At 66.4% G+C, this 43142-nt stretch carries 38 protein-coding genes and 1 pseudogene; 29 read left to right on the plus strand and 10 right to left on the minus strand.

From position 1 onward, the window contains the following. A pseudogene (locus PO883_RS28565) lies at positions 1-239 on the plus strand (MATE family efflux transporter); the annotation flags it as partial. 128 nt (positions 240-367) lie between these two features. Here the strand turns inward: PO883_RS28565 and PO883_RS28570 are convergent. Beyond that, on the minus strand, positions 368-3469 hold the full coding sequence (locus PO883_RS28570) for an efflux RND transporter permease subunit (protein ID WP_289312778.1): 3102 nt from the start codon (positions 3467-3469) through the stop codon (positions 368-370). Further along, a complete protein-coding gene (locus PO883_RS28575) occupies positions 3466-4584 on the minus strand; it encodes an efflux RND transporter periplasmic adaptor subunit (RefSeq protein WP_289312779.1) in 1119 nt (372 codons plus the stop codon). The genes PO883_RS28570 and PO883_RS28575 overlap by 4 nt, the downstream gene beginning before the upstream one ends. Positions 4585-4786: 202 nt before the next feature. On the opposite strand from PO883_RS28575, the gene hpnC reads away from it, so the two are divergent. The 6 genes from hpnC to PO883_RS28605 all read left to right on the plus strand — a co-directional run bounded on the left by hpnC (position 4787) and on the right by PO883_RS28605 (position 9929). Further along, the gene (gene hpnC, locus PO883_RS28580) at positions 4787-5596 is read left to right on the plus strand and encodes a squalene synthase HpnC (RefSeq protein ID WP_289312780.1); all 810 of its coding nucleotides are present in this window, start codon (positions 4787-4789) and stop codon (positions 5594-5596) included. A gap of 121 nt (positions 5597-5717) precedes the next feature. Then, positions 5718-6551, plus strand: coding sequence for a presqualene diphosphate synthase HpnD (gene hpnD / locus PO883_RS28585; RefSeq protein ID WP_289312781.1), 834 nt, complete (start codon positions 5718-5720; stop codon positions 6549-6551). Beyond that, positions 6544-7884: a hydroxysqualene dehydroxylase HpnE gene (gene hpnE / locus PO883_RS28590; protein ID WP_289312782.1), complete on the plus strand. Its 1341-nt coding sequence runs from the start codon at positions 6544-6546 to the stop codon at positions 7882-7884. Before hpnD ends, hpnE begins: the two co-directional genes overlap by 8 nt. Before the next feature lie 124 nt (positions 7885-8008). Beyond that, positions 8009-8146, plus strand: a complete 138-nt coding sequence (locus PO883_RS28595) for a hypothetical protein (protein WP_289312783.1) — start codon at positions 8009-8011, stop codon at positions 8144-8146. 17 nt (positions 8147-8163) lie between these two features. Beyond that, the gene (locus PO883_RS28600; protein WP_289312784.1) at positions 8164-9102 is read left to right on the plus strand and encodes a DUF1700 domain-containing protein; all 939 of its coding nucleotides are present in this window, start codon (positions 8164-8166) and stop codon (positions 9100-9102) included. A gap of 20 nt (positions 9103-9122) precedes the next feature. Further along, on the plus strand, positions 9123-9929 hold the full coding sequence (locus PO883_RS28605) for a head GIN domain-containing protein (protein ID WP_289312785.1): 807 nt from the start codon (positions 9123-9125) through the stop codon (positions 9927-9929). Here PO883_RS28605 and PO883_RS28610 read toward each other — a convergent pair. Beyond that, on the minus strand, positions 9926-11173 hold the full coding sequence (locus tag PO883_RS28610; protein WP_289312786.1) for a TIGR03862 family flavoprotein: 1248 nt from the start codon (positions 11171-11173) through the stop codon (positions 9926-9928). The two genes, PO883_RS28605 and PO883_RS28610, sit on opposite strands and share 4 nt — an antisense overlap. A gap of 137 nt (positions 11174-11310) precedes the next feature. Here PO883_RS28610 and PO883_RS28615 point away from each other — a divergent pair, with 137 nt between their 5' ends. The 6 genes from PO883_RS28615 to PO883_RS28640 all read left to right on the plus strand — a co-directional run bounded on the left by PO883_RS28615 (position 11311) and on the right by PO883_RS28640 (position 22172). Next, complete coding sequence (locus PO883_RS28615; RefSeq protein ID WP_289312787.1) at positions 11311-11697, plus strand: hypothetical protein; 387 nt, start codon at positions 11311-11313, stop codon at positions 11695-11697. Beyond that, a complete protein-coding gene (locus tag PO883_RS28620) occupies positions 11694-11897 on the plus strand; it encodes a helix-turn-helix transcriptional regulator (protein WP_167087178.1) in 204 nt (67 codons plus the stop codon). Before PO883_RS28615 ends, PO883_RS28620 begins: the two co-directional genes overlap by 4 nt. Continuing rightward, positions 11894-12823, plus strand: a complete 930-nt coding sequence (locus tag PO883_RS28625; RefSeq protein ID WP_289312788.1) for an alpha/beta fold hydrolase — start codon at positions 11894-11896, stop codon at positions 12821-12823. The genes PO883_RS28620 and PO883_RS28625 overlap by 4 nt, the downstream gene beginning before the upstream one ends. Positions 12824-13086: 263 nt before the next feature. Beyond that, entirely contained in the window at positions 13087-17658 is a 4572-nt protein-coding gene (locus tag PO883_RS28630; protein WP_289312789.1) for a hypothetical protein, read from the plus strand. A 15-nt stretch (positions 17659-17673) separates the two neighbouring features. After that, positions 17674-21126, plus strand: a complete 3453-nt coding sequence (locus tag PO883_RS28635) for a hypothetical protein (RefSeq protein WP_289312790.1) — start codon at positions 17674-17676, stop codon at positions 21124-21126. Between the two features lie 119 nt (positions 21127-21245). Next, a complete protein-coding gene (locus PO883_RS28640) occupies positions 21246-22172 on the plus strand; it encodes a hypothetical protein (RefSeq protein WP_289312791.1) in 927 nt (308 codons plus the stop codon). A 12-nt stretch (positions 22173-22184) separates the two neighbouring features. Here the strand turns inward: PO883_RS28640 and PO883_RS28645 are convergent, their stop codons facing one another. Continuing rightward, entirely contained in the window at positions 22185-22853 is a 669-nt protein-coding gene (locus PO883_RS28645) for a GntR family transcriptional regulator (RefSeq protein ID WP_289312792.1), read from the minus strand. Between the two features lie 166 nt (positions 22854-23019). Here PO883_RS28645 and dctP point away from each other — a divergent pair, with 166 nt between their 5' ends. The 10 genes from dctP to PO883_RS28695 are packed head-to-tail and all read left to right on the plus strand — an operon-like array spanning position 23020 to position 31936. Continuing rightward, entirely contained in the window at positions 23020-24036 is a 1017-nt protein-coding gene (gene dctP, locus PO883_RS28650; RefSeq protein WP_289312793.1) for a TRAP transporter substrate-binding protein DctP, read from the plus strand. Beyond that, positions 24033-24599 carry a TRAP transporter small permease gene (locus PO883_RS28655; protein ID WP_289312794.1) on the plus strand — a complete coding sequence of 189 codons (567 nt, stop codon included), beginning with the start codon at positions 24033-24035 and terminating at the stop codon, positions 24597-24599. The genes dctP and PO883_RS28655 overlap by 4 nt, the downstream gene beginning before the upstream one ends. Beyond that, positions 24596-25945 carry a TRAP transporter large permease gene (locus PO883_RS28660; RefSeq protein WP_289312795.1) on the plus strand — a complete coding sequence of 450 codons (1350 nt, stop codon included), beginning with the start codon at positions 24596-24598 and terminating at the stop codon, positions 25943-25945. Before PO883_RS28655 ends, PO883_RS28660 begins: the two co-directional genes overlap by 4 nt. Beyond that, entirely contained in the window at positions 25946-27604 is a 1659-nt protein-coding gene (gene mdcA / locus PO883_RS28665) for a malonate decarboxylase subunit alpha (RefSeq protein WP_289312796.1), read from the plus strand. 15 nt (positions 27605-27619) lie between these two features. Then, entirely contained in the window at positions 27620-27934 is a 315-nt protein-coding gene (mdcC, locus tag PO883_RS28670; protein WP_289312797.1) for a malonate decarboxylase acyl carrier protein, read from the plus strand. Then, entirely contained in the window at positions 27931-28830 is a 900-nt protein-coding gene (locus PO883_RS28675; protein WP_289312798.1) for a biotin-independent malonate decarboxylase subunit beta, read from the plus strand. The genes mdcC and PO883_RS28675 overlap by 4 nt, the downstream gene beginning before the upstream one ends. Next, complete coding sequence (gene mdcE, locus PO883_RS28680; protein ID WP_289312799.1) at positions 28827-29543, plus strand: biotin-independent malonate decarboxylase subunit gamma; 717 nt, start codon at positions 28827-28829, stop codon at positions 29541-29543. Before PO883_RS28675 ends, mdcE begins: the two co-directional genes overlap by 4 nt. Beyond that, positions 29527-30171, plus strand: a complete 645-nt coding sequence (mdcG, locus tag PO883_RS28685) for a malonate decarboxylase holo-[acyl-carrier-protein] synthase (protein ID WP_289312800.1) — start codon at positions 29527-29529, stop codon at positions 30169-30171. Before mdcE ends, mdcG begins: the two co-directional genes overlap by 17 nt. Next, positions 30168-31043, plus strand: coding sequence for a triphosphoribosyl-dephospho-CoA synthase MdcB (mdcB, locus tag PO883_RS28690; RefSeq protein WP_373890112.1), 876 nt, complete (start codon positions 30168-30170; stop codon positions 31041-31043). Before mdcG ends, mdcB begins: the two co-directional genes overlap by 4 nt. Continuing rightward, complete coding sequence (locus tag PO883_RS28695) at positions 31040-31936, plus strand: acyltransferase domain-containing protein (protein WP_289312801.1); 897 nt, start codon at positions 31040-31042, stop codon at positions 31934-31936. Before mdcB ends, PO883_RS28695 begins: the two co-directional genes overlap by 4 nt. Before the next feature lie 7 nt (positions 31937-31943). On the opposite strand, the gene moaD is transcribed toward PO883_RS28695, so the two are convergent. From moaD to thrC, 3 genes are read right to left on the minus strand one after another with little or no spacing between them, the layout of a single operon-like run. Beyond that, a complete protein-coding gene (gene moaD, locus PO883_RS28700) occupies positions 31944-32201 on the minus strand; it encodes a molybdopterin converting factor subunit 1 (RefSeq protein ID WP_289312802.1) in 258 nt (85 codons plus the stop codon). Between the two features lie 6 nt (positions 32202-32207). Next, complete coding sequence (gene glp / locus PO883_RS28705) at positions 32208-33464, minus strand: gephyrin-like molybdotransferase Glp (protein ID WP_289312803.1); 1257 nt, start codon at positions 33462-33464, stop codon at positions 32208-32210. A gap of 4 nt (positions 33465-33468) precedes the next feature. Continuing rightward, positions 33469-34944, minus strand: a complete 1476-nt coding sequence (gene thrC / locus PO883_RS28710; RefSeq protein ID WP_289312804.1) for a threonine synthase — start codon at positions 34942-34944, stop codon at positions 33469-33471. 817 nt (positions 34945-35761) lie between these two features. Here thrC and PO883_RS28715 point away from each other — a divergent pair. The 3 genes from PO883_RS28715 to PO883_RS28725 all read left to right on the plus strand — a co-directional run bounded on the left by PO883_RS28715 (position 35762) and on the right by PO883_RS28725 (position 37866). After that, positions 35762-36280, plus strand: a complete 519-nt coding sequence (locus tag PO883_RS28715; protein WP_289312805.1) for a hypothetical protein — start codon at positions 35762-35764, stop codon at positions 36278-36280. Beyond that, entirely contained in the window at positions 36274-36681 is a 408-nt protein-coding gene (locus PO883_RS28720) for a hypothetical protein (protein WP_289312806.1), read from the plus strand. The genes PO883_RS28715 and PO883_RS28720 overlap by 7 nt, the downstream gene beginning before the upstream one ends. A 66-nt stretch (positions 36682-36747) precedes the next feature. Next, positions 36748-37866, plus strand: coding sequence for a hypothetical protein (locus tag PO883_RS28725; RefSeq protein WP_289312807.1), 1119 nt, complete (start codon positions 36748-36750; stop codon positions 37864-37866). Positions 37867-37923: 57 nt separating this feature from the next. Here PO883_RS28725 and PO883_RS28730 read toward each other — a convergent pair whose 3' ends face one another. Next, on the minus strand, positions 37924-38541 hold the full coding sequence (locus PO883_RS28730; protein ID WP_289312808.1) for an NAD(P)-dependent oxidoreductase: 618 nt from the start codon (positions 38539-38541) through the stop codon (positions 37924-37926). Continuing rightward, positions 38538-39377 carry an inositol monophosphatase family protein gene (locus PO883_RS28735; RefSeq protein ID WP_289312809.1) on the minus strand — a complete coding sequence of 280 codons (840 nt, stop codon included), beginning with the start codon at positions 39375-39377 and terminating at the stop codon, positions 38538-38540. Before PO883_RS28735 ends, PO883_RS28730 begins: the two co-directional genes overlap by 4 nt. Before the next feature lie 62 nt (positions 39378-39439). On the opposite strand from PO883_RS28735, the gene PO883_RS28740 reads away from it, so the two are divergent. The 3 genes from PO883_RS28740 to PO883_RS28750 all read left to right on the plus strand — a co-directional run bounded on the left by PO883_RS28740 (position 39440) and on the right by PO883_RS28750 (position 42382). Continuing rightward, a complete protein-coding gene (locus PO883_RS28740) occupies positions 39440-40192 on the plus strand; it encodes a TetR/AcrR family transcriptional regulator (protein WP_289312810.1) in 753 nt (250 codons plus the stop codon). Between the two features lie 33 nt (positions 40193-40225). Next, on the plus strand, positions 40226-41962 hold the full coding sequence (locus PO883_RS28745; RefSeq protein ID WP_289312811.1) for a hypothetical protein: 1737 nt from the start codon (positions 40226-40228) through the stop codon (positions 41960-41962). Between the two features lie 174 nt (positions 41963-42136). Continuing rightward, on the plus strand, positions 42137-42382 hold the full coding sequence (locus tag PO883_RS28750; RefSeq protein ID WP_289312812.1) for a type II toxin-antitoxin system Phd/YefM family antitoxin: 246 nt from the start codon (positions 42137-42139) through the stop codon (positions 42380-42382). A gap of 100 nt (positions 42383-42482) precedes the next feature. On the opposite strand, the gene PO883_RS28755 is transcribed toward PO883_RS28750, so the two are convergent. Next, positions 42483-43142 (minus strand): SMI1/KNR4 family protein (locus PO883_RS28755; RefSeq protein WP_289312813.1); only part of this gene is annotated, 660 nt, incomplete at its 5' end.

The following is a 43142-nucleotide window of genomic DNA, read 5'->3' on the forward strand; positions in this document are numbered from 1 at the left end:
GTTCATTGCGGGCGACGGGCGATGCGCGTTTTCCGGTGCTGATGGGCGCGTGCTCGATGTGGGGCGTGGCGGTCCCGCTGGCATGGCTGCTGGGCCTGCATCTGGGCTGGGGATTGATTGGGGTGTGGATCGCGTTCACCTGCGACGAATGGGTGCGCGGGTTGGCGATGTATGCGAGGTGGAAGAGCCGGGTGTGGGAAAAACATGCGCACGCGGTGCGGGCGCACGTGGCGGCTTGAAGATCGGAAATGAATGAAGCACCCCTACCCTCCGTTCCGTCGTTCCCGCGCCAAGGCGGCACTCGGCGGGGAGTCGTTTCTGCCAATGGCAGAAACGACGGTTTACAGGGTCGCGAATTAACGGCTCGTTACGTGCGCAGCGCTACCGCTTCTACGGGCTTCTTAACCCGGAAACAGGTCGCATACAAGGCCGGCAAGAACAGCAAGGTCAACGCCGTCGCCACCACCAAACCACCCATGATGGCAACCGCCATCGGCCCCCAGAACACCGAACGCGACAGCGGTATCATCGCCAGCGCAGCCGCCGCGGCCGTCAGGATGATCGGCCGGCAGCGCCGTACCGCAGCCTCGATCACCGCATTCCACGGCTCCGCGCCAGCAGCAATATCCTGCTCGATCTGATCCACCAGAATCACCGAATTACGGATGATCATGCCGAACAGCGCAATCACGCCCAGATTCGCCACGAACCCGAACGGCCGGTTAAAAATCAACAGCGCCATCGCCGCGCCAGCCACGCCCAGCGGACCGGTCAGGAACACCAGCAGCGAACGCGAGAAGCTGTGCAATTGCAGCATCAGCAAGGTGAACACGATGAACAGCACCAGCGGCACGTTCGCGGCAATCGACGCTTCCGCGGCCGCGCTGTCGGCGGCAGCGCCGGCCAGCGAGATCGTATAGCCCGGCGGCAGCGCCGCGCGCAAATCAGCCAGCTTCAGGCCAATCTGGTCCGACACCGTCGGCCCCTGGATGCCATCGACCACATCGGATTGCGCCGTGATCGCCCATTCGCGTCCTTCACGCCACACCACGCCCGGTTCCCACACAAAATGCGCACGCGCAATCTGCGAGATCGTCACCGATTTTCCCGAGGCGGTCGGAATATTGGTGTCGTTGAGCACCGAAATCGTGGCCCGCTCTTCCACCGGCTGGCGTACCACGATGTCGATCAGCTTGTTGTCCTCGCGGAACTGGCCGATGGTCGTACCCGACAGAATGGTATTGGCGGCACGCATCACCGTTTGCGAGGTCACGCCCAGCGCGCGCAGTTTTTCCTGGTCCAGGTCGAGACGCAGCACCTTGATCGATTCGTTCCAGTTGTCATTAACGCCGATCGCATTCGGATTGGCGCGCATGATATCCTTGACCTTGTCGGCAAAATCACGCACGACAGCGATCTCGGGACCGGCCACGCGGAACTGCACCGGATACGGCACCGGCGGCCCGTTCGGCAGCAGCTTGACCCTGCCGCGCACTTCCGGGAAATCTTTCTTGAAGATATCGACAATCTTCAGGCGCATCGCCTCGCGCTTTTCCAGGCTGCGCGCCAGCACCACGATCTGCGACACGTTCGATTGCGGGAAGATCTGGTCCAGCGGCAGATAGAAGCGCGGGCTGCCGTTGCCGACGTAACTGGTCACGCTCTCGACATCGGCTTCCTTGGCCATCAGCTTCTCGAATTTCTTCACCAGCGCTTCATTGGCGCGGAACGCGGTGCCTTCCGGCGTCCACATCTCGACCATCAGCTCGGGACGGCTGGAATCCGGGAAGAATTGCTTCTCGATAAACTTGAAGCCGAACACGCCGAGCGCGAACACGCCCAGGCTCAGCGCGATGGTGGTTTTGCGCCATGTCACGCACCAGGTCACGACGCGGCGGAAACGCTGGAAGCCGGGCGTGTTGAACAGGTCGTGCTCGCCCTCGCCGCCCGTATGCGGCTTGACCTTGAGGATCATGTAGCCGATGTAGGGCGTAAAGATCACCGCCACCAGCCACGAAATCAAGAGCGCCAGCGCGTTGACCGAGAACATCGAAAAGGTGTACTCGCCGGCCGCCGACTTGGCCAGGCCGATCGGCAAGAAGCCGGCGGCCGTGATCAGGGTGCCGGTCAGCATCGGCATCGCGGTCGAGGTGTAGGCGAAGGTGGCCGCTTCAAAGCGCGACATGCCCTCCTCCATCTTGCGCACCATCATTTCGACGGCAATGATGGCGTCATCCACCAGCAAGCCGAGCGCAATGATCAGGGCGCCGAGCGAAATCTTGTGCAGGTCGATGTCGAAAAAGCGCATGAACAGGAAGGTAATGGCCAGCACCAGCGGAATCGTCAGCGCCACCACCAGGCCGGGCCGCGCATCGATGCGCAGCGGCTTGGTGTGCAGGCCAAGTGCCAGGAAACTGACCGCCAGCACGATCACCACCGCTTCGATCAGCACCTTGATGAATTCGCTTACCGAAGCCGTCACCGCGCGCGGCTGGTCCGATACCCGCTCCAGTTCAATGCCGACCGGCAGCTTGGCCTTGATGCGGGCCACGGTTTCATCCAGGCCTTTGCCCATCTGAATGATGTTGCCGCCCTTTTCCATCGATACGCCCAGGCCGATGACTTCCTTGCCGTTAAAACGCATCTTTTCCAGCGGCGGATCTTCGTATTCGCGCTTGATGGTGGCAAAATCGCCCAAGCGGAAGGTAGTGCCGTTGGCGCGCAGTTCCAGGTTTTCCAGGTCCTTGGCGGAGCGCAAGGCGCCGGTCACCCGCACTTGCAGGTTATCGGTCGAAGTGACCAGCACGCCGGTCGATTCGACCGAGTTTTGCGTGGCGATCTGGTTGGCGATGACCTCGAACGGCACGCCGAGCTGGGCAAATTTCTTGTGCGAGAACTCGATATTGAGTTTTTCAGCCTGGACGCCGAACTGTTCCACTTTCGATACCAGCGGCACGTGCAGCAATTGCTGGCGCACGAAGTCGGCATACTCCTTGACCTCGGCGTAATTGAAACCGTCGGCCGACAGCGCGAAGATGGAACCGTAGGTGTCGCCGAATTCATCGTTGAAGAAGGGCCCGATCACGCCCGACGGCAAGGTGCCACGCATGTCGCCGATCTTCTTGCGCACCTGGTACCAGGCATTGGCGGTCTCGCGCGGGGGCGTCGATTCGCGCAACTGCAGGATGATGATGGTCTCGCCCGGCTTGGAATAACTCTTGATCTTGTCGATGTAGGGCGTTTCCTGCAACTTCTTTTCGAGCTTGTCGGTCACCTGCTCGGCCATCTGCACCGCGGTCGAACCCGGCCAAATGGCGCGCACCACCATCACGCGGAAGGTAAACGGCGGATCTTCATCCTGCCCCAGGCTGGTGTAGCTGATCACTCCGCCCAGCAGCAGCGCGAAAATCAGGTAGCGCGTCAGCGGAATATGCTCTAGCGCCCAGCGAGAAAGATTGAAGCCCTTCATTTGGCGACCTCGACCTTTGGTGCGGCTTTGGCGGCCGGCGCCGGATCGCTAGCCGAGGTATCCGGCGGCAGGATCGTCACTTTCTGGCCCGGCTTGAGCAGGTTCACGCCGGCCGTCACCACGGTCTGGCCGGCCGTCACGCCACCGGCCAGCACCACCTCATTGCCGGCGGTGCCGGCAATGGTCACCGGCACCATGCGCGCCAGGCCCTTGTCGACCACCCACACGGACGTCGTGTTCTTTTCGTGGAACAGCGCCGTCAGCGGCACCTTGATCTGCGGCGTGGCCATGGTACTGGCGAACTGCACCATGGCAGTCATGCCCAGCTTGACGTCGGCGGCGCTGTCGGGAATCGATACCTTGACCGCGTAGGTGCGGGTGGCGGCGTCGGCCACCGGCGACACTTCGCGCACCTTGCCGGGAATGACCACATCCTTGTTGGCCCACAGGCGCACGGTCACGTCGGTCAGCTTGCGTAATTCCTCAACTTTATCCTCCGGCAAGCCGATGACGATTTCCTTCTCGCCCATCTTGGCCACGCGCACCACCGGCGTGCCGGGCGAGACCACCTGCCCCACTTCCGCGTCCACGGCCGTGACCACGCCATCGACATCCGACACCAGCGTGGCGTAGCCCGCCTGGTTGGACTGCCCGAAATAGGCCGCCTGGGCCGCATCGACGCTCGATTGCGCCGCGCTGAACGCCGACACCTTGGCGTCGAGCACAGCCTGGCTGACGAAATTCTTCACGCGCAATTCCTGATAGCGCTTCAATTCCGCCTTGGCCAGGTCGCGCCCGGTTTCGGCCGCGCGCAGATTGGCCTTGGCCTGGGCCTGCGACAACTGCAAGTCTTGCGGATCGAGCTGCATCAGCACCTGGCCCTTCTTGACCACCGTGCCCGGATCGACTTTGCGCCCGGTAATCTTGCCGCCAACCCGGAACCCGAGGCGCGATTCGACCCGCGCCCGCACCTCGCCGGCGAATTCGGCGTTCACGCCCACGCTGCTCGAGGTCAGCACGAGGGCGCGTACGGGACGGATGTCCTCGGTCTTTTCGACAGGCTTCGAGCAGGCGGCCAGCAGCGCGGCCATCACGGCGGCACTGAGAACGGTCATCGGAGCCAAAGGTCTTTGGCGCAGGTTTTTCACGGGGAACACGGTGTTTTCCTTTACTATGCGGTGGTCGCCAACGGAGTGCTTGGCGATGATGTCGAGATGCTACTACTCGTTCGACCCTGAGAGCTAACTGACTTTCTGGTTAGTAATTATAATCCTGCAAGTTTTATTTGCAAATGACTTTAGCGTCATTAATACTTTCATGCCTGTCGATCATTACGAGAACTTCCCTGTCGCCTCTGTCTTGCTGCCCCGGCGGCTGGTGCCGGCCGTGGAAGCGATTTACGCTTTCGCCCGCACGGCGGACGATATCGCCGACGAGGGCGACGCCAGCGGCCCCGAACGGCTGGCCGCCCTGACCGCCTACGAAGCCGCGTTGGACGCCATCGGCCGTGGTGAGGTTCAACCCGACCCGCTGTTTCAGCGCCTGGCTGGCGTGATCGCCCAATACAAGTTACCGCTGCAACCGTTCCGCGACTTGCTGTCGGCCTTCAAGCAGGATGTGGGCACCACGCGCTACCCCAGCTTCGCGCTGCTGCTCGACTATTGCCGCCGCTCGGCCAATCCGGTGGGTTTCCTGATGCTGTCGCTGTACGGCGCCGTGGACGAGGCCAACGTGCGCGATTCGGACGCCATCTGCTCCGCGCTGCAACTGATCAACTTCATGCAAGATGTCGGCATCGACCGCCAAAAAGACCGTATTTACCTGCCCCTGGACGATTTGCAGCGCTTCGGCGTGGCCCCGGCCCAGCTCGACCAGTCGACCACCGACGGCAACTGGCGCGCCCTGATGGCGTTCGAGGTGGCGCGCGCGCGCGCCCTGATGCTGAGCGGCGCCCCGCTGGCGTTGCGTTTGCCGGGCCGCATCGGCTGGGAATTGCGGCTGGTGATCCAGGGCGGCTTGCGCATCCTGGAAGAGATCGAAAAGGTCGGCTACGACGTCTTCGGCCAGCGCCCGCAGCTCAAAACGCGCGATTGGCTGGCGATTCTGTGGCGCGCAATACGCATGTAGGCCGGCTTCCGACCCGCTGTGGCGGCACCGGACGACGAAAAAACCCGCGTCGCCCGCCGCCAGGTGCACCCATCGGCTATAGAATAGCGGCTTCGCTTCGCGCACCCTTGCATTTTTGACCATGTCCCCTGACGAATACTGCCAACAAAAGACCGTCCAGAGCGGCTCCAGCTTTTACTACAGCTTCCTGTTCCTGCCCCCGGAGCGGCGCCGCGCGATCACCGCGCTGTACGCCTTTTGCCGCGAGGTGGACGACACGGTCGACGAATGCACCGACCAGTCGATCGCGCGCATCAAACTGGCCTGGTGGCGCACCGAGCTCGCCAATATGTACGCCGGCGCGCCCACGCACCCGGTGACGCAAGCCTTGCAGCCGCACCTGGCGGTCTACAACTTGCAGGAACAACACATGCAAGCCATCGTCGACGGCATGGAAATGGACCTCGACCAGACCCGCTACCTCGATTTCCCGGCCATGAAGCGCTATTGCTGGCACGTGGCCAGCGTGGTCGGCATTCTGTCGGCCAGCATTTTCGGCGTGACCAATCCCAGGACGCTCGAGTATGCCGAGCAGCTGGGCCTGGCGTTCCAGCTCACCAATATCATCCGCGACGTGGGCGAAGATGCGCGCAAGGGCCGGATTTACCTGCCCGTCAACGAATTGCAGCAATTCGGCGTCACTGCGGCCGACCTGCTCAATGCGCGCCACAGCGACAAGTTCGAGAACCTGATGCGCTTCCAGACCGAACGCGCGCAAAAGGTGTACGACGAAGCCTTCGCCCTGCTGCCCAAGGAAGACCGGCGCGCCCAGCGTCCCGGCCTGATGATGGCGGCCATCTACCGCACCGTGCTCGACGAAATCGAGCGCGACAATTTCCACGTCCTGACCCAGCGCATCTCGCTCACGCCGCTGCGCAAACTGTGGCTGGCGTGGAAGACCTACATCCGTGGCTAAAATACAGCAAAGCGCCGCCGTCATCGGTGGCGGCTGGGCCGGCTGCAGCGCGGCGGTCGAACTGGCCCGCGCCGGCTGCAAGGTCACCCTGTTCGAGGCCGCGCGCACGCTCGGCGGACGGGCGCGCGCGGTCGATGTGCAGGGCCGCCAGCTCGACAACGGCCAGCACATCCTGCTCGGCGCCTACAAGGAATCGCTGCGCCTGATGCGCGCGGTCGGCATCGACCTGCGCGCCGCCGTGCTGACGCTGCCGCTGCAAATGCGCTATCCCAAGGATAGCGGCGGCATGGACTTTGTCGCTCCGCGCCTGCCGGCGCCGCTGCACCTGGCGCTGGCCCTGCTGCGCGCCGATGGCCTGGCCTTTGCCGACAAGATGGCCTTGGCGCGCTTTTCCTCGACCGCGCGCTGGATGGACTGGCGCCTGCACAACGATTGCAGCGTCAGCGAATTGCTGGAGCGCTACGACCAGACCGAGCGCCTCATCGAGCTGATGTGGCGTCCGCTGTGCCTGGCCGCGCTCAATACGGCGCCCGAACGTGCCTCGGCCCAGGTATTTCTGGCCGTACTGCGCGACAGCCTGGGCGCGAGCCGCGCCAGTTCCGACATGCTGCTGCCGCGCGTCGACCTGAGCGCGCTGTTTCCGGCGGCGGCGGCGGCCTTCGTCGAACGCGCCGGCGGCGCCGTGCGCCTCGGCGCCAAGGTCGGCACACTGGCGCCGGACAACGGCGGCTGGCTGCTGGGCGAAGGCGAGCGCGAGCGCTTTGACGCCGTCGTCATCGCCACCGCCCCGCCGGCGGCCGCCACCCTGCTCGAACAGGCCGGCGCGGCCACACTGGCGGCCACCCTGCAGCATTTCGAGTACGAAGCGATCACCACCTGCTACCTGCAATACCCGGCCGCGACCCGGCTCGCGCTGCCCTTCTACGCCCTGCGCGACAACGCCGCCAGCGGCCACTGGGGGCAGTTCGTGTTCGACCGCGGCCAGCTCGACGCCGCCCAGGCCGGCCTGTTTTCGGTGGTCATCAGCGCCTCGGGCGCGGCCTCGGAACTGGGACGCGAGGCGCTGGCCCAGGCCGTTGCCGCCCAAGTGGCCGCCGTACTGGGGCGCCCGGAACTTGCCCAACCCGAATGGGTTCAGGTCATCAGCGAAAAACGCGCCACCTTTGCCTGTACCCCGGGCCTGGCGCGTCCCGCCAACGCGACCGGACTGGCGCGCCTGGCGCTGGCCGGCGACTACACCGCCAGTGACTATCCGGCAACAATCGAGTCCGCCGTGCGCAGCGGCGTGGCGGCGGCCCGCCTGGTGCTGGCGGCCAAGACATCGCGAGCATGAACGACTGTCCCGCGATTTGGTCGTTGACGGCGCTGAAAGTGCAGCCTGTCGCATTCCGCTGGAGCTGAACTGTCCGTTTTCGTACAGTAGCACCATCGAAACAGGTTTTTTACACGGACAGCACATGAACATCGCCCTCGGCCTTCGCGCACTCGCACTCCTGCTTTTTGTTGCCGCGAGTACCGCCGTCATCGTCATGCCGCACCTGCTCGGCGGCGACTTGCAGATTCTCCATTCGGGCGTGGCGCTGAGCCACTCCTGATCCAAAAGGCGACCATCATGGGCAAACTCGAATACCTCGACGCGCTGCGGCGCGCGATGGCGGGCATTTCCGCCGACATCCAGGCCTCCACGCTGGCATATTACGAACAGCGCTTCATCGACGGCGTGGCGGCCGGCCGCACCGAGGCCGACATCGCCGCCGAACTCGACCCGCCGGCCACGATCGCCATGAAGCTGCGCACCACCGCGCATATGCATTCTTTCGAGCAAAAGAAAAATCCCGCCAACCTGATGCGTTTGCTGGTCTCGCTGGCCGGCCTGGCCATCTTCAACCTGTTCATGGTGGTGCCGGCGCTGGTCTACGCGGCCTTCCTGGCCCTGCTGTACGCGGCCGGGCTGGCCTTTTACGTGGCCGGCATCGCCATTACCGCCAGCGGCCTGTCGGGCGCCAACGAACTGGTCCTCGACGGCCCGTTCCGCGAACTGATACTCGACAACGCTTCCGGCGACGAGCCGCAGACGATGGAAGCGAAAGTGTCGATCGGCCAGGACGGCGTGCGCTTCTTCCGCGAACATATTTCCGGCGACGCCCCCCGGCGAGCGCTAGCCGAAGCGCGCGAAGCCGCCGCCGGTGCAGCCGCGCACGCGGCCGGGGAAGCCGCACGCGCTGCTGGAGAAGCCGCACGCGCCGCTGGAGAAGCCGAGCGCGCCGCCGGCGAGGTGGCCGAGGCTGTGCGCGAAGCCAGCGAGGAAGCTGCGTCCGCCCACCCGAAAAAACGCGGCATGGTGCGCCGCGCCGAAGAAGCGGCCAGCGCCGGCCTGCGCATCACCACCAACCTCGAACCCGGTTCGCGCGCCACCCAGACCGTGTTCGGGCTCGGCATCGTACTGGCCGGAATCGTGATCTTCCTGGTGTGCCTGGTAATCACGAAATACACGCTGACCGGCATCCGCCGCTACGCCGAAATGAATGTTTCCCTGCTCAAGGGCAACTAAACGCGGAACCGGAGAATTTCATGCGCTCACTTCTTAAAGTCGGCTTCGGCCTGCTGCTCCTGGCCTTCGTCCTGATCGCCCTGTTCTACAGCATGCTGCGGGCCCAGGGCACCACCCGGCCGGCCAATCCGGAAGGACGGGTGGTCGCCAGCGAGGCGCGCCATGTGGGCAACGATGTCACATCGGTCGAGCTCGGCGGTCCGATCGACATGACCCTGCGCCAGGGCGCGGTGTCGTCGCTGACCGTGCGCGGCGAACAGCGCTTGCTGGGCAATATCGAAACGATCAGCGAAGGCGGCACCCTGCACATCGAAACCAAGGGCATGCTGCTGCACCATAAACAGCCGCTGCAAGTGGTGCTGGTACTGCCCGCCATCGACAACGTGCGCATCCAGGGCAGCGGCGACAGCACCATCAATGGCTTCAGCGGCGACAAGATCGACCTGCAACTGCACGGTTCCGGCAACGTCAAGTTCAATGGCCGCTTCCGCGAGGTCGAGGCCGGCCTGCAGGGCAGCGGCGACATTGAGCTCAACGGCGGCAACTGTGACCAGGTCGACGTCAACGTGGCAGGATCGGGCAGCATGACGGTGGTGGGCGCGGCGAAACGCTTCAAGACGGTGCAGACCGGCTCGGGCGACCTCGACGCCGAGCACCTGAGCGCCGATACCGTTACCGTCGAGCTGACGGGTTCGGGCAGCGCCATCGTTCAAGCCCGCAAAAGCGCCTCCGTCAACCTGCGCGGCAGCGGCGACGTGAGCGTGCACGGCAATCCGGACCAGCGTGCCGTCACCCGCAACGGCTCGGGCGACGTCACGTTCGACTAGGACGGCCGCCGCGCCAGCCAGGCCAGCGCACCATGGCCGGCGGCGCGGCCGCTGGCGAAGCAGGCCGTGAGCAGGTAGCCACCGGTCGGCGCTTCCCAGTCGACCATTTCGCCGGCGGCAAACACGCCCGGCACTGCGCGCAGCATGGCGTGCCCGTCGAGCGCATCGAAACGGATGCCGCCGGCGCTGCTGATCGCCTCGTCGATCGGGCGCGCGCGTTGCAAGGTCAGCGGCAGCATCTTTAACGCCGCCGCCAGGCGCGCCGGGTCGGCAAATTCTTCCGCCGACAGGCATTCGCGCAGCAATCCCGATTTCACGCCCTTGATGCCCAGCCGGCTTTGCAGATGGCTGGACATCGAACGCGATCCGCGCGGGCGCGTCACGTCTTCCAGCACCCGTTCGGCGCTGAAATCGGGCACCAGGTCGAGCCAGATGGTGGCGCTGCCACTGGCGGCAATCTGCTCGCGCAGGTCGGCCGACAGGGCGTAAATCAGGCTGCCTTCGACGCCGCTGGCGGTGATCACGAACTGTCCCTGGCGTTTGTGCAGGCGGCCGTTGGCGTCGGTGGCGGTAATGGCCACGGTAGTCAAGGGCGCGCCCGCGTGGCGGCTGCTGAAATGATCGCTCCAGCCGGTGTCGAAGCCGCAGTTCGACGGCGCCAAAGGCGCCACCGCCACCGCGCGTTCCCGCAACAGCGGCACCCAGGCGCCATCCGACCCCAGGCGCGCCCAGCTGCCGCCACCGAGCGCCAGGATGACGGCATCGGCCAGGGTCTCGCGTTCGCCGTCGGGCGTGGCAAAGCGCAGCGCGGCGCCATTCCAGCCCAGCCAGCGATGGCGCATGTGCAGTTGCACGCCCGCTTCGCGCAGGCGGTGCAGCCAGGCGCGCAGCAAGGGCGCGGCCTTCATATCGGTGGGGAAAACGCGTCCGGACGTGCCCACGAAGGTGTCCACGCCGAGGCCATGAATCCAGTCGCGCACCGCCTGCGCATCGAAGCGTTCCAGCCAGGGCGCCACCTGCGCGGCGCGCGCGCCGTAGCGCTGGAGAAAATCGGCGGACGGCTCCGAATGCGTGATATTCATGCCGCCCTTGCCCGCTAACAGGAATTTGCGTCCCACCGAGGGCATCGCATCGTACAGATCGACCGCCACCCCGCCCTGGCTCAGGACTTCGGCGGCCATCAGGCCGGCCGGACCGCCGCCGATGACGGCGACGCGGGCTTGGGGAGGGTTTTCAGCAGGCATGACAGACTCGGTGCGGCGGTTGGACGACCCGCATTGTAGTCGACTTCGGCAGGCGAAAAATAGATGTAAAGCTTGCTTGACATGCCTATTATTCATCCCTACTATGTAAAGCATACTTTACTAACGAGGAGACTGACATGCATGAAAAGATCATCGGCCGGCGCTACCTGCGCGAACTGTTCGGCGCCATCGGCATCTATGCGCTGATCCTGACCGCAGCCATCGTGTTCGGGCGCACGCTCGCCGCAGGCCCGGCGCGCACGCTGGTGCTGGTCAGTCCGGTGATCGGCATCGCCCTGGCCGCCTGGGCCATCGTGCGCCACATGCGCCGGGTGGACGAATTCATCCGCCAAAGCACGCTGGAAAACCTGGGCATCGCCGCCGCGCTCACGGCCGGCCTGACCCTGACCTACGGCTTTCTGGAAACAGCCGGCTTTCCGCGCCTGTCGATGTTCACCGTCTGGCCGCTGATGGGCGCCAGCTGGCTGATGACGGGCCTGGTGCGCGGGTGCTTGTTTAAATGAACAACACCATCCGCGCCCTGCGTGCGCAGCATGGCTGGAGCCAGGCGCACCTGGCCGACCTGTTGAAAGTGTCACGCCAAACCATCAACGCCATCGAAACCGGACGCTACGACCCGAGCCTGCCGCTGGCGTTTGCCATTGCCCGGCTGTTCGCCCAGCCGCTTGAAACCATTTTCCATCCCGACCAGGAGACTGCATGATTGCCCGCATTGTTGTAGCACTGATGATGGCGGCCGCCGCGCCCGCCTTTGCCGCCGACACGGCCCCGCCGCCGGCCAACCGTTTCGCCGCCACCCTCGTTCCCGCCGAACGCTTCGAGGCCGGCGCCATGCTGGTCGAACGGCACGGCCAGCGCGGCCGTCCGCTGATCCTCATTCCCGGCCTGGCCAGCGGGTCCTGGGTGTGGCAAAGTACCGCGCGCCAGTTCATGGGCGACTACACGGTGTACATCGTCACCCTGCCCGGTTTCGACGGCCGCGCGCCGGTGCCGGGCAAGCAGATGGAAGCGGCCCAGCGCGCGCTGACCCAGCTGATCGAGACGCGCAAGCTGGTCAAGCCGGTGCTGGTCGGACACAGCCTGGGCGGGGTACTGGCGCTGTCGCTGGCGGCGCAGTTGCCCGAGCGCATAGGTGGCGTGGTCAGTATCGATGGCTTGCCGGTGTTTCCGGGGGCCGAAGACCTGACGCCGCGCCAGCGCGACCAGATGGCGCAGTCACTGGCGCGGCGCATGGCGCCGGCCGACCAGCGCGCCTTCGCGGCCCAGCAGCAGGATTACATGCGCGGCACCGGCGTGCTGGACATGGCGCGCGCCGACGAACTGGCCAAGCTCAGCGCACGCAGCGATCCGGGCGCGATGCTGCGCTACATGGCCGAAACGTTCTCGCTGGACTTGCGCCCGCAGTTACCCAGGATCAGCGCGCCGGTGTTGCTGATCGCCCCGTATTTCGAGCCCGACGCCATCCAGCACGAGCTGACCGAGGACACCAAGAAGAGCTACTACGCCTCGCTGATCGAAGCCGCACCCACGGCGCGGGTGGTGACGGTGGCCCCGGCGCGGCACTTCGCCATGTTCGACCAGCCGGAACGGGTGAACGATGCCATCCGCACCTTCCTGAAAGCGCTGTAAGCGAGCAAGGGTTGCAGCACCGCCACACGCCACAGCCCTCCGCTCTGCTAGCTTGACATCCCCGAACGCGCGCCCGCTCTGGGTTCATGCCGATGCCCGCCCGCTGCGACCGGCGGCGCCATCAATGGCGCTTGCCCGGGGGGATCGCGAATGCTAACGTGGCTTGGACCGGCCCCTCAAACACAGGCCCGGCCACGTCAACCGGGTTCCGTCGCCGACTTGCGGCGGAGCATGCCCGGATCGCCTTCGGAGGAGCATCAGCCATGCCATCCAGGATTGCGCCCACACCACTTCCTTTCGGCCTGAGCGAGCCCGGCTCGCCGGCTCCCGGCAGCGCACCGTTCACACCGGGCACCGGCAACGCGTCGGCCGAGCTGCTGCTCCAGCTCGCTTCCGGCGAATGGCTCGGCGACGCCGCCATGGCGCCCGAGGAAAACCGCGCCACGCTGCGCGCGCTGGCCGCCGCGCTGCGCAATGGCGGCCCCGGGGAAGGCGCGCCGCTGCGCATCGGCGACGCCCTGGTGGCGCTGCGCCGCCAGCCCGTCATCAGCACGCGCCTGGAGGGCGCCGCGCCGGCGTGGAGCGCGGGCCTGGCGGCCGAACAGCGCGTCGGGCCGGTCGCCGACCAGCTTGGCCGGCCGTTCTGGCTCGACCTGTTTCGCCCGCTGCGCCAGTTGCGTTTCGTGCGCAGCCACGGCGCCCCGCCCGTGCTCAGCCTGCCCATCGTCCAGGCACCATGGGCCCTGGGCGGCGCCTATCTGCGCGCCGGCCAGACACTCGACCTCGGCAAGGGCAGTCTCTGGTTCGCGGCCAGCCTGTTCACCGTGGCGCCGCCGAACGTGTACTGCGGCGTGCGCATCGCGCGCGGCAGCCTGCGCTTTTCGGTCGACCTGTCGCTCGGCGCCGATGAAGTGCTGTTGCCGCCGGGTGTGGCCTTCGAACTGCAGCTCGACTTCGATGTATCCGCTGCCGATGCGCCCGCGCCCGGCAGCGTGCTTGCCGCCACCGGGCGCCGCTCGCCCGACGGCCTGGTCATCGGGCTCGGCCCGGCCGGCGCCACCATCGCCGTCGTGGGCGATGCCGGCCTGGGGCTGGGCGCCACCACGGTGACGCTGGCACCGGCGGCCGGCCCAGCCCATTACAGGCCGGAGCTGAACCGTCTGGTGGTGCCGATGACGCCGGATCGCGCCAGCGTCACCATCGGCGCCATCGGCTCGGCGCTGTTCGCGCCGTCCGGGGCGACAACCATTGCGGCGGCCGGCCTGGCGCTGCCGGCGGCGCCGATCGATCCCGCCAACCTGGGCCAGGCAAGCGGCGCCGGCGCCCTGATGCTGGAACTGGAACCCGGCCTGGCAGCCACCTGGCATGCCGAGCCGCGGCCGGTCGAGCTCGGTCCGGTACTCATCTTGCTGGACGAAACACGGCTGGCCATCAGCGGCCTGGCCGCCCGCGCGAGCGGACGCGCGCTGCGCCCGCCGCTGGCGCCCATGTCGGCGCTGGCCACCCTGGCTTATGCGCGGATCGACAAGAGCGCGCTGCACTTCCTGGCCGGTAGCGACGGCGCCGAGTCGCTGACGCTGACGGCCAGGGTCGAGGTACGCCTGCCCAAACCGGTGGACGTGGCCGGCAACCGGGTCGGCCTGACCCTGGCGGCGGCGCAGCTCGTCATCGCCACCACGCTGGCCGGCCAGCGCAGCCTGAGCGTGAGCGGCCTGGCGCTGGCGCGCGAGCAGGAACAGGCGCTGGCCTTCGCGCTCACCAATGCCGTCATGCGCGCCACGCGGCCGCGCGCCTTTTTCATGATGGGCCGCCTCGACGGCGAGCGCATCGTCGAGGGATTGGCGCTGACCGCCTACGGCATGGGCGGCCTGCTGCCTTCGCTGCCCGATCCGTACGCCGCCAATACGCCCCTCGGTACGCCGTTCGCCGCCGCCGGCGGCCAGGGATATCTGCTCAGTCAATTCCAGTTCGGCCCGGCCGGCGAGAAGCTCGGCTTCGTGCTGCCGCAGTCGCTCGCGGTGGTTCCACCGCTGGCCGGGCCGGGCTTCGCCGGCGTCGGCGGGCCGCCCACGGTCAGTGCCACGGCGGCGCTCAATGTCGGCGACCTGTTCGAGTTCGAGGCGCAGACCAAGATCGTGCTGCTCGACGTCTCGTCCAACGCCAGCCGCTTCGGGGTCGCGCTGCGTCCGCCGCGCCGGGGCAAGCAGGATAGTGTCAGCAGCGCGCCGCTCAAGCCGGTCACGGTGCGGGGACTGGACCTGTCGCTCGACAGCCGCATGCTGGTGCTGCTCACGCTCCCGGCGGTGCAATGGGAACCGGTGCGCAATGTGCCCGGCCCGCAACCCTTTCCCGACGAGGTGCGCTTTGCCAACAACGGCGTGCCGGCCACCATCGACGTGCCGGGCGTCGAACTGGTGCGCATCAATCCGCTCGCCGCGTACGACACGATCCTCGCCAATTTCGCCCTCGACCATCCGCAGCCATCGCGCGCGCGCTTCACGCTGCCGTTCGGGATGGTCGCCGATGTCCGCCTGCAAGCAGCTTCGCCCGCCGGGCGCGGCGCCGAGGTCGGCGAAGTGCGCCCGGCCATCGACGCTATGCAAGGCGCGCATCAACTGCGCATCGGCGCGCTCGACCCGGCCCTGGCGCCCGGCGCCACGCCGGCGCTGCCCGGCTTCATTGCGCAACTTGCCGTCGCGCAGCCGCTTGGCGGCGGCGCACCGGCCAGCATCCTCGGCGCCAGCGTCACGACCATCGTCAACGGCTACCTCGGCCTCGGGCAGCCCACGGCGCTGGTGCCAGTGACGCGGATCGACCTGTCCGGCCATGGCGAGAGCCTGTTCAGCGCCTGGGCCAATCCGGACGAACCCGAAACCGGGGTTGCCGCCGCCGAATTCCAGGTGCTCAACGGGCGCGCCGCGCACGAGGTAGTCCAGGTCAAGAGCATCCTGCTGCCATATTTCGTGCCGGTAGTGCGCATCATCACGCTCGAACGCAAGGGCAACGCGGTGTTTACGCGCGAGGATAGCGGCTGGCTGCCGGCTGGCGAGGGCCGCTACCGGGCCGCGCCGGGCAGCGGCATCGTGGTCCATCCGGGCGTGGTGCAACGCGCCACACGCGTGTCCAATATCCGCGAAACCGGCAGTGCCCTGGCGGCCGGCGGCATGGAGTTCGTGGCCGTCTATTTCGACACCGACCTGATCCTCGACGGCGCCGCCGCGCCGGTGCCGGCGCGGCGCCAGCTCGGCTATGTGAAACTGTCGATCCCGGTCCTGACCGCGTCCGTGTATGCCGCCCTGATCGCGGCCACCGGGCCGATGGGCGGCGCGCTCGACGCCAGCATCCAGGTTGCCGGCGGGCGCCAGCGCATGCGCCTGCACCGGGTCGGGGTCGGCATCGCCGGCCCCGAATTCGCGATGGCGGCCTGGGGCGGCCTGGCCTTTCCGGCCGGCGGCGGCGACTGGTCGGTGCTGGAAGCGGCCAACCCGGCCGATGCCCCGGCCGCCATCGCCGCCGAGCGCGGCCTGCCGCTGATCCGGCACGGCGCGCCCGGGGCGCCGAGCGCTGCCCCGTACCGCTTCGCCGATCCGGAAGACTTGTTCAACGAGGCTGCGCCGCAGCGCGACTACGGCCTGCTGCACTCGATGGGCACCCAGCGCGCCTTCTTCCGCCGCCCGCGCATCGACATGGGCGCGCCGCACCGGATCGTGTCGTCGCAGCGCCCGGTGCTTGCCGATCCGCTGATCCTGGCCACCTCCACCGGCGCCTTTCCGCGCCAGGCCGAGGCGATTCCCTTCCCGAATGCCGCCTTCGCGCTGGAAGCGCGCGCCGATGGCAGCTGGGTGCTCGATGCGCCGCCCAGTTTTGCGGCCGGGGTGGCGCGCCGCACCATCCGCAGCGCCGGCAGCGTGCGCAGCGACCTCGATTATTCGGGCGCCACCGTCACCTATACGCTCGACACCGCCGCCCCGGTCGCGTGGCGCTTCGCACTGGACGACGCGCTCAAGATCATGGCGCACACGGCGATGGGCGATCTGCTGTCGATGGCCACCGATATCGACGCCCAGGCCGGCCGCGCCACCCGTTTCGCCGATCCGGCCCTGCGCATCGGCGGCCCGTTCGACATCGTCCAGGACTTGTTGACGATCCTCAAGGATCTTGGCGTCCCGGCCCAGCCGGAGGTGCGCATGAGCAACGAATGGAAGCTCAGCGTGGCCCTCGAGGTGCCCTTCGTCGATGCCAGCGGCGAGGATTTCCAGGTCCCTCCGGGCGATCCGCTGCCGACCATCAAGTTCGCCGACACCGGGGTAACGGTCGAGGTGGCCGTGGCGCCCAAGGCCGACGAAGCCAGCCTGAAACTGCACGGCTCGCCGATGTTCGCAATCAAATCGGTGCCCGGCCTGTACGTGGTGGCGATCATCGAGTTCGAACTGAAGCTGTCGACCGAGACCGGCACCACTTACGGCTTCCTGATCGGGGTCGGCATCGCCTACAGCCTGGAGGCCGGGCCGTTCGAGCTGGAGGGTCTGTTCGCGATCACTTTCTTCGCGGTGTTCGGCGATACCGTGCTTGGGTACGGCGTCGGCTTCCTGGTCAAGCTCTCGGCCGAGCTGCCGCCCATCGTGTCGATTGAATTGTCGCTGGAAGGAAAGCTGGCGCGCGTGGTGGCGCACAAGGGCCTGGCGGACGAAACGGTGTTCCAGATCGCCAAGCTGGTGTTTGCCATCGAAGTGTCGATCTTCCTGGTCTTTAATATTTCCCTTGAAGTGGAAACGCGCAAGGTCGAAGTCATACGCGGCCCGCTGCTCGAAAGCGACGTCCCCGATGTCATCTGAAAACAGGAGCCTGCCATGCCACTGCCGATCCGCCTGATCCTGTTTCCCTTCCTGCAAGGCTACGACGGCAATGCGCTGTCGCTGCGCCTGCTGGCCGCGCCGCAGACCAATCCCACCGCCGCGCCCGCGCCCGGGCTGACGCCGTTCGTCGCGACCGATTTTGAATTCGAGCTGCGCTTCGTGGCCGATCTGGCGCAGCTTCCCACCAGCGGCGCCACGGCGACCGTCATCGACCAGGCGTCGGCCGCGCCCGCGAGCGCGGGTGCCATCTGCGCCGCCCTCAATGCGCAGTTCGGGATCGACGCCAGCATCGGCCCCATCGACGGGCGCGCCGGCGCCCCGCGCATCGTCAAGTATGCGCCGCCGGCCTACCGGCGCGCGACCGGCTATGGCGGCGAGCATCCTTTCCTGCTGACCGACGACAGCTATCACTGCGCGCTCAAGGCGCCGGTGCCGGCCGGGACCTCGGTCAAGGTGACGCCGCCGGTCATATCGTGGGGCAAGGTGCTGGCGCAAGTATTACGCCAGCCGCTGCTGGCCGAAGCGACCGGCCTGGTGCGCCCGTTCAGCGTGACCCCGCCTGCCGATATCGTCGCCGGCGGCGGCTGGCTGTTCGTCACGCTCAAGGCGGGCAGCCCGTGGAGCGATCTGGCCGGCACGCCGGGCGCGCTGCGCTCCTACGCCACGCGCATCGCACCTCTCAGCGGGCCGCGCGCGCTGTTTACGCCGGTGCTGTTCCCGGTGGCCGCCGCGCCGGTGCCGGGGGTCGCCTGGGACGACCTGTTCCGCGAATCGATCGAGTACGACGACGGCTTCGCCAAGGCCGTGTATGCGCGCCAGCCGCCCCAGGCCGATCCGCTGGCCGACGACGAGGGAGAGCTTCCGCCCGAGGATCGCGGCATCCAGCTCGGCTGGGACGATGAGCAGCTCGTCACCTGGCTGAACCGCCAGTTCGACATCGATGCCGACGCGCCCATGGGCGTGATGGGTTACCGCGTCGATGTGCGCGAAGCCGGCACCCCCGCCTGGGAATCGCTGGTGCGCGCGCGCAGCGCCGTCACGCTCGGCGCCGTCAACGCCGGTGACAGCGAATTCGACTGGCGGGTGGAAGTCGCGCCCAACCGCCTGATGGGCGACACGGGCAACCGCAGCTGGCTGCCCAGCTACCTGAGCGCCTGGAGCGGCCCCTCGCTGATCGGCATCGATGCCCTCGCCGCACAACTGCGCGGCCTGCCCGCCGCCGCGCCCGTGGTCCAGGGCTTGCCGCCGGCGACCGCGCTGCGCTACGGGCACAGCTACGAATTCCGGGTCCGCTTCAATGACCTGAGCGGCGGCGGGCCCGCGCTGGCCGACGCGCCCCGCAACGGTGGGCCGCAGCCGCTGGCCGCGATCGACTTCCGGCGTCCGGTGCGGCCGGCCGGCGCCGCCATCGATCCGCCACTGCCGCTGGACGCCGACCCGGGCGCGCCGCCGGCCAGCCTGGCGGTCTCGCGGCCCTTGCTCGGCTACCCGGCCTGCCTGATGGCGGGCGGCTCGCCAGCGGCCCTGCTGGCCGATATCGCCCCCGCCATGCTGGCCCAGCGCGCGCCGGGCCTGCCCGACCCGGATGTCGGGCAGCTCGAAATCGTGGTCGAGGTGGCCACGCCGGAGCCGGGCGCCGCCAGCCGCTACCTGGCGCTGTACAGCGTCACGCGCGCGTATCCGGATGAGGGGCCGTTGACGCTCGACTTTGCATGGACCGATATCGCCGATGCGCGTGACCTGCCGGCCGCGCCGGCCGGCCCGCTGCCCTTGCCCACCTCGCGCAATGTGCGTTTGCGCCTGACCCCGCTGGCCGACGCGAAGAACGATTACTATGCCAGCGAGGAGGTGCGGCGCGGCGAAACGCGCCTGGTGGTCATGCGCGCCCCCGCCAGCGATGAACGCGGCCTGCTGGTGCAGGGCGGCGGCTCGCTGGTCGAGGGCTTTTTCCTCCAGCCGGCCGAGCCCATCTCCCCGGCGATGATGGCGGGCCGCCAGGCCGCCGGCCACGGCGACGAACTCCCCGACGATCCCCTCGGGCGCCTGGCCGCCGCGCTCGACCTCGACCGCAAGGACAGGAGCTTGCGGGCGCGCCCCGGACGGCGCCTGATGATCGGTGCCGGCGCCCTGCTGCGCCAGGTGGTGGGCCCGGACGGCGCCAGCCTGACCTTCGCCACCGCCAATGACATGACGCGCCTGTGGCTGGTGGCGGTGGTGCTCGAACTGCGGCGCGACTGGACCTGGGACGGGCTCGACTATCTGCTGGTCGAACGCGACGGCGCCGAAGTCGGCCGCATCGGCGCCAGCACCAGCGCCGGCCACGAGGCGCTTGGCGACGCCGAACGCGACAGCTCGACCCTGGTCTTCCTCGACGCCATCGACCCCAAGCCGGCCGCCGACGCGTTTCCGCGCCCCTTGACGCCCACCTACAGGATCACGCCCGTGTTCCGCGTCGCGCCCGGCCAGCAGGACGCGCCGCTGGGCGCGGCCATCGTCTTGCCGGTAACCACGCCGCCGGCGCAAGTGCCCAAGCTGGTGTCGGCCGGGCTGGCGCTGTCGCCTTACCGGCGCGATCCGGCCTATGCCGCCAGCGAGGAGCGGCAATCGGCGGTCTGGCTCGAATTCGACCGCCCGCCGCTCGATCCGGAGGACCGCTACTATGCGCGGGTCATGGCCAGCGCACCGGACCCGGTGCTGACCAACCAGTTCGGCAACGTCGCCGCCATTGCCGACTTGCCGCTGCCGGTCGATCCGGAACCGATCCGCCGCATCGTGCCCGGCCAGGGGGACGACCGCGCCGGCCAGGCCAGCATGCAACTGCTTGCGCCGACATCCAGTCCGCTTCATTTCCTGCTGCCGCTGCCGCCAGGACTGACGCCCGGGTCGCTGGAACTGTTCGGTTTCTTCACCTATGAATTCCGGGTCGGTCATGCCGGCATCTGGAGCACGGCGCAGGGTTTCGCGGGCCGGGCGCTGCGCGTGGCCGGCATCCAGCACGCGCCGCCGCCGCTCGCTTGCGCGGTCACCCGCAGCAAGGGCCGGCTGACCGTCAGCGCCGCCTTTGCCGAACCGGTGCGCGATGGCCGCTCGCTGCGCCCGGCCACGCCGGTCACCGACTTGTGGGCGCTGCTGTATGCCCGCGTGCACCAGGCCGATGACGCCGACCGCCGCAATATCCTGTTGGGTACGCGCCGGCTCGATCCGGCGCGGCGCCAGCAGCAGCCCGGCGCGGCCGGCGTGGCTGCCGATGGCATGGCCGGCTGGTCGAACAATGAAATCAGCGCCGGCCTGGCCCTGCTGACCCTGGGCCCGGACGCGCCGCTCAGCTGCCTGGTGGTCGAAACCTTGCCCGGCGAGGTGCCGTATCCCGATCCGCTGGCCGCCCAGCTGGGCTACGAACGCTTCCTGCGCACGTCCCCGCTGACGGAGGTGCCCGATATCTGTTGAGCGCCGCCGCGCCGGCCGCTACGCGCGGTCGCGGATGACGCTACGCGGCGCGGCGTTGACCAATGACCTGAACGGCGTAGGACACTGCTGGTCCCCGGTGTATCGACTTTGGAGACCACATGAAAAGTGCATTGGCCATTCTGGCGATTTGCGCAAGCCTGAGCGCGCTGGCGGCATCGGCCGCCGTGCCATCGCAAGCCGTTCGCGCCAGCGCATTGCTGCGCCTGGAGGCGAATGCGCCCAACATCGAGCGCGTACGCGCCGCCGTGCGGGCGGCTGTATCGGAAGATGAACAGATCCACCAGATTCACCTGCTCGGCGGCCTGCACACACGCAGCAATGCCTCCGGCATGAACGACGCCATCGTGGGCGACCTGCGCGCCCTGGCCGCCTCGCCCAGCCGGCGCATCGCGCGCAGCGCCACCTTTCCGCTGGCACAGGCAGTCGGTGCGGAAGAAGCCATCGAGATCCTGATGCGCGCCAGGGAAAGCGGATTGATGGGCGGCGAGGAGGTCGCCGGCGAACTGGCGCGCGCACTGCGCTTTGTGCCGCGCGATCAGCAGCTGCGCTACGTACAGCTGATCGCCGCCGAACCATCGCGCTATGCCGTGGACGTGATGGTGTCGAGCTTCGACAAGCGCCTGCTCGACCCCATGCTGCCCGAGACGCGCCACGCCATCGGCGAACTGCTGCGGCGCACCCGTGTCGTTTTTCCGCAAGCGATCGGCAGTTTTGGCGCGGGGGACGCGTTCCGCTATGCCGCCTGGCTGCACGCCAGTGCCCTGACCGCGCAATCGGTCAGCGGCCGCCCCTATGCCGACAGCGTGCTGGCGCAGCTGGACGACCCGCAGCTCGACCCGCGCAAGATCATCGCCTATCTGGGCATGCCCGAAGGCCAGGCGCTGATGTCCAGCGTCGGCCGGCGCGCCCCGTTTGCCGGCGCGGTGCGGCGCGCGGACGCCTACGCCCATGCCTTGCCTGGCAGCCTTCACGTCAAAAAACTGGTGGACGATATCGTCGAGGCCTGGCTCAAACTGCCGGCGTGACGCGCCGCGCCGTCAGGACCGGCCCAGTGCTCCCGCCGTCAGTTGCGGCAAGGATGCCATCAGGTCGGCGAAGCGCTGCCCCTGGATCATCACGTGGCTGCGGGTAAGCTGCTCCGCCTTCTCGCCGTCGCCGGCCAGGATCGCCCGCACCACGCCATCGTGCTCGGCCCAGGAGGCGCCGACCCGGTCGCGCACGCGTAGCTGCAAGCGCCGATAGGGCCGCAGGCGACGGTACAGGTTGCGCGTCTGCTCGAACAGGAACTGGTTATGGCTGCCCGCGTAGATGACTTCGTGGAAGGCTTCGTTCTTGTAGAAGTACGCATCCGGATCGCTGGCATCGCGCGCCTCGCGGCAAGCCTCGTGCGCGGCCAGCAGGCGCACGTGGTCGGCCGGCGTCATGCGGCGCGCCGCCAATCGGCTGCAGGTCGCCTCCAGCTCCGACATCACTTCGAACATCTCCACCAGCTGCTGCGGCCCCAGTTCGGCCACCACCGCCCCGCGCCGCGGACGGATCACCACCAATCCCATCGATGCGAGCTGGATCAGGGTTTCGCGGATCGGCGTGCGCGACACATGAAAGCGCGCCGCCAGTTCGGTTTCGTCCAGATGCTGGCCCGGCGCCAGCGCGCCCACCGCGATCATTTCTTCGATGGCTTCCCGAAGTGTTGCAGAACGGTTCATCAAATACACCTCCACACATCTTGTATACAAGAATTCATTCGAGCTACCCACTGTGCATTGACAGTCTTTTTAGAAACATTACTGTATACATACAAACACCGCTTGTATACACTTCGCGGCCCATGAGGCGCCGTTGCGCGACTCGTCCCCAAAATTTGGAGTAATTATGACCGTTATGACCCGCCGCGCCATCCTGGGTGCCCTGGCCACCAGCCCTTTGTGGATGCAACCGGCCTGGGGCCAGAGCACCAGCCTGAAGATTTCGCACCAGTTCCCTGGCGGGACCATCAGCGAAGGCGACTTCCGCGACCGCCTGTGCCGCATGTTCGCCGCCGAAGTGGAAAAGCGCAGCAAGGGCGCCTTGAAGTTCTCGGTCTATCCGGGTTCGTCGCTGATGAAGACCAACTCGCAGTTCTCGGCCATGCGCAAGGGCGCGCTCGACCTGTCGCTGGTGCCCCTGTCGTACGCCGGCGGCGAGGTCCCGGAAGTCAACATCGGCCTGATGCCCGGCCTGGTCACCACCTACGAACAGGGTTATAGCTGGAAGAACGCCGAGGTGGGCAAGGAACTGGCGCGCATCCTGGCCGAAAAAGGCATCGTGATCCTGAGCTGGATCTGGCAGGCGGGCGGCGTGGCCTCGCGCGGTAAACCGATCGTGGAGCCGGAAGACGTGCGCGGCATGAAGGTGCGCGGCGGCTCGCGCGAGATGGACCTGATCCTCAAGGCCGCCGGCGCAGCGGTGGTCACCCTGCCATCCAACGAAATCTACGCCGCCATGCAGACCGGCGCGATGGATGCGGCGCTGACCTCGTCGACGTCGCTGATCTCGTTCCGCCTGGAGGAAGTATCGAAAGCGCTGACCACGGGACGCGGCGGCGCGTACTGGTTCATGTTCGAACCACTGATGATGTCGAAGGCGATTTTCGACCGTCTCTCCAAGGAGCAGCAGGCGATCATGATGGCGGTCGGCGGCGAACTCGAAAACTTCGCGCGCGCCTCGGCCCAGGCCGACGATGCGGCCGTGGCGGCGGTGTACCAGAAGACCGGCGCCAAAGTGGTCGACCTGAACGCGGCCATCGTCAAGAAATGGCAAGCCATCGCGCGCACCACCGCATGGACCGACTACCGCGAAAAGAACGCCAACTGCGCCAAACTGCTGGCGCTGGCCGAGAAAACCTTGTGAGCCATGGTTTCGAACTGGCGCCGGCCAGCGGGCCGGCGGTGCCGGACCATCCGCTGCTGGCGGCCGTCTCGCGTCTGCTGGACCGCTTGAACAGCCTGCTGCTCAAGCTGTCGATGGCGGCCCTCGTCATCACGGCGCTGGTGCTGACGTATTCGGTGGTGTCGCGCTATCTGTTCAAGATGCCCACTGATTGGCAGGATGAAGCGGCGGTGTTCATGCTCGTCGGCGTGACCTTTTTCTGCACCGCCCATGTGCAATCGCTGCGCGGCCATATCGGCATCGAGGCGCTGGCCTCCTTGCTGCCGCCGCGCGTGAACGCGGTGCGCCTGTTCCTGGTGGACCTGCTGTCGTGCCTGTTCTGCGCCTTCTTTTCGTGGAAGTCGTGGACGCTGTGGCATGAAGCCTGGGTCGACGGCCAGACCACCTCGTCGACCTTTGCGCCGCCGCTGTGGATACCGTACGGGATGATGGCGCTCGGGATGTCGCTACTGACCCTGCAGATCCTGGTCCAGGTGCTGGCCCACCTCACCAACAAGCCAGCCGGCCAGCGGAGCGCGCCATGACCGACCTGACACTGGGCGCCCTGTACGGCGCCGTGACGCTGGTCGTGATGTGCTCCGGCATGCCGATCGCCTTCGCCCTGGGCGTGGTGGCGATCGGCTTCATGTACTTTTTCATGCCGGCGTCCGCGCTCGACACGGTGACCCAGAACGTGTACGAGGAAATGGCCTCCATCACCCTGCTCTCGATCCCCCTGTTCATCCTCAAGGGCGCGGCAATCGGCAAGTCACCGGCCGGCAAGGACCTGTATTCGGCCATCCACACCTGGCTGCACAAGATCCCCGGGGGCCTGGGCATCGCCAACGTGTTCGCGTGCGCGCTGTTCGCGGCGATGGCCGGTTCGTCGCCCGCGACCTGCTCGGCCATCGGCTCGGCCGGCATTCCCGAAATGCGCAAGCGCGGCTACTCGCCCGGGTTCGCGGCCGGCATCATCGCCGCCGGCGGCACCTTGGGCATCTTGCTGCCGCCGTCGATCACCATGATCCTGTACGCGGTAGCGTCGGAACAGTCGCTCGGACGCCTGTTCCTGGCCGGGATCGGCCCCGGCATCCTGCTGGTGGCCCTGTTCGCCGGCTACGCGGTGTTCCGCGCACGCAAAGAGTACGCCATGGCCAAGGCCATCTACGAAGCGGGCGGCGTCAAGTCGCCTTACCTCGACACCGAGCACTTTACCCTGCGCGAAAAAATCGAGATGCTGCCGCGCGTGCTACCCTTTATCGTCCTGCTGATCGGGGTGATGGTGGCGCTGTACGGCGGCTATGCCACGCCGTCCGAAACGGCCGGTCTCGGCGCCCTGCTGGCGATGGTGCTGATCGCCGTGGTCTACAAGGTGTGGCGGCCGAAGGACTTGTCGCCGATCCTGGCCTCGACCATCAAGGAATCGACCATGCTGCTCCTGATTATCGGGATGTCGCTGCTGTATTCCTATGTCATGAGCTACCTGCATATCAGCCAGTCGGCCGCGCAGTGGGTGGTCGACATGCACCTGTCGCGCTGGGTGCTGCTGTCGGTGATTTTGCTGATGGTGGTGGTGTTCGGCTTCTTTTTGCCGCCGGTGTCGATTATCCTGATGACCGCGCCGATCATCCTGCCGCCGCTGAAAGACGCCGGCTTCGACCTGATCTGGTTTGGTATCGTGATGACCGTGGTGATGGAAATGGGGCTGATCCACCCGCCGGTGGGCTTGAATATCTTCGTGATCAAGAACATCGCGCCCGATATCCCGCTCAAGGATGTGATCAGGGGCGTCATGCCCTTCCTCGGCCTGATGTTCGTTGCGGTGGTGCTGCTGTGCCTGATCCCCGAGATCGCCACCGGCCTGCCCGACATGATGATGGGAGTGAAATAGATGACTGCGACCTGGAATTCTCTGCAAGCCAACCGCGCCGGACGCCTTGCGCGCGCCGGCGCGACCCTCGGCGCTGCGCTTGACGGCAAGGCGCTGCCGGCGGCGCTGCTGGCCGAGCTGCTGTACGCCGTGATCGAACGCGGCGACCGTGTTTGCCTCGAAGGGAACAACCAGAAGCAGGCCGACTTTCTGGGCCAGGCGCTGGCGCAGCTCGACCCGGCCCGGGTCAATGGTTTGCACATGCTGCAATCGGTGCTCGCGCTGCCGCAGCACCTGGACGTGTTCGAGCGCGGCGTCGCCGACCGCCTCGATTTTTCGTTTTCCGGGCCGCAGGCGGCACGCGTGGCCAAGCTGCTGGCCGCCGGCAAGCTGAAAATCGGCGCGATCCACACTTACCTTGAGCTGTTCAGCCGCTACTTCATCGACCTCACCCCGCGCGTGTGCCTGATCGCGGCGGAAGCGGCCGACCGCCACGGCAACCTGTACACCGGCCCGAATACCGAAGACACGCCGGCCATCGCCGAAGCGACCGCGTTCAAGAACGGCATCGTGATCGTGCAGGTGAACCGCATCATGGACACCCTGCCGCGCGTGGACATTCCCGGCGACTGGGTCGACTTCGTGGTGCAGTCGCCGCGCCCCTACTATATAGAACCGTTGTTTACGCGCGATCCGGCCCAGATTTCGGAAATCCAGGTGCTGATGGCGATGATGGCCATCAAGGGCATCTACGCGCCCTACCAGGTCGAACGCCTGAACCACGGCATCGGCTTCGACACGGCGGCCATCGAGCTGCTGCTGCCGACCTACGGCGAGTCGCTCGGACTGAAGGGCAAGATCGCACGCCACTGGGCGCTCAATCCCCATCCGGCCCTGATTCCCGCCATCGAATCGGGCTTCGTCGAATCGGTCTATTCGTTCGGCTCGGAACTTGGCATGGAAGACTATATCCGCGCCCGTTCCGACGTGTTTTTCACGGGGCCGGACGGCAGCATGCGCAGCAACCGCGCCCTGTGCCAGGCGGCCGGTCACTACGCCTGCGACATGTTCATCGGATCGACCCTGCAAATCGATTTACAGGGTAACTCCTCGACCGCGACCCAGGGCCGCATCGCCGGCTTTGGCGGTGCGCCCAACATGGGGGCGGACGCGCGCGGACGGCGTCATGCCAGCCCGGCGTGGCTGAAGGCCGGCCAGCAGGCGCGCGAAGGCCGCAACACCATCCCGCGCGGCCAGAAACTGGTGGTGCAGATCGTCGAGACCTTCCGCGAGCATATGCAGCCGGCTTTTGTGGACCGGCTCGATGCGTGGGAGCTGGCCGAGCAGGCCGGCATGGCGCTGCCGCCGGTGATGATCTATGGTGACGACGTGACCCACATCCTGACCGAGGAAGGCATCGCCAACCTGCTGCTGTGCCGCAGCGACGAGGAGCGCGAACAGGCAATCCGCGGCGTGGCCGGCTACACGCCGGTGGGCATGGCGCGCGACCGGCGCATGGTCGAGAACCTGCGCGATCGCGGTATTATCCAGCGCGCGGAAGATATCGGCGTCGACAAGCGGCTCGCCACGCGCGACCTGCTGGCCGCCAGGAACATGAAAGACCTGGTGCGCGCTTCCGGCGGTTTGTACAACCCGCCCAAGCGCTTCCGCAACTGGTAAATACTGGAGAATCATATGGAAACGCTCGCATATCGCTTTGAACAAGGCAGCCGCCCGCTGCCGGCCAAAGCGCAGGTGGTCGGCGTGGTCGGCTCGGGCAACCTGGAGGTGCTGATCGAATCGGCGCCGCTGGACGGCGCCTGCACCATCGAAATCAGGACCGCCGCCGTGGGCTTCGGCGCGACGTGGGAAGCGGTCATGCGCGACTTTCACGAGCGCTGGCAGCTGATGGACGCGCGCATTGCGATCAACGACATGGGCGCCACGCCCGCCGTGGTCAGCCTGCGGCTCGATCAGGCGGTGCAAACCATGCTGGGAGACGCAGCGTGAACAGCTATCTTGAACTGACCGCGCGCGAACGTCTTGCGCGCCTGTTCGACCAGGGCAGCTTCAAGGAATTCCTGCCGCCGTCGGCGCGCGTGGTCAGCCCGCACCTGGGGCAACTGAACGCGCCGGTCGCCTTCGACGATGGCGTGGCCGTGGGCCACGCACTGCTCGATGGCCTGCCGGTCCTGTGCGCCGCACAGGAAGGTGGCTTCATGGGCGGCGCGGTGGGCGAAGTCCACGGCGCCAAGCTCACCGGCCTGCTGCGCCGCGCGGTGCAGGAACGTGCCGGCGCGGTGGTGCTGCTGCTCGAGAGCGGCGGCGTGCGCCTGCACGAAGCCAACGCCGGCCTGATCGCCGTCTCCGAAGTCATGCGCGCCCTGCTCGACGCGCGCGCCGCCGGCATACCCGTGGTCGCGCTGGTGGGCGGCTCGAACGGCTGCTTCGGCGGCATGGGCATCGTGGCGCGCTGCGCGAATGCGGTGATCATGTCGGAAGAAGGCCGGCTGGCCATGTCCGGCCCTGAAGTGATCGAAACCGCGTCGGGCGTGGAAGAATTCGATTCGCGCGACCGCGCGCTGGTCTGGCGCACCACCGGCGGCAAGCACCGCTACCTGATGGGCGACTGCCACGCCATCGTGCCCGACGAGGTGCAAGCGTTCCGCGCGGCGGCGGTCGAGGCCATCGCGCACAGCCGGCGCGCCGGCGTGGAACTGAGCCTGGCCGCGCTGGAAGCCGAACAGGCGTTGCTCGGCCAGCGCATCGCGCGCTTCGGCGGCTGCGCCGATCCGCTCGACGCCTGGCGCGAACTGGGCGTACCCGACCCGGCCGCCGTGCCGATGATGGAAGCCGACGCCTTTTCCGCCCTCGCGGCCAATCACACATTGGGAAGCGCACAATGAACTGGAACGAACTCGCCGCGCAGCTCTTCCCCGAAGGCCACGCGCTCACGGAAAGCGACAGTTTTCTCAGCGGCAGCGCGCGCGTCGCCGGCGCCGATATCGCGGTGGTCGGCACCACGGACCATGCGCCAATCGGGGTCGAAATCGCGCTGGCACAGGCGAGCTTCGTGCTGCGCACGGTGCGCGAGCATCCGGGGCGGCCGATCCTGATCCTGGTCGACACCCAGGGCCAGCGTCTGCGCCACCGCGACGAAATGTTGGGCATCAACAGCTACATGGCGCACCTGGGCAAATGCGTCGATCTGGCGCGCCGTTCGGGCCACACGATCGTCGGCCTGGTGTACGACCAGGCGCTGTCCGGCGGGTTTATCACCAGCGGCATGATGGCCGACGCCTGCTACGCGCTGCCCGACACCACCATCCGCGTCATGGGACTGCCCGCGATGGCGCGCATCACCAAGGTGCCCGAAGAACGGCTCACCGAACTGGCCGCGTCCAATCCCGTGTTCGCACCGGGTCCGGAAAACTATGCCCGCATGGGCGGCATCGAGGCGATCTGGGATGCCGGCCTGGCAGCGAGCCTGGCACAGGCATTCCGTGATGCCAGCACCACCGACATGCGCAGCGTACGCGGACTGGAACGCGGCGGGCGCAAGCTCGCACAACCGGTCGTCGACGCCATCGTCGCAGGGTCCGATGTACTCGCGTCATGACCAGGCCTGGCTAAGCGATGCCGGCTGGGCCGGCGCGCTCGCTGGCGCCGCGCCGGAACACGCGGCCGCCCTCGAACAATGGCGCAGCCATGACTGGCCCTTGATCGTCACGCGCCGCACGCCGGATGCCGCACCCGGCACACTGTGCGTGGGCCTGGCGCTGCCCCCGGATGCGGGCCGCAAACTGCGCATTGCTGTACTGGTAAACGAGCATGCCGTGGCGCGCGTTGAAGCTGCGCTGCCGCTGCAGGCCGCAGCCGCAGCGGCGCCGGCCCGGTGGGCGGGTCCGCTCGCGGCGCTGCTGGCCGGCGCTGGCCCCATCACCCTGCGTGCCTACGGTTCCCTGGCCCTGCAAGCCATGACGGGCCTGAGCTATCTGACCGAATCTTCCGACATCGACCTGTTGTTCACGCCCGCGAGCAGGCAAGAACTCGACGCCGGCGTGCAGCTGCTGCAAGCGCACGCACCGCACCTTCCGCTCGACGGCGAGATTGTTTTTCCGGGCGGCGCGGCGGTGGCCTGGAAGGAATGGCGCAACGCGGCGGCCAACGACACAAGGGTGCTGGTCAAGGACGCCAACGCGGTGCGGCTGGCCAGGACGGCCTCGCTGCGGGAGCTGCTCGGATGATGGACACGCTGTCGCCTGCCACGCACGTAGCCGATGTACGCCATTTCGCGCGGCGCGCCGCACGGCTGGCCATCGCCAGCCTGTACGCCGAACTGGCGCTGTATCCCAAACCGGGGCTGGTGTCGCTGGTCGACAACGGCAGCCACGCCGATATGAACGCGGCGACCTTCATGCGCAGCCTGTTCTCGCTGCGGCATTACTTCCGCCTGATCTGCCAGGCGGGCGCCAACGGCGCACCGTTCGCCACGCTCAAGCGGCTCGGCATGGAGGCCGAGCAGCGCATGCTGCGCGCCACCGGCGGCATCAACACCCATCGCGGCGCGATCTTCAGCCTTGGCCTGCTGTGCGCCTCCGCCGGACGTGCCTGCGTCCAGGGCGGCCCGATGACGGCGGCGGCGCTGCAATCGCATCTGCGCGCGGGATGGGGCAAGGCGTTGGCACACCATGTGACACCTGCCGCCGAACGCTCGCACGGCTTGCGCGCGGCGGCCCTGCACGGCGCCAGCGGCGCGCGCCACGAAGCCGCCGAGGGCCTGCCCTCGGTCTTTGGCACCGGCCTGGGCGCCTTGCGGCGCACGCTGGATGAAGGACGCGGATCGAGGCAGGCGCGCATCGACGCTCTGTTCGCACTGATGATGCATGTCAGCGACACCAACGTGGTGCACCGTGGCGGACCGCAGGGCGCGGCCTTCGTGCGCATCCAGGCCGGCGCGTTCCGCCATGCCGGCGGCACCGCATCGAACGGCTGGGAGGCGCACGCGCTGGCGATCCACCGCGCTTTTGTCGAGCGCAACCTGTCGCCCGGCGGCGCTGCCGACCTGCTGGCGGCAAGCTGCTTCGTGCACGCGCTGACGGCGGAGCACGAACGGTGACGCGCGGCCTGTTCATCATGTGCCCGGGCCAGGGCGGGCAGCACGCCGGCATGTTCGACCTGGCGCGCACCGATCCGCACGCCGCCGCGCTGCTCGACCAGGCCGGGATCAGTCCCGACCCGGCCACGCTGTTCGATAACGCCGTCGCCCAGCCGGCGATTGTCGCTTCCACGCTGGCGGTATGGGAAGCGCTGCGCGCGCACTTGCCAGAGCCGATGCTCGCCGCCGGTTACAGCATCGGTGAAGTGGCGGCATGGTCGGTGGCGGGAGCGATTACCGCTCCCGACGCGATTGCCCTCTGCCGCGTACGGGCCACGGCGATGGATCATGCGGCGCACGTGGGGCCGCCCCAAGCACTGGCCGCCATCAGCGCCCTGGCAGTCGACAAGGCTGGCGCACTGGCCGCGCGCCACGGATACGAAATCGCGATCGTCAACGATGCCGATGCCTGCATTGCCGGGGGGCCGCAAGACAATCTCGCGGCGCTGGGCGCGTCGGTGGCGGCGGCAGGTGCAAAGCTCCAGCGCCTGCCGGTCGCGGTGGCGTCGCACACGTCGCTGATGGCGCCAGCCCAATGCGCGTTTGACGCGGCCCTGGCAGCGCTGCGATTCGCCGCGCCGGCCTTTCCGGTGCTCGGCGGCGTGAATGCAATGGCGCTGCACACCGAAGCGCAGGCCGTGGATGCCTTATCGCGCCAGCTGGTGCAGACGATCCGCTGGAGCGACTGCATGGATGCGGCGGTCGAAGCCGGCGTGACGGTGGCGCTGGAATTGGGGCCGGGCGCCGCACTCGCGCGCATGATGCAGGCGCGTCATCCGCACATGGCATGCCGCCCGGTGGCGGACTTTCGCAGCATCGCGGGCATTGCCGCCTGGGTCGGGCGGCAGGAATAGAGAAGCGTCAGCCGCCAGTCACGGGCGGGAAAAACGCCACTTCGGCGCCCTCTTCGACCACCTGGTCGGGGCCGCACATGACCTGGTTGAAGGCCGTGCGCAGTGGGCGCTGCTCGGACAAGGCCTGCGCCCATTTCTCGCCGCGCTCCATCAGGTGGCGCCGCACCTGGGCCACCGTGTCGATGCCTGGTGGCAGACTGACCGTTTCCTGGGAAGTGCCGAGTGCTTCGCGCACGCTGGCGAAAAAACGCAATGTAAGGTTCATCGATGCCTAATGCAGTAAATCGCTAAATGGAATGAAGCGCACGATGTCGCCCGCCTTGATGCTTTGTCCGGCCGGGTTGTCGAGCAGTCCGTCGCCCCAGACGGTGGACGTGAGCACGCCCGAACTCTGGTTGGGGAACAGATCGAGCCCGCCGGCGTCGTTGATGCGCACGCGCAGGAACTCATTGCGGCGGTCGGCCTTGGACCAGTCGAAATCGGCGCGCATGGCGTACGCGCGCGGCTCCACCTTGCCGCTCACGCCTTGCAAACGCAGGATGAACGGGCGCACGAACAGCAAAAAAGTGACAAAGCTCGATACCGGATTGCCCGGCAAGCCGAGGAAAAAGGCCGAGCCGCCGGCGCGGTCGACTTCGCCGAAGGCGAGCGGTTTGCCCGGCTTGACGGCGATCTGCCACATGTTCAGGCGCCCTTCGGCTTCCACCGCTGGCTTGATATGGTCTTCCTCGCCGACCGAAACGCCGCCGGAAGTGATGATCAGATCGTTCTGGCGCGCGGCGCTGCGCAAGGTCTCGCGGGTCGCTTCCAGCGTATCGGGCACGATGCCGAAGTCGCTGATCGCGCAGCCCAGGTTTTCCAGCAGCGCGCGCAGGGTGAAGCGGTTGGAGTTGTAGATGGCGCCCGGGGCCAGTTGTCCGCCCGGCGCTTCGCCCGGCATGGTCAATTCGTCGCCGGTGAAAAACACCGCCACGCGCAGCCTGCGAAATACCGGCAGGCTGGCCAGCCCCACCGACGCGGCCAGGCCCAGCTCCTGGCTGCGCAGGCGCGTGCCGGCGGGCAGGATGACGCCGCCGGCTTGAATGTCTTCGCCGGCGCGGCGTATCCATTCGCCCGCCTCGGGCGCGTGCCGGATCGTGACCGTGTTGTCCGGACCGGCTTCGCACTGTTCCTGCATCACCACCGCGTCGGCCCCTTGCGGGATCATGGCGCCGGTGAAGATGCGCGCGGCGCTGCCGGGAGCCAGCGGCTTGCCCACCGTGCCGGCCGGGATGCGCTGGGTGACGGTGAATGTGGCGGCGCCGCTGGCGCAATCGGCCGCGCGCACGGCGTAGCCGTCCATCTGCGTGTTGTCGGCGGAAGGCACGTCGATGGTCGAAACCTGGGCGGCGGCCAGCACACGGCCGTTGGCGCCCAGGGTCTGCACGACTTCAGTATCGAGCACGGGACGCGCCGCGCCTTGCAGGAAGTCGAGCGCCTCGCGCACCGACAGCATCGGTGCGCGCTTCTGTTGCGGTTCGTTTGCCATGCCCTTACAAACCCGTGTTGGCGGCGATGTAAGCCTGCATTTGCGCCACGTCGGCCGGCATGACGATGAACTTCTGCGGCAGCGATTCGATATCCTCGAAGCCGGCCGGACGTTCGGCGTCCACGCCCAGCGCGTCGAGGATGGTTTCGTTGAACTTGGCCGCCAGTGCGGTTTCGAGCACGATCATCGGCACGCCCGGCGCCATGTACTGGCGCGCGACCTTGATGCCGTCGGCGGTGTGGGTGTCGATGGTGATGTCGAAGTCGTCCTGCACGTCGCGGATGGTGTCGAGGCGGTCCTTGTGGGTCGATTTGCCGGACGAGAAGCCGTAGTTCGACACCAGCTTGAATTCGTCGCCGTCGCTGCCTGGTTTACCCGACAGGTCGAAGCCGCCCTGGGTTTCAACCTTGTGGAACAGCGCGCGCACGCGCTCGGGGTCGCGCCCGACCAGGTCGTAGATGAAGCGCTCGAAGTTGGACGCCTTGGAAATGTCCATCGACGGGCTGCTGGTGTGGAAGGTCTCGGCCGACTTGCGCACGCGGTACACGCCGGTGCGGAAGAATTCGTCGAGCACGTCGTTTTCGTTGGTGGCGGCCACCAGGCGGTCGATTGGCAAGCCCATCATGCGCGCGATATGGCCGGCGCAGATGTTGCCGAAGTTCCCGGACGGGACCGTGAACGAGACTTTTTGGGCATTGTCGGTCGTGGCCGCGAGGTAGCCGCGGAAGTAGTACACCACCTGCGCAACGACGCGCGCCCAGTTGATCGAATTGACGGTGCCGATCTTTTGCCGCGCCTTGAACGGCAGGTCGTTCGAGACCGCCTTGACCAGGTCCTGGCAATCGTCGAACACGCCTTCGACGGCGATGTTGAAGATGTTCGGATCTTGCAGGCTGAACATTTGTGCGCTCTGGAAGGCGCTCATTTTCTTGTGCGGCGAGAGCATGAATACGCGGATGCCCTTCTTGCCGCGCATGGCGTATTCGGCCGCGCTGCCGGTGTCGCCCGAGGTCGCGCCGAAGATGTTCAGTTCGGCGCCATCCTTGGCCAGGGTGTACTCGAACAGGTTGCCCAGCAACTGCATCGCCATGTCCTTGAAGGCCAGGGTCGGGCCGTTCGACAGCGCTTGCAGGATCAGGGTTTTGTCGCCGTTTTGTTCCAGGATGCGCAGGGGCGTGATGTCGGCGCTTTTTTCGCCTTTGCGCACGTTGCGGTAGACCTCGGCCGTGTAAGTCTTTTTGGTCAGCTTTTTGAGGTCCGCTTCGGGAATGTCGGTGGCGAATTTTTTCAGGATCTCGAAGGCCAGGTCGGCGTAGGATAGCTTGCGCCAGGCATCGAGTTCGGCCCCGCTCACCTGCGGATACTCGGCCGGCAGGTACAGGCCGCCGTCCGGCGCGAGGCCGCCCAGCAGGATGTCGGAGAATTGTTGGGGAGCTTGCGAAGCAGCGGCCTTGGCGGCGCGGGTAGACACGTATTGCATAGAGTTGGTAGGTCCGTTTTGGCTAACAGCAGGGAGCAGAACAGTGCGATCGAACACTTATTATAGTGCGGCGCGCTGCGGGATGCGAAATCGGCCACGATTTCGGAATTTTCACCGGGTTGCACCGCTACCGGCTGGCAGGGCCGCACAGCTCCCGCGCAATGCCAAGTACGCTTTCCGGGATCGCCTGGCGCTTCAGCCGGCCCGCCTGCGCTGCCGCCCGGTTCGCTGCGCGCGAGCCGGCAACCTTCAGGAGCGCTGCGGTCCAGCCGCCAACCGGTGCACGGCGAATTTCCTCTTCATTTGATCATTTTCGGCAATCGAATATGGAATTATTCAGTTTATTCAAATCAAATGATTCAGCGATAAAGCGCAAATGCACATATATCGCATTCGGCAAAATCAAAGCGGTCACGACAATATTATCGATGTCAATTTGTCGCAGATGCGCCACGTTTGATGCGAATCGCGGGTAGACGAAGAAAAAGGGGAATAGTACGATATCTATAAATAAATACAGGTAGCGTCCAATGACATCGCAATGCGCAGTCATCTTTGTCACTTGTTCGCACTTACAATGCCCCGCCCTGCCACCAACCCTGATAACGCACCTATTTATCGACGGAGATATTGAAATGTTACCATACAGACTTTATGCTACCGGCCTCATGATGGCCATAGGCGTGGCCGCCACCAGCACTGCGCAGGCAAATGCCGACCCGCCTTTATCAAAGGAAATGCAATCCCGCATACAGGCCCAGGACGCCTTGTCTGCGCAGTTGCCCCAATTAAATCCCAAGCCGATGTGATTCAATACATGAACATGGTTCCACCGCAATCGAATGCGATGTACCTGCTGTCACCGGCAGCCCGGGAACGTTTTGTGTCCAGCCTGACCTTCAATCAGCACGGTCTGTCAGGCTTCAGTTATGCCGACCTCCAGCGCGAGTTGCCGCCCGCGAAAATCGCCCGGGTGCTTCGCCTGTTCGGATCGGAAAGCTCGGTCACGACGATCCAGACCCAAGGGGGCACGAAAGCAAGGCCCGGCCGCCAGGAGTCCGGGCTGGGCGGTGACTGCGGAGGGTTCCAGCAAAGCGCATGGGGCACCGGCGATAGCGGCGACGGTCCCATCGGCGGCGGCCTCCCGGGTGGCGTGCCCGGTGGCGGCGGTGGCGGCGGCGCCGGTGGCGGCCCATCGAAACCGCCTTCCGAACCCGTAGGCCAGGAACCGCAACCGAAACCCATGCCCAATGGCGATTACTGGAATTACCGGTGTGAATGGGGCGGCGGCGGGTGCGCGCACCAGACTAACAGTATCTGCAAAGCAAAATGCTGATCGCTGGACGGCGCTCCCAACGGGAACAGACTTCAACGGACGAGAATGCCACGGCGCCCAGCTCCTCACGCTACAAGCTTCTTGCCGGTGCAGCACTTTTCCTGCTGTATTCCTGCGCCTCGGCCACCTCGGACGCGCAGGCCCGCCTGGATACGTTCTACGATGCTTCGGCAGCCGTCGTGCAGAGTGACTTCCCTGAACACCGCAAGGCCGCCATGGTCGAAACGATCTTCAGCAGCCTGTTCAAGGAGCTTGGCGGCGCCATTCCGGATGAAGACCTGGCTCCCCTGTTTCAAGCAACGACTTCCGCGCTTTTTTATACGGTCGACAAGAAAAAATTGCCGCTTCTGGACGCAATTTTTCGCCGTATGGCAACGCTGCGCATTGAGTTTCGATTATGATGCTTTCACTACCTGGAATCGCTCGCACCCATCCTTGCCGTATGCCCTTATCCATAGCAGGCGCGAATGGCCCGAGGTAGCGAGCGCCATTCTCCCGACGTTTGCGTTTTATCGGGATGGAAAGCTGGTGCAAGAATTTTCTCGCTGGCCGGAGAAAGGCAATATGACGCAGATCTACCGTGGTTTCGGGCTTACCGATCCCACCGTTGCCATGGAAAGCAAGCGCTAGCAGCAATCATGAAACGTTCAACGCAACACTGCCAGCACCCGACACGGCCGTTGCCGTGGGCACTTGTCATCATCGCCGCAGCCGTGGGTGCGGCGGCGGCGATATCGGCAACTTTCTGGATAAACAGCGGCAAGCCTGGCGTGCCGCTGCCAGCCCCTGGCAACATGGTGGCGCCAGCAAGGGCTGGCGCCACCCTGGCATCTGCGGCATCGGCTGTCGCCGTGGCGCAGCCAATGGCGGGCGATGTTTGCCTGCCGCCCGTGGGCGAAGCGCCCGCTGCGCCGCGCGACGAACAGGTGCGGGAAAGCGTCCGTGCCGTTCTTGCCAAGAAAATGGATGTGTCGGCCCTGGTCGACCTTTCCCAGCGCAGCGATGCCGGTGCCGCACTGGCGCTGTTTCAGCGGATCAGGCCGTGTTCCGACACGACCCGCTATCTCGACAGCATGGAATTTTCGCTCGATGATGCCGGCTTTATGAGTGCGGCGGCGTGCCGCCGGATTCCGGCAAGGCTGCGTGCCAATCCCATCAACATTCTCATCCCGGCGGCCGATGCGGGGTCGACTGCCGCAAAATTATTGATATTGAAAAACGCGCCAACGGTTGCCGCCGTCAAGCAGGCGGTCGGCAACGCATCGGCAAACGACATCGCCGAACTCCAGGCCACAGCGGAACGCTATGGCAAGGACGCGGCCAGCGCCGGATCGGCCAGCGCGGCGGCGTGGCTGGCGCAAGCCTATTTGAGCGGAGCGTTTGGCAGCAAGCGCGAGCAGGCGGCGTATGCGATCACGTATGAGATGAACCAGTCCTTGCAGGGCGAGGAAAGTCGCTCCAGACTGGACTATGTGACCGGTCGCATGTCGGCATCCGATCTGGCGCGTGTGCGCCCGATGCTCGACCGCTGCCGCGCCCGCAAGGAAGCGCGGGCCGCCTCGGTCTTGATTTCCCCGTTTCGCTAGCCGCCCGGTCAACACTGCCGATGCGGCGGCGCCCTGCTCTTCCGAACGCGGCCGTGACTACTGCGAAACCATCACCGCCTGCCTGATGTAGCTGCCTTCGCCCGCCTCCTGCAACATGAAGGCCGCAAGGTCGGCGCGGGACAGCCTGCCGGCAATGCCCGGCATCAGTCCAGTCCCAGCGCGATAGCCGCCGCGGCGTGCGCCATCGGTCAGCATGGGCGGACGCACCAGGGTCCAGTCGAGCGCACTATCGCGCACCAGCGCCTCCATGCCGTCCTTGTCGCGCATCTTCGCGGCAATCAGCTTGCGCACGAAGCGAATGAACAGGGACGCGTTCCTGGTTTCCGAGGCGCCGTACGCGCTCAACGCGACAAGGCGCTGTACGCCGGCCGCGTTCATCGCCTGCACGATGCTGCGCATGCCGCCGGTGCAAACGGCGGACGCATCGCCCTTGCGCGGCCCGAGCACGCTGATGACGGCATCGGCGCCCCGCACCACATCGCCAACGATGGCCGGCTGGGCAAAGGTGCCGGCAATAATTTGCAGGCGTGGATGCGCGCCCGACCAGGCGTCCGCATTGCGCACCAGTGCCCGCACCTCATGTCCCGCTTGCAAGGCCTGCTCGACCAGATGGCGGCCGGTGGCACCCGTGGCACCGAACATAGCGAGCTTCATTGGGCGCCATCCACGTCGGCGCTCGCCAGGACCGCAAGCGCGGCTGCCATCAGCGCAGGCGCACCGGCAAGGAAAGCGCTGCTGTCCGGCTGCCAGGGCCGGCCGCGCAGATCGGCCACCCGGCCGCCGGCTTCGGCAACCAGCAAGGCGCCAGCGAGCAGGCCCGATCGCACCTGGCTGTATTGCCAGAACAGATCCTGATGGCCTGCGGCGACGTCGATCAGCTGCATGGTGGACGGCACCGCCACATGCACCACCAGTGCCGCCTCCAGCATCGCCGTGACCGACTGGCCGATACGCCGGTAGATGTCAGCCCCTTCGCCGGGCGCCGCCTGCCCGGTTCCCACCGTGGCCGCGCGCAGATCGGATTTCGACGACGTACGCAAGCGCGTTCCGTTGAGCCAGGCGCCGCCTCCGGCCAGCGCGGTATAGGTGTCGCCGGTCAATGGCAGATGGATCGCGCTCAAGACGGGCACGTTGTCGCGCACCAGCGTCGCCGTGACGCACCAGTGCGGCAAGCCGTGGACATGGTGGATCGCCCCTTCGACCGGGTCGCACACCCACCATTCGCCTTCCGGCAGGGGGCCACGCCCTTCCTCATCGTCGTCCCAGCGGGCCTCGGGGCGCTCTTGCGACAGGGCCTCGCGCAGGATGGCCATCGAGACCAGGTGGTTGGCCTCGATCATCGCAGCGATTTCCTGCATGCCCTGCGGACGCGCGGCTGGATCGAACCGCGCCTTGACGGCATGGCCGGCGGCCTTCACTGCGGCGACGGTGTGCAGCAGCAGCGCCTGGTCCCCGGAGGTCGGAATGGAAAGTTGTTCAGGGTGGTTCATGGTGATCTTCCTTGGTTGCCTCAAGCGGCTCGACATTGCGCTTGACTTGGCCAGGAAATGATATGAGCATGCTGTCGCATGAACAACTCGCAATCGAAGAAGGCAAGCGTGCGCAGGCTGGTGCTAGGAAAACGCCGTCCCAGCCGCGTTCCGCCCACACCGTCGGCACCATCCTGGAAGGGGCAGCTCACATTCTCGAACTGCACGGACTTGAAGGATATACAACAAACGCCATCGCAGCCCGCGCCGGGGTGAGCATCGGTTCCCTCTACCAGTATTTCCCCACCAAGGATGCGGTGACGATCGCCCTGATCGAACGCGAATCGCTCGACCTGGTGCGCGAGGCGACCGAGGCGCTGCAAGGGCAGGATCATCGGCGCGCGCTGCGCCAGCTGGTCGAGACAGCGATCCGCTACCAACTGCGCCGGCCGCAGCTGGCCAGGCTGCTCGATACGGAACAAGGCCGGCTGGCCTCACTGATGCCAGGTACGGCCCACGCTGCGGCAATGCATGCCGCACTTACCGGCTTTCTCGCCACCTACCCGGGCCTGGACCCGGCGCGTGCCGGACGAAGCGCATCCGACCTCATGGCGCTCATCAGCGCCTTGACCGACGCTGCGGGGCGGGTGGAAACCGAGATATCGCCGTCACTGGCCGATCCGATCGAAGGCGCGGTGCTTGGTTATCTGAACGCTGTGTCCGGAACGGTGGCGCAACCTTGCTTCGGGGACAATAGTGCGGTATCGGAATTGCGCAGCCACACTGCTTGTGTACGCGTGCGAACGGAACTGTCGACAAATCAGGGCCATACTTGACCATGTAGATACGCCAAAGCCGGAAGGTTGAACATGGACACCCCTCAGATCACGCCGCTCGCGGCACGCAGCGCAGGCCTTGTCACTCCCCTCGCGGCAACGCAAGCCATGGCCATCGAGCAGGCCCAGAGCCTGCCATTGGTGACGGTTGCGCCTACCACGGTCGACCTGTCGACCTCGGGACGCTTCCTGTCGCTGGCCTCCTTATTCCAGAAAAAGACGCTGGACTTGCAAACCTCTGTCGTTGGCGACACGGATACATCGAAAAGGCTTGCCGATGTGGCCGTTGCAGCGGCGGCCGTGATCAGCGTGTTCAACGAATTGCAGACCGGCGCGGTCGACAACACCGGCACGCCGATGGACACCCTGGGCGAGCAATCGTTGCAATCGCAATTTTTCCAGCAGTTTGGAAGCACGCCGCAGGATGCCGAAGCAAGCCTGGCCGCTATCGGCCTGAGCTTTGCGCCGGCGACCAGCGGCACCGCTGGCACCCTGGATTTGGACGAGACGGCGCTGCAGGACGCATTTCGCCAAGACCCGGCCGCCACGTCGGCATTGCTGGACCGTGCCGCCAACGCCTTCTTCGGCGTGGTCAGCACACAAGTCCAGGCACAGGCCGCCAACGTTTCTTTCCTTGCCGACGACAGCGTGATCGGCGCCGCGCAGCCGGTCCTTGCCGCCGCGTCCCAGGACCTGAGCGCCACCCCGTTCCAGCCAGCCAGCAACGCGGACAATCTGTTCGTCCAGAGCCTGGTGACAGATACTCCGCGCAATGAAAGCGAGCCGCCGAACGCACTCGCAAGCGGACTGCCGCCGCCCCTTACCCAAGCCGACCTGGGCGAAGGCAGCGATTTTCCGGTGCAGGTGGACCTGATCGCCCCGGAAACAGAGGCGCCGGCCCAAGGCGCGCGCCCGGCCCCGCTGCCGGAAGAACCGGACGCGCAAGCGACCGCCACCAACACCGCCCTGGCCGAAGCGCGCCAGCCTGCTGTGCTCACTACGCCAGCCGAAGCGCGCCAGCCTGCGGCGCTCGCTACGCCAGCCGCAACGGCAGCGCCAACGGCAACGGCAGCGCCAACTGCAACGGCAGCGCCACCCGTTGCGGTAGCACCGAGTACGGAAGACCGGTTGCAGCCGTCAGCCATCGCTACCACGCAGGCGAGCAACACGGTTTCCGAACCCGACACCACGGCAGGCAACGCGGTCAGCGTCGCGCAACAGGCACGCGTTCTGGCGCAACAGTTGCAAGCGGAACGCGAAGCAGCGCGCGAGCTCGACGAGAAAATTGCCGGCGCCAGCGATGCGGTACGTGCCGCCTTGGCCGATGACATCGCCAGACGCGACGCAGTCAGGGTAGATCAGCTCAACGTGGAAAGAACCATGGCACAGCGGCGCGCGGACCAGCTGGAGCAAGCCGGAGCGCGCCCCGTCGTGCCGGATCAGTTGGTGCGGCCCGAGGCTGCCGCCCGGACGGCCACGACGGTCCAGTCGACGATCGGGGTCCGGAACACGGAGCAGGACCAGGACATCACGCTGCGGCAAGCGCCGCTTCCAGCGCCGGACCAGGCGCAGCAGGCCGCGCGCGACCCGGCAATTGCCGCCGCCATCGCGGCCTACAACGTCAACACCGGTCCGTTCGCGGCACAAAACGGCCGGCCCGACATGCAGCCACCCAAGCCGAAGCCCATCGCGCCGGTTGCCGCTGTCACGAAGGTGGACCCCGCCGGGGCGCTCGGCACCCCTGGCGACGGATCGTCGCCATTGCGCTAAGGTGCTGCGCATGTCCGGCATATCGGTCGTTCGCGACCTGATGGACAGACACCCTGCGGCCGGCGAACGCGACAACGCCACCGCACTGAAGGTCCCGCCGAACGATCTGACCGCAACGGCTTGAAAGGCAGCGCAAGCTTGTTACACTATTTGGACCAACTCCGGAAGGTTCAAATGAAGATCGTTAACATTCGGGAAGCACAGGAGCACTTATCCAGCTTGGTAGACGATGCGGCAAAGGGCAAACCGTTCATTATCGAGAGGTCCGGAAAACCAATGGTCGAGGTCATCTCCAAAGATGAAAAGGTCACGACGATACCCCAGCGACTGGGCTTCATGATGGTCCCGATGTCCATTCCAGACGATTTTGCCACGATGGAGCAAGACGACATCGAATCAACATTCGAAGGAGACAAGTGAGACTCTTGCTGGAACGCGCTCGCCATTGAAGGGTTAGCGCTTCTTCACCAAGAAGGTGTTGCCTGCGCATTTACTGTACGCAGGACATTGTCCGAATACACTACGCTTCCCAGCGCGCCACGACGTCGAACGCGAGCGGCTCAGGAATGCTCACCCTGGCGTACAGCGCTTCCTCCTCGTCCTGGCTGATGAGCGACAACATCATTTCCGAACGCGCTGTCGAACCACGCCGGTAAGGATGCCCGGTTGGCGGTTTGCCCAGGCAGCCGTGCAGCATCCCCTGGAGCGCGGGATCAAGCAGATCGGCCACCTTGGCGACATCGGCCCGCAGACAGGCAACCGGGTCGCCAGCATCCTCATCGAGCAAATCCAGATCGGCAAACACGGCCAGATACTCAGCCACGACAAAGTGATCGAAGCTGGCGTAACGCAGCCGCGAGGCGCTGCGATCGCGCCATACCATGGCGACACCCTCCTCGCCGCCGCGCAGGCGCACCAGGCAATACGCATCGCCCGCGCCGGATCGTCCGAACGGCAGGAACACATTGCCATGCTGCTTGACCGGATTGAGCCATCCTGCAATGACTGCTCCCGCGCGCTGCGCCGACAGCCACTCAAAATCATACAGCGCGGACAAAGCCGTGCGGCCAAGATCATCGTAATCGGACCTGCCGCTCCCGATCAGATGCCGCAGCGTCGCCGGCAAGGCGATGCCGGTGGCCGCGGACAGCGCCTCGAACGACTCACCCACGCGCCCGCC

This window comes from Massilia sp. DJPM01, from assembly GCF_030348125.1.
Classification (GTDB): domain Bacteria; phylum Pseudomonadota; class Gammaproteobacteria; order Burkholderiales; family Burkholderiaceae_D; genus Telluria_A; species Telluria_A frigida.

Bases quoted from the DNA above. Each gene is read 5' to 3' on its own strand.
- PO883_RS28570 (WP_289312778.1), bottom strand. From the start codon at position 3,469: ATGAAGGGCTTCAATCTTTCTCGCTGGGCGCTAGAGCATATTCCGCTG.
- PO883_RS28575 (WP_289312779.1), bottom strand. From the start codon at position 4,584: ATGACCGTTCTCAGTGCCGCCGTGATGGCCGCGCTGCTGGCCGCCTGC.
- hpnC (WP_289312780.1), top strand. From the start codon at position 4,787: ATGCCTGTCGATCATTACGAGAACTTCCCTGTCGCCTCTGTCTTGCTG.
- hpnD (WP_289312781.1), top strand. From the start codon at position 5,718: ATGTCCCCTGACGAATACTGCCAACAAAAGACCGTCCAGAGCGGCTCC.
- PO883_RS28595 (WP_289312783.1), top strand. From the start codon at position 8,009: ATGAACATCGCCCTCGGCCTTCGCGCACTCGCACTCCTGCTTTTTGTT.
- PO883_RS28600 (WP_289312784.1), top strand. From the start codon at position 8,164: ATGGGCAAACTCGAATACCTCGACGCGCTGCGGCGCGCGATGGCGGGC.
- PO883_RS28605 (WP_289312785.1), top strand. From the start codon at position 9,123: ATGCGCTCACTTCTTAAAGTCGGCTTCGGCCTGCTGCTCCTGGCCTTC.
- PO883_RS28610 (WP_289312786.1), bottom strand. From the start codon at position 11,173: ATGCCTGCTGAAAACCCTCCCCAAGCCCGCGTCGCCGTCATCGGCGGC.
- PO883_RS28615 (WP_289312787.1), top strand. From the start codon at position 11,311: ATGCATGAAAAGATCATCGGCCGGCGCTACCTGCGCGAACTGTTCGGC.
- PO883_RS28620 (WP_167087178.1), top strand. From the start codon at position 11,694: ATGAACAACACCATCCGCGCCCTGCGTGCGCAGCATGGCTGGAGCCAG.
- PO883_RS28625 (WP_289312788.1), top strand. From the start codon at position 11,894: ATGATTGCCCGCATTGTTGTAGCACTGATGATGGCGGCCGCCGCGCCC.
- PO883_RS28630 (WP_289312789.1), top strand. From the start codon at position 13,087: ATGCCATCCAGGATTGCGCCCACACCACTTCCTTTCGGCCTGAGCGAG.
- PO883_RS28635 (WP_289312790.1), top strand. From the start codon at position 17,674: ATGCCACTGCCGATCCGCCTGATCCTGTTTCCCTTCCTGCAAGGCTAC.
- PO883_RS28640 (WP_289312791.1), top strand. From the start codon at position 21,246: ATGAAAAGTGCATTGGCCATTCTGGCGATTTGCGCAAGCCTGAGCGCG.
- PO883_RS28645 (WP_289312792.1), bottom strand. From the start codon at position 22,853: ATGAACCGTTCTGCAACACTTCGGGAAGCCATCGAAGAAATGATCGCG.
- dctP (WP_289312793.1), top strand. From the start codon at position 23,020: ATGACCGTTATGACCCGCCGCGCCATCCTGGGTGCCCTGGCCACCAGC.
- PO883_RS28660 (WP_289312795.1), top strand. From the start codon at position 24,596: ATGACCGACCTGACACTGGGCGCCCTGTACGGCGCCGTGACGCTGGTC.
- mdcA (WP_289312796.1), top strand. From the start codon at position 25,946: ATGACTGCGACCTGGAATTCTCTGCAAGCCAACCGCGCCGGACGCCTT.
- mdcC (WP_289312797.1), top strand. From the start codon at position 27,620: ATGGAAACGCTCGCATATCGCTTTGAACAAGGCAGCCGCCCGCTGCCG.
- mdcE (WP_289312799.1), top strand. From the start codon at position 28,827: ATGAACTGGAACGAACTCGCCGCGCAGCTCTTCCCCGAAGGCCACGCG.
- mdcG (WP_289312800.1), top strand. From the start codon at position 29,527: ATGTACTCGCGTCATGACCAGGCCTGGCTAAGCGATGCCGGCTGGGCC.
- mdcB (WP_373890112.1), top strand. From the start codon at position 30,168: ATGATGGACACGCTGTCGCCTGCCACGCACGTAGCCGATGTACGCCAT.
- moaD (WP_289312802.1), bottom strand. From the start codon at position 32,201: ATGAACCTTACATTGCGTTTTTTCGCCAGCGTGCGCGAAGCACTCGGC.
- glp (WP_289312803.1), bottom strand. From the start codon at position 33,464: ATGGCAAACGAACCGCAACAGAAGCGCGCACCGATGCTGTCGGTGCGC.
- thrC (WP_289312804.1), bottom strand. From the start codon at position 34,944: ATGCAATACGTGTCTACCCGCGCCGCCAAGGCCGCTGCTTCGCAAGCT.
- PO883_RS28715 (WP_289312805.1), top strand. From the start codon at position 35,762: ATGAACATGGTTCCACCGCAATCGAATGCGATGTACCTGCTGTCACCG.
- PO883_RS28720 (WP_289312806.1), top strand. From the start codon at position 36,274: ATGCTGATCGCTGGACGGCGCTCCCAACGGGAACAGACTTCAACGGAC.
- PO883_RS28725 (WP_289312807.1), top strand. From the start codon at position 36,748: ATGGCCCGAGGTAGCGAGCGCCATTCTCCCGACGTTTGCGTTTTATCG.
- PO883_RS28730 (WP_289312808.1), bottom strand. From the start codon at position 38,541: ATGAAGCTCGCTATGTTCGGTGCCACGGGTGCCACCGGCCGCCATCTG.
- PO883_RS28735 (WP_289312809.1), bottom strand. From the start codon at position 39,377: ATGAACCACCCTGAACAACTTTCCATTCCGACCTCCGGGGACCAGGCG.
- PO883_RS28740 (WP_289312810.1), top strand. From the start codon at position 39,440: ATGAGCATGCTGTCGCATGAACAACTCGCAATCGAAGAAGGCAAGCGT.
- PO883_RS28745 (WP_289312811.1), top strand. From the start codon at position 40,226: ATGGACACCCCTCAGATCACGCCGCTCGCGGCACGCAGCGCAGGCCTT.
- PO883_RS28750 (WP_289312812.1), top strand. From the start codon at position 42,137: ATGAAGATCGTTAACATTCGGGAAGCACAGGAGCACTTATCCAGCTTG.